The organism is Novosphingobium sp. ZN18A2, from assembly GCF_036784765.1.
In the GTDB taxonomy this organism is placed as follows: domain Bacteria; phylum Pseudomonadota; class Alphaproteobacteria; order Sphingomonadales; family Sphingomonadaceae; genus Novosphingobium.
In genome coordinates, this window is sequence record NZ_CP136651.1 from 1 (window position 1) to 53317 (window position 53317).

Here is a 53317-nt window from a genome sequence, read left to right on the forward strand (position 1 = left end):
CGCTGGCTGCTCCATAAAACACCCGTTGCCGGTCGCGGGGTTCATCTGGACCGGTGTCGCATTGAACATTCGTTTTATCGACCTGCCAACCATGTTCGGCAGGAGTGGGTAAGTATTGTCCGCGCGGGGGCGAGCGCTTGCGGCTGCAAGAAACAGGACGGAAAACGACGTGAAATTCGATGGCGGAGGCGGGGCCGGTTCGGCCCGCGGTGTTTCTAGGTCCGCTGCCGGTGGGGCGGCACAACGAAAAAAGGGTGGCGAAGACAGGATGGTAGAGGACCAGGAAGCATTGGATCTTGCTGCTGACTGGGCCGACATAAGCCAGGGACTGAAAAAGGACCTGGGCCCGCAACTGCACAGCCAGTGGATCAAGCCCATTCAGCTTGGCACGTTCTGCAAGGAAACCGGAACGCTCGACCTGTTCCTGCCGACGGAGTTTTCGGCGAACTGGGTTGCGGACCGATTCGCAGACCGGCTTTCGCTCGCATGGAAGATCGCGCGCAGCGAAGTGCGCCAGGTGCGCATCACCGTGCACCCGCGCCGCCGCGCGCTGCCCGAGCTGCGCCTGAATGGCGAAGGCGCGGCGGCGGGGTCCGGCCTGCACCCGGTCGCACCGGCATCGATGACGCCGACCATGGCCGAAGCGCTGGCCAGCGGGCTCGACGCATCGCTGACCTTTGCCGAATTCGTGACCGGCAGCGCCAACGTGCTGGCCTGCAACGCGGCGCAACGCATGGCGGCCACCGATACGCCGCAGTTCTCGCCGCTCTACCTCAAGGCATCGACCGGACAGGGCAAGACGCACCTGCTCCACGCGATCGGCCACGCCTATGCGGCGAATCGTCCGGGCGCGCGCATCTTCTATTGTTCGGCCGAACGCTTCATGGTCGAATTCGTCCAGGCGATGCGCCAGAACGAGATGCTTGAGTTCAAGCAGCGCCTGCGCGGCTTCGACCTCCTGCTGGTCGATGATATCCAGTTCATTATCGGCAAGGCATCGACGCAGGAGGAATTCCTGCACACGATCGATGCGCTGCTGACCGCGGGCAAGCGCCTTGTGGTTGCCGCCGACCGTGCGCCGCAGGCACTGGACGGGGTGGAACAGCGCCTGCTGTCGCGCCTGTCGATGGGGCTTGTCGCCGATATCCAGCCGGCTGACATCGAACTGCGCCGCAAGATCCTCGAGCACCGGCTGCAGCGCTTCAGCACGCATGTGCCGGCCGACGTGATCGAGTTCCTGGCGCGGACCATCAACCGCAACGTGCGCGAGCTTGTGGGCGGGCTCAACAAGCTGATCGCCTATGCCCAGCTTACCGGCCAGCCGGTTTCGCTGCAGCTTGCCGAAGAACAGTTGACCGATATCCTTTCGGCCAACCGCCGCCGCATCACGATCGACGAGATCCAGCGCACAGTGTGCCAGTTCTACCGCGTCGACCGCACCGAGATGTCGTCCAAGCGCCGTGCCCGCGCGGTGGTGCGCCCGCGGCAGGTGGCAATGTATCTGGCCAAGGTGCTGACCCCGCGTTCCTACCCGGAAATCGGACGCAAGTTCGGCGGACGCGATCACTCCACCGTGATCCATGCGGTGCGCCTGATAGAGGAACTGCGCAGCCGCGACGCCGAAATGGACGGCGACGTGCGCACGCTGCTGAGACAACTCGAAGACTGAGCCCGAAAAAGGGTCGCAAACAAAGCAAAAGCACTGGGGGGCGCTGGGGCTTTGGCCATTGCGCTCCTTTTTATTGCCTGAGCCTTGGCCGCGCGCCGCTTCCGTTCGCTCCGACATGGCGGAAAGCGGCAGGCGGCTTGGACAATAGCGCTCGCAAAACCCGCCCCCCTTCCCTAAATCCCCGCGCATGACGCCCGACCGCCTCAACCGCTTTGCCCGCCACATCGTGCTGCCCGAAGTGGGCGGAATGGGGCAAGACCGGCTGGCGCGCGCGCATGTGGTGCTGGTCGGTATGGGCGGGATCGGCAATCCGGCGCTGCAATACCTGGCCGGAGCGGGCGTGGGCCGACTGACGCTGGTGGACAGCGACACGATCGAGGCATCGAACCTCCAGCGCCAGACACTGTTCCGCGAAGCGGACGTGGGCCGGGCCAAGGCGAACGTTGCGGCGCAATGGGTGGGGCGGTTCGATCCCGCGCTGAACGCCGAAGCGCATGTGCTGCGCATAACCGGCGCGAACGCGCGCGAGATCGTGCGCGGGGCGGACCTTGTGCTGGACGGGTGCGACAACTTCGCCACGCGGCTTGCGGTGTCGGATGCCTGCGTGGCCGAACAGGTGCCGCTCACCAGCGCGGCGCTGGGGCGCTTTCAGGGACAGGTGGCGAACTTCGCCGGGCACCGCGAAGGGCAGCCCTGCTATCGCTGCTTCGTGGGCGACGCCTTCGATGCCGAGGATTGCGACACGTGCGCGGACGACGGCGTGCTGGGCGCGATGGTGGGCATGGTCGGATCGTTCGCGGCGATGCACGGCCTGCGCGCGCTGCTGGAGGGAGTTACGACGCTGGGCGATCCGCAATGGGGCCAGTTGCACCTGTTCGACGGGTTGAAGCCTTCAATGCGCACGATGCGGATCGCAAAGGACGCGGCGTGTTCGGGTTGCTCTGGCGGCCAGCAGTAATCGACGGCCCGGCCCTGCGGGGAGGCGGCCGCTTCAGCCCGCCAGCACCTCGTCCACCCAGGCGGGAACAAGTTCCCCCGCCGGCCCCAGCCGCGTCTCGTGGAACCAGTGCGAACCCTGGCTGCGTTCAAGGTTCAGCTCCAGCGTCTCCACACCCAGGTCGCGCGCGGTCTGCACAAAACCGGCGGCCGGATAGACCGCACCGGACGTGCCGATCGAAACGAACAGATCCGCCATGCGCAGGGCGGCATGTATCTCGTCCATGCGATAGGGCATCTCGCCAAACCACACCACGTCGGGCCGCAAGGCGCGCGCGCCGCACCTGGGGCATTCGGGCCTGTCGGCCAGCGGGCCGGACCAGCGGCTGCGCGCGTCGCAAAAGGTGCACCATGCGTTGAGGTGTTCGCCGTGCATATGGAGCACACGCGGTTCTATTCCATAGGGCGCGCCCGCGCGCTCGTGCAGGTCGTCCACGTTCTGGGTGACAATCAGCAACCCGCCTTTCCAGTTCGCGTCCAGCCGGGCAAGCGCGTCGTGCGCGGGGTTGGGCCGCTTTGTCTGGATCGCTTCGCGCCGCATGTCATAAAAGCGAAGCACAAGGTTCGGATCGCGCGCGAAGGCCTCGGGCGTTGCCACGTCCTCGACCCGGTGCTGTTCCCACAATCCCCCGCCGCCACGGAACGTATCGATCCCGCTTTCGGCGGAAATCCCCGCGCCGGTAAGGATCACGATGTTGCGCGTCTCGTCCATCGCGCCCATGAAGCACGCCGGTAATGGGGTGAGCAATGGCCAGAATCGGAATCATCGGAAAGTTGGGGCGCATGGGGCAGACGCTGGAAAGCGCCATCCTTGCAGCGGGGCACGAAGTATCGGGCGGCATAGACAAGGGTGACGATCCCGCACCGCTGGCGAAGGACAGCGACGTGCTGGTCGATTTTTCCGCCCCCGCCGCGCTGGAAGCGACGCTGGACGCGGCGGTTGCCGCAGGCACGCCGATTGTGATCGGCACCACCGGGCTTGAGGAACGCCACCACTTCCTGATCGACGATGCGGCGCAAAGCATCCCGGTGCTTCAGACGGGAAACACCTCGCTGGGTGTCACGCTGCTGGCGCACCTGGTGCGCGAAGCAGCCGGCAGGCTGGGCGAGGACTGGGACATCGAAATCGTCGAAACGCACCATCGCATGAAGGTGGACGCGCCATCGGGCACCGCGATTCTGCTGGGCGAAGCGGCGGCGCGCGGGCGCGGCGTGGACCTTGCCGAAGCATCGGTGCGCGGGCGCGACGGCATAACCGGCGCGCGCGCTTCGGGGACGATCGGCTTTGCGTCCTTGCGCGGCGGAACCGTGGCGGGCGACCACACCGTGCATTTCCTGGCCGACAACGAACGGCTGAGCCTGTCGCACATGGCCGAGAATCGTGGCATCTTCGCGCGCGGCGCGGTGCGCGCGGCCGAATGGCTGATGGGCCGGGAACCGGGACGCTATACGATGCCGGAGGTTCTGGGGCTTTGAAGAAGGACCAGATCTTCGAATTCTTCCGCCGCCTGTGCGAACTCAACCCCGATCCGCAGACCGAGCTGGAATTCGGCAATACCTATCAGTTGCTCGTCGCGGTCGTGCTGTCGGCACAGGCGACCGACGCGGGCGTGAACAAGGCCACCCGCGCGCTGTTTGCCGAGGTGAAGACGCCCGCGCAGATGGTCGCGCTGGGCGAAGACGGCCTGAAGCAGCACATCAAGACCATCGGCCTGTTCAATTCCAAGGCGAAGAACGTGATCGCCCTGTCCGAAATCCTGGTGCGCGATCACGACGGCGCGGTGCCGATGGACCGCGATGCGCTGGTCGCGCTGCCCGGCGTGGGCCGCAAGACCGCGAACGTGGTGCTGAACTGCGCGCTGGGGGCGGAAACCTTCCCGGTCGATACGCACGTTTTCCGCGTCTGCAACCGCACCGGCCTTGCCAGGGGCAAGACCCCCGAAAAGGTAGAGGCGCTGCTGGAAAAGCGGGTGCCCGAACCGTTCCGTGTCGGCGCGCACCACTGGCTGATCCTGCACGGACGCTATCTGTGCAAGGCGCGCACGCCCGAATGCTGGCGCTGCCCGGTGGCGGACCTGTGCTCCTTCAAATCGAAGACACCCGCGCCCAAAAAGGGTAAGGTCGCCGCGCAAGGGAAGACAACAACAGGTTGAGGATCGTCATGAAACGTTCGTTCCTTTTCGCTTCCGTTCTCACCGCCGCCCTCCTCGCCGGGTGCACAGCGCAAGACGGGATGGACAAGCAGGCCGCGCGCGCGGACCGCGTTCCGGCGGCCAGATCGGTCGGTGAAGCGGTCAGCTGCATTCCGCTGGCGCAGCTGCGCGAAAGCATCGTGCGCGACGACCGGACGATAGACTTCCGCATGACCGGCGGCCGCGTCTATCGCAATGTGTTGCCCTATTCGTGCAGCGGCCTGGGGTTCGAGCGGGCCTTTTCCTACGCCACCTCGCTCTCGCAGCTTTGCAGCACCGACATCATCCATGTGTTGCAGACCGTGGGCGGCCGGGTCCAGCCCGCTGCTGCGTGCGGGCTAGGCCAGTTCCAGCCGGTGGAACTGGAGAAGAAGCCCCGCGGCTGAAGCCGGCCGCGATCCGGACGCTTACGTTTCGTAGTTGTCCGGATCGAGGTTCAGATGCGCGCGCCCGTGCGCCACGGTGCGGGTCGGCGCGTGAACCGGCTCCGCATCCGGGTCCAGCGGCGGCTGGAGCATTCCTTCCCACTTGGTGATGACCGACGTCGCCACCGCGTTGCCCACGACGTTGGTCGCGGTGCGGCCCATGTCGAGGAACTGGTCGATGGCAAGGATCAGCGCGATCCCTTCGACCGGCAGGCCGAACTGGGTAAGCGTGGCGGCGATCACCACCAGGCTGGCGCGCGGCACACCGGCGATGCCCTTGCTCGTCACCATCAGCGTAAGCAGCATCAGTATCTGCGTGCCGATATCGATGTGGATGCCATAGGCCTGCGCGATGAAGATCGTCGCAAAGCTCATGTACATCATCGAACCGTCGAGGTTGAAGCTGTAGCCCAGCGGCAGCACGAAGCCGGAGATGCGGCGCGGAACGCCGAAGCGGTCAAGCTGCTCGAACAGTTTGGGCAGCGCGGCTTCGGAACTCGCGGTCGAAAAACCCAGCAGCAGCGGTTCGCGGATGTAACGGATCAGCAGCCAGATGCGCCCGCGCAAGAACACCGCGCCGATCGTGAACAGCAGGGTCCACAGCAGCAGCAGCCCGAAATAGAACTCGCCCATCAGCACGCCGTAGGCTGCGATGATGCCCAGCCCCTTGGTCGCCACCACCGCGCCGATCGCGCCGAACACCGCGAAGGGCGCAAAGCGCATCACGTAATCGGTGATCTGCAGCATCAGGTCGGCCAGCGCCTCGCTGCCCTTCACGATGGGTTCGCCCTTCTCGCCGATGGCTGAAAGTGCCACGCCGACGAAGAGAGAAAATACCAGGATCTGCAGGATATGGTTCTGCGCCATCGCATCGAAGGCGCTGGTCGGGAATATCTCGAGAACGAAGTGGCGCAGGGTGAATTCGCCCGTCGCAAGCTCTCCCAGCTTTTCGCCGGCGTGCAGCGATAGGCCCACACCCGGCTTGAACAGGTTGACCAGGAACAGGCCGAGAGTAAGCGAAATCAGGCTGGCGCTGATGAACCAGGCGAGCGCACGCCCGCCGATCCGGCCCAGCGCGGCGGCATCGCCCATGTTGGCGATACCGGTCACGATCGTCGCGAAGACAAGCGGCGCGATGATCATCTTGATCAGTTTCAGGAATACGTCGGGCAGAAGCTTCAGGTAATCGGCCCACTGCGCCAGCGCGGGATCGCCGGCCGGATAGACGTTGTTGATCACGGCCCCGGCCACCAGGCCGAGCACCATGCCGATAATGATGTAAAGCGTAAGGCGACGCGCCAACGAAATTCTCCCCGACGACCCGAAAGTTGCCGGGGAGACTAGAGTCGGAAAACGCTATGGGCAATGCGAGGAAATTGCATTCCCGCTCGTTATCCCTGTCTGATGCGCCCGCCCGATTCAGGCGCGCGCTGATTCAGGCAGCGGCCATCTCCGCTTCGGCCGGGGCAAGACGGATCAGGTAATCGAACGCCGAAAGCGCGGCCTTCGATCCTTCGCCCATAGCGATAACGATCTGCTTGTAGGGCACGGTCGTGGCATCGCCCGCCGCGAAAATGCCCGGACGCGAGGTTTCGCAGCGATCGTCGATCTCTATCTCGCCGCGCTTGGTCAGCGCGATGGTATCGCCCAGCCACTCGGTATTGGGGACAAGGCCGATCTGCACGAAGATGCCTTCCAGTTCGACCTGGTGCACGTCGTCAGAATTGCGGTCCTTGTAGGTCAGGCCCGTCACCTTCTCGCCATTGCCGTGCACTTCGGTGGTCAGCGCGGAGGTGATGATCTTCACGTTGGGCAGGCTGGCAAGCTTCCTTTGCAACACCGCGTCGGCGCGAAGCTCGCTGTCGAATTCGATCAGCGTCACATGCGCAACGATGCCGGCAAGGTCGATTGCCGCCTCTACGCCGGAGTTGCCGCCGCCGATCACCGCCACGCGCTTGCCCTTGAACAGCGGGCCGTCGCAGTGCGGGCAATAGGCGACACCCTTGTTGCGATACTCGTCTTCGCCCGGAACACCCATCTGGCGCCAGCGCGCGCCGGTGGAAAGGATCAGCGCACGCGTCTTCAGCGAAGCGCCGTTCTCCAGCACCACTTCGTGCAGGCCGCCTTCCTCGCTGGCGGGAACGAGCCTTTCCGCCCGCTGCAGGTTCATCACGTCCACGTCATAGTCGTGCACGTGCTGCTCAAGCTGCGCGGCGAGCTTCGGCCCTTCGGTATGCGGCACCGAAATGAAGTTCTCGATCGCCATCGTGTCGAGCACCTGCCCGCCGAAGCGTTCGGCCAGAACGCCGGTGCGAATGCCCTTGCGCGCGGCATAGATCGCAGAGGCCGCACCCGCCGGGCCGCCACCGATGACGAGCACGTCGAACGCATCCTTCCCCGCGATCTCCTCGGCCTTGCGTGCCGAAGCACCGGTGTCGATCTTCGCAAGGATCTGTTCCAGTTCCATGCGCCCCTGTGCGAACGGCTCCCCGTTCAGATAGACCGACGGCACGGCCATGACCTTGCGCGCATCCACTTCGTCCTGGAACAGCGCGCCGTCTATCGCGGTCGCGCGGATACGCGGGTTGAGCACGCTCATCGTATTGAGCGCCTGCACCACGTCGGGGCAGTTCTGGCAGGAAAGCGAGAAATAGACCTCGAAATCATAGTCGCCCGGCAGCGCCTTGATCGCCTCTGCGGTGGCGGGATCGATCTTGGGCGGGTGGCCGCCGACCTGCAGCAGCGCGAGCACCAGCGACGTGAACTCGTGCCCCATGGGCAAGCCGGCAAAGCGCACGCCGACGTCCGTCCCCTTGCGGCGGATCAGGAAGCTGGGCTTGCGCGCATCGTCCGCCGGATCGGCCAGCGTAACCATGTCCGACAAACCGGCGATCTGGTTCAGGAGATCGGCCAGCTCGCGCGACTTCGCATCGTCCCCCAGCGAGGGAACAAGCTCGATCGGCTGCTTCACGTGGCCGAGATAGGTCTTGAGCTGGGTCGAAAGGTTTGCGTCGAGCATGGCGGATTCTCTCAAATGAGGATGGCGGGCAGCAAAACGGCCCGGGCGGGAGGGGGGAACCGCCCGGGCCGCACTGGGGCGCCCATAGCTGTAAAGGGATGCGCTACGGGCGCCTGCGGGTTGGCGCGATCAGATCTTGCCGACGAGGTCGAGCGAAGGCGCAAGCGTTTCGGCGCCTTCTTCCCACTTGGCCGGGCAGACCTGGCCGGGGTTCTCGCGAACGTACTGGGCGGCCTTGATCTTGCGGACCAGTTCGGCGGCGTTGCGGCCAACGCCTTCGCAGGTGATTTCCATCACCTGGATCACACCGTCCGGATCGACCACAAAGGTCGCGCGGTCGGCAAGACCCTGGCCTTCGCGCAGAACGCCGAAGTTGTTGCTGATCGTGTGGTTCTGGTCACCCAGCATGTGATAGTTGATCTTGCCGATTGCCGGCGAGCTGTCGTGCCAGGCCTTGTGGCTGAAGTGCGTATCGGTCGACACCGAATAGACTTCCACGCCCATCTGCTGCAGCGTGGCGTACTGGTCGGCCATGTCTTCCAGTTCGGTCGGGCAGACGAACGTGAAGTCGGCCGGATAGAAGAAGAACACGGCCCACTTGCCGCGAACGTCACCGTCGGTGACTTCCAGGAACTTCCCTTCCTTGAACGACTGCGCGACGAACGGCTTGATCTCGCTACCGATGATTCCCATGACTTTTTGCTCCGCTTGTTACGGGGTTGAAACTGACGATCCGGAAATAGGTGTGCGTCTGCGAAAACGCCAATGGGGAAATCCGATTTTTGCGATTGAGTAAATCAATCATCGAAATTTGATCGATATCATGGATTAAAGACTCGACATCGGCAACCGCTTCGGCGATGATGGGGTTTCTGCATCTTTTCAAAGTATAACCGAAACGGACCGAGTTGCCCCGGCCCGGCGCGCATCGGGATGCAAACCGGCCATCGTCGCGACAGATCGGATTTCGCTATCGCAGGAAAGCGGATGTTGCGATTGCGCTGTTGCTATCGTCTCAGCCGCACGCTTTTCTCAGCTGCGCGCTTTTCTCAGCCACACTGGGCCTTGTGCATCAGCTTCTGGTCGGCCAGCACCAGCGCCATCATCGCTTCCACCACCGGCACGCCGCGAATGCCCACGCAAGGATCGTGGCGGCCCTTGGTGAACAGCTCGGTCGCTTCGCCCTCACGCGTAACGGTGGGAACCGGCTTGAGGATCGAACTGGTCGGCTTGAACGCCACGCGCACCGTCACCGGCTGACCGGTGGATATGCCGCCCGCAACCCCGCCCGCGTGGTTGGCAAGGAACGCCGGACCTGCATTGCTGCCGCCCGGTTCGGCGGGCCGCATCGGGTCGGCATTGCCTTCGCCGGTATTGCGCGCGGCGGCAAAACCGTCGCCGATCTCCACGCCCTTGACCGCGTTGATTCCCATCATCGCGTGCGCCAGTTCGGCATCCAGTTTGGCATAGAGCGGCGCGCCCCAGCCAGCCGGAACGCCGGTTGCCGCGCATTCGACCACCGCACCCAGCGAAGAACCCGCCTTGCGCGCACCGTCCACCAGCTTTTCCCAGCGCGCGGCGGCAGCGGCATCGGGGCAGAAGAACGGGTTGCGGCCGATCTCTTCCGCGTCGAAATTCGCCATGTCGATCGCATCGCCGCCGATTTCGGATACCCAGCCGAGGATTGCCACTTCGGGAATCGCCAGCCGCGCCACCGCACCCGCCGCCACGCGGCTGGCGGTTTCGCGCGCGGATGACCGGCCGCCGCCGCGATAGTCGCGAAAGCCGTACTTCGCGTCATAGGCATAGTCGGCATGGCCGGGACGGTACGCCTTCGCGACCTCCGAATAGTCCCTGGATCGCTGGTCGACATTCTCGATCATCAGGCTGATTGGCGTTCCGGTCGTCCTGCCCTCGAACACGCCGGACAGGATCTTCACCTGGTCGGGTTCCTGCCGCTGCGTGGTGAAGCGCGATTGTCCGGGGCGCCGCGCGTCAAGGAACGGCTGGATATCGCTTTCGTTCAGCGGCAGGCCCGGCGGGCACCCGTCAACCACCGCGCCGATCGCGGGTCCGTGGCTCTCGCCCCAGGTGGTGAAGCGGAACATGTGGCCGAAGGTGTTGAAGCTCATGATCGGGCCTTGTCGCGGGATTGGCGCTTTGTCCAGACGCGGCTATTGAGCGCGGTCATGTACGTCAACGTATTCCGCAGCCACAAACACGAAGGCCATGACGCCGCGCGCTATGCCGCCGATGCCGAAGCGATGCGGGCATTGGCGGAAACGCAGCCGGGGTTCATTTCGTTCAAGAGCTTTGCCGCACCGGACGGCGAAACGCTTTCGATGTCCGAATGGGAGAGCGAGGAACACGCCCGGGCATGGCAGCGCCACGCCGCGCACATCGCGGTGCAGGGGCGCGGGCGCGCGGACTATTACGAAAGCTACACCGTCTATTCCTGCGCCGAGCCTGAGGTGCGCCGCTTCAAAAGGAACGAGCCTTGACCATCACGCTTTACGGAATCCCCAACTGCGACACCGTGAAGAAAGCGCGCAAGTGGCTTGACGGACAAGGGCTGCCCTACGCATTCCACGACTACAAGAAACAGGGCGCGGATGCGGGCAAGCTGGCCGCATGGATCGATGCCGCCGGGTGGGAGAAGGTGCTGAACCGCGCGGGCACGACATTCCGCAAGCTGCCAGACGGGGACAAGGCGGATATCGACGCGCAAAAGGCCGCGCGGCTGATGCTGGCCAATCCAAGCATGATAAAGCGGCCCATCGTCGAACATCCGGGCGGGCTTCTTGTCGGTTTCCGGCCGGAAGAATGGGCCGCCGCGCTGGCCTGACCGGCGCGAGGGGGGAAGGTATCGCGTCATGAATCCGCTTGAGGCGGCAGCCTTAGTCCTGGGCTTCGCCAACATCATCCTGCTTGTCCGCCGCTCGATCTGGAACTTCCCGTTCGGCATGGCGATGGTCGCGGTGCTGGCCTTCGTGCTGTTCCGCGCGAAGCTGTATTCGGAAGCCGGCCTGCAGGTCTTCTTCTTCGTGGTGCAGGGATACGGCTGGTGGTTGTGGCACCGCGCCGGCGGGGAAGAGCACGCGGTGGCCGTGTCATGGCTTCCCGCCCGCGCGCGCATCGCCTGGGGCGTGGCGACGGCGGTGCTGTCGCTCTCGCTGGGTTCCATCATGCACGCGCTGACCGACGCGGCGATGCCCTTCGCCGATTCGGCCGTAACCGGAGCCAGCATCGCCGCGCAGTTCCTGCTCTCGTTCCGCCGGGTGGAAAACTGGGTGCTGTGGGTCGGGATCGACGTCGTCTCTATCGAACTGTTCGTGATCCGCGGGCTTTACCTCACCGCCGTTCTCTATGCCGGGTTCCTGGTGATATCGGTGATGGGCCTGATCGAATGGAGCCGCGCCGCGCGAAAGGCCGCGCAGCCGTGAAGCGCATATGCTTCCACGGCGCTGAAAGCACCGGCAAGTCCGCGCTCGCCCGGCGGCTGCACGCGCGTTTCGGCTGGCCCTGGGTTCCCGAATACGGACGCGAATACTGCGAAACGTGTGGAACCGACCTTGCGATGGACGACCTGCTGGCTATCGCCGAAGGGCAGGACGCGGCGATGCGCGCGGCGGCGGCCGGCAACCCCGACGTGTTGATCCTCGACACCGACCCGCTGATGACCGCGGCCTGGGCGCAGATGCTGTTCGCCAATGTTCCGCCCGAACTGCTCGAATACGAAAAGGCCGATCTCTACCTGTTGTTCGCACCCGACGTGCCGTGGATCGCGGACGGCACGCGTTTCTTCGGCAGCGACAAGGCGCGCGCCCGCTTCGCCGCGATTGCCGAAGACATGCTGGTGCGCACCGGCGTTGCCTTCATCCGGATCGAAGGCGACTGGGCCGCGCGCGAGGCACAGGCGATTTCCGCGATTTTCCAGTGCGGCGGCGATGGCGCGGGACCATGCGCGCCATAACCTGAAATTAACCTCTCCGCGCAATAAGATCGCGCCTGACCGTGCAACAGAACTTCGCGAGGAGCGGCACATGGCATTCTTCAAGTCGATCAGCCCTGCGCTGATCCTGACGCTGATTCTTTCGGGGATCATCGGCAGTCAGGGTTCGACCGGCGGCGTCATGGGTATCCAGCACAAGTATATCTACGACTATGGCTATTACTGGTCGTGGTCCACGTTCCTGTGCTCGCTTGGCGTGGTCTGGGCGCTGATCATCATGCAGGGCGATTAGGCCGCCTTCTTCGTCGCGCTGACGATATAGTTCAGCGCCAGATCGTCCGACAGGTGGAGCCCTTTCGAGGGCGACCACGCGATGCCTTCCGGCGCGCCCGTCTCTAGCCCGGCATCCGCCAGCAGATCGCACAACTCGTCCGGCGTGACGAAATCGTCCCAGTGATGCGTGCCGCGCGGGATCAGGCCGATACGTTCCGCCCCTTCCACCATCAGCAGGCGCGACCGCGCGGTGCGGTTGGGGGTGGACAGCACCATCAGCCCGCCATCGTCCAGCGCCGCGGCCAGTTCGCGGACGAAAGCCCGCTTGTCGGCCACGTGTTCGATCACTTCCATCGCTGTAACCAGATCGAAGCCCGAGAGGCCGAGTTCGCCGATCTCGCCGTGGCGATAGTCTATCGCCAGCCCGCCGCCCTGAGCGTGCGCCTGCGCCGCCGCCACGTTCTCCGCCGCCGCATCGACCCCGGTAACCGCCGCGCCCAGCCGCGCAAGCGGCTCGCACAGCAGGCCCGCCCCGCAGCCCACGTCGAGCGCCCGCCTGCCCGCCAGCGGGCGGACCGAACGCGCATCGGCATCCCAGTGCCGGTCAATCGCCGAGCGCACGAAGCCGAGCCGCACCGGGTTCAGCCTGTGCAGCATGGCCGAAGAACCCTTCGGATCCCACCAGTCGGCGGCGAGGCGGCCGAAATGTTCGGCTTCGTCCGAGCGGATCGTGGCCGGCCGGTTCGTTGTTGCATTACCCATGCCACCTCCCTAACAGGACGCCCGCTGCGCCGCGAGGCCCATCGCGCGCAAGAATGTTTCGTTTCATGCGTGGACAGGAGCCCGAATTGGCCCGGATCGTGATGAAATTCGGCGGCACGTCGATGGCCGGGACCGAGCGCATCCGCCGCGTGGCGCGAATCGTCCAGCGCCAGCAGGCCGCCGGGCACGAAGTCGCGGTTGTCGTTTCCGCCATGGCCGGAGAGACCGACCGGCTCGTCAACTTCTGCCGCGAAGCGAACGCGCTTTACGATCCGGCCGAATACGACGTCGTGGTGGCGAGCGGCGAACAGGTGACGTCCGGCCTGCTGGCGATGCACTTGCAGGCGCTGGGCTGCAAGGCGCGATCGTGGCTGGGCTGGCAGGTTCCGATCCACACCGACGGGGCGCATGCCAAGGCCCGCATCCAGGAAATCGATTCGGACCGGCTGATCGCTTCGATGCGATCGGGCGAGATCGCGGTGATCCCCGGTTTCCAGGGGCTGACCGAAAATAACCGCGTCACCACGCTGGGCCGGGGCGGGTCCGACACGTCGGCCGTTGCGGTGGCGGCGGCGGTGGAAGCGGACCGCTGCGACATCTATACCGACGTGGACGGGGTTTACACCACAGACCCGCGCATCGTGGCCAAGGCCCGCAAGCTGAGCCACGTGACATACGAGGAAATGCTCGAACTGGCATCGGTCGGTTCGAAAGTGCTGCAGACCCGCTCGGTCAGCCTTGCCATGAAGGAAGGCGTGCGCGTGCAGGTGCTGAGCTCGTTCATCGACGATGACGCGCCCGCGGCCGATACGCTGCCCGGCACGATGATCGTTTCCGACGAGGAACTTGAGGAACTGGAAATGGAACGCCAGCTGATCACCGGCATCGCCGCCGACAAGAACGAAGCCAAGGTCACGCTGACGCGCGTGCCCGACAAGCCGGGCATCGTGGCGACGATCTTCGGCCCGCTGGCAGCGGCGTCAATCAACGTCGACATGATCATCCAGAACATTTCCAAGGACAAGGGCGAGACCGACGTTACCTTCACCCTGCCCCGCGCGGACCTGGCGCGCGGCCTTGCCATGCTGGAAGCGCGCAAGGACGATATCGGCTTCAACCGCCTGATTTCGGATTCCAAGGTTTCGAAGATCAGCGTTGTCGGTGTGGGCATGCGCAGCCACGCGGGCGTTGCCGCCATGATGTTCAAGGCGCTGGCCGATCGCGGCATCAACATCCTTGCCATCACCACCAGCGAGATCAAGGTTTCGGTGCTGATCGACGAGGATGAGACCGAACTGGCGGTGCGTATCCTGCACACCGCCTATGGCCTCGACGCCGCGGACGAAGCGGCCTGACCGCCACGCCCGGCCCGCTTCCCTTCGCGCAGGCCCTGTTCGCGCCGGCGCAGACGATTACGCCCGACCTTGCAGACCGCGCCCCGCGTGAGGCGGGAGCCTATCTACTGCTTATCCGGCTCGACGCATCGCTGGCGCTTGTCCACGCGCGGCGCGCGGAAACACTGGCGCCCGGCTGGTATGCCTATGCCGGCAGCGCGAAAGGGCCGGGCGGTATCGGCGCGCGCCTTGCCCGGCATTTCCGCAAGGACAAACGCATCCACTGGCACGTGGACCGGCTGACCGTTGCCGCCGCAGACTTCGCCGCGCTGGCGCTGCCGGACGGGACGGAATGCGCGATCGTGCGCGGGCTTGAAGGCACGGGGCGCTTCGCGCACGCGCTGAAGGGCTTCGGCAGCAGCGATTGTCCGCGCTGCCGATCGCACCTGTTGCGCTGGGTGGATTGAGCCTACTCGGTCGTCACGCCATCGAAATGCTCGTGCGCGGTGGCAGCCTCTTCGCAGGTCTTGTGAACGGTCCCGTCGATATGTTCGGGCGGTCCATAGATCGTGTACAGCCGCAGCGGCTCTGTGCCGGTGGCCTTCACGTTGTGGAGCGAGCCTTGCGGAACGACGATTCCGTCGTCGGCCTTCACCGGATTGCAGGCACCATCGATCCACACTTCGCCGGTTCCCCCTTCGATGCGGAAGAACTGGTCTCTGTCCTCGTGCACTTCCTCACCGATCTCGTCGCCCGGCTGGATCGCCATGAGCACGAGCTGGAGATTGTGCCCGGTATAGAGAACGCGGCGGAAGTCGTCGTTTTCTTCCGTCAGCTTGTCGATGTCGTCGACAAATCCCTTCTTCACCTCGCGCACTCCCTTGCTCGGCACTTGCGAATTACAGCCGTCATCCTAGGCACGGGCTTATCGCAGCGATAGCCGGAGAAAGCAGTAAAAAGCCCCGACCCGGCAACCACGCAGGGTCGGGGCAGTTTGCGGACCGGTCATGGGAATCTCCGGCCGGTCCGGGTTTGCGGGGTGAAACCCTGCAAGCTGTCAGGGTGCGGCGCCGGCGGGAGGGAGAACCGGCGCCGCACCCGTCAGGTCATCAAGCGAGCGCGTAGCAGTTCGCTTCCATGACCTTGGTCCAGGCGGCCGCGAAATCGCGCGCGAACTTTTCGCCCGCGTCGGCCGAACCGTAAACTTCGGCAAGCGCGCGAAGCTGCGCATTCGACCCGAAGATCAGATCGGCACGCGTGGCCTTCCACTTTTCCTTGCCGGTGGCGCGGTCGGTTCCGACGAATTCCTCGTCATTGCTGCCGTCCATCGCCTTCCAGACGGTACCCATGTCGAGCAGATTGACGAAGAAATCCGTCGTCAACTGGCCGGGCCGCGCGGTGAACTGGCCGTGCGGGCGGCCGCAGTGGTTGGCGCCCAGCACCCGCATCCCGCCGACAAGAACGGTCATCTCCGGTCCCGACAGGCCAAGCAGGTTGGACCGGTCCACCATCAGGTCTTCGGTCTTCACGCTCAGCCTGCCGCCCAGGTAGTTGCGGAAGGCATCGGCCTTGGGCTCAAGCGGGGCGAAGCTGTCGGCATCGGTCTGTTCGTCGGTCGCATCGCCGCGCCCGCCGCGGAACGGCACCGCGATATCGAAGCCGGCATCCTTCGCCGCCTTTTCCACCGCGGCGGTGCCGCCAAGCACGATCATGTCCGCCATCGACATCTTGCTGCCGCCGCGAAGCTCTTCCAGTTTCGCCAGCACGTTCGAAAGCTCGGCCGGTTCGTTCGCGGCCCAGCCCTTTTGCGGGGCAAGGCGGATGCGCGCACCGTTCGAGCCGCCGCGATAGTCGGACTTGCGGAATGTGGAGGCAGAGGCCCACGCGGCCTTCACCAGCTGGCTTACGGTCAGACCGCTGGCAAGGATCTTCGCCTTCATCTCGGCAACTTCGGCGGCGTTCGGCTTGTAACCGTCGGGCACCGGATCTTGCCAGATCAGGTCTTCCGCCGGCACTTCCGGCCCGTGGTAGCGCGCCTTCGGCCCCATATCGCGGTGCGTCAGCTTGAACCACGCGCGGGCGAAAGCGTCCCGGAAGGCTTCATGGTCGTTCATGAAGCGCTCGGAAATCTTGCGATAGTCCGGGTCCATCTTCATCGCCATGTCGGCCGTGGTCATGATTGTCGGCACCTTCTTCGAAGGATCGCCGGCCGAAGGCGCCAGATCTTCGGGATCGGGGTTGACCGGCGTCCACTGGTTGGCGCCCGCGGGGGACTTGGTCAGCTCGTAATCGTACTTGAACAGCAGCCGGAAATAGTTCTTCGACCATTCGAACGGCGTGTTGGTCCACGGCCCCTCGATTCCGGATGTGATCGCGTCGTCCAGAACGCCGGTGCCGCCCGGATTGGCCCAGCCGATGCCCATGGCCTCGATCGGGGTGCCCTCGGGCGCGGGGCCGAGCTTGCCGGCATCGCCGTTGCCGTGGCACTTGCCGAACGTGTGCCCGCCCGCGGTAAGCGCCACGGTTTCCTCGTCATTCATCGCCATGCGGGCGAAGGTTTCGCGGATGTCGCGGGCCATGCCTTCCATGTCGTGCGGATTGGCGCCCGGCCCTTCGGGGTTGACGTAGATCAGCCCCATCTGGATCGCCGCCAGCGGGTTTTCCAGGTCAAGGTCTTCCTTGGGCTGGATGCGCGTTTCGGCACCCGTGTTCACCCATTCGCTCTCTGTGCCCCAGTATACGGGTTCTGGCTGGTAAACGTCGGCGCGGCCGCCGCCGAAGCCGAAGGTCGGCCCGCCCATCGATTCGATCGCCACATTGCCGGTCAGCACGAAAAGGTCGGCCCAGCTGATCGCCTTTCCGTATTTCTGCTTTACCGGCCAAAGCAGACGCCGCGCCTTGTCGAGGCTGGCGTTGTCCGGCCAGGAATTGAGCGGCGCGAAACGCTGCTGCCCCTCACCCGCGCCGCCGCGTCCGTCAGAGATGCGATAGGTTCCTGCCGCGTGCCACGCCATGCGGATGAAGAACGGGCCGTAATGGCCATAGTCGGCGGGCCACCACGGCTGGGAATCGGTCATCAGCGCGGTAATGTCCGCCTTCAGCGCCTTGTAATCGACCGTGTTGAACGCTTCGACGTAGTTGAAATCGTCCCCCATCGGGTCGACCGGCTGCGCACCGTGCGACAGCATCTCCAGCGGGAGGGTATTCGGCCACCAATCCTCGTTGGTGCGGCCGAGCAGGCTGCGAATATTGCCGCCACCTTCGTGGAACGGGCACGCGCCGCCTTGCATGGAACCTGATGCTACGTCCATTTGTCCTCTCCTTCGCGGGTCAGCTGGTCAAAACAACAATCGCACGATACGCCTCGACTCATCATCGCCAAAGCAATTAAGTTTGGACACAAAAAGAGATAAATTCGATCAATCGTCCCGTCGCCGCAAGCACACTGCCGGTCGCGCACTTGCCGTTCGCCGCAGCCCGTTCTAATCGCGCCAGTGATGACGACATATCCCAAGACCGCCGCCCTGATGCGGCGCGGCGCCGAGTTCCTCGGCAGCGAACATGCAATCCTGTGCGGCGCGATGAGCTGGGTTTCCGAGCGCAACCTGGTCTCGGCAATCAGCAACGCGGGCGGTTTCGGCGTGATCGCCTGCGGGGCGATGACGCCCGACCTGCTGGATGCAGAGATCGCGGCGACCAGGGCGATGACCGGCAAGCCCTTCGGCGTGAACCTTATCACCATGCATCCGCAGCTTTTCGACCTGATCGATGTCTGCGTGAAGCACGGCGTCAGCCACGTCGTTCTGGCAGGCGGAATCCCGCCCAAGGGCAGCGTGGAAGCGATCAAGGCGGGCGGCGCGAAAGTGATCTGCTTCGCGCCCACGCTGGCGCTGGGCAAGAAGCTGCTCCGGTCCGGTGCGGATGCGCTCGTGATCGAAGGGATGGAAGCGGGCGGGCACATCGGCCCGGTTTCGACCAGCGTGCTGGCGCAGGAAATCCTGCCCGCGCTGGCGGAGGAAAACCTTGTGTTCGTGGCCGGCGGCATCGGGCGCGGCGAACTGGTTGCGGGCTATCTGGAAATGGGCGCTTGCGGCGTGCAGCTGGGCACGCGCTTTGCCTGCGCGACCGAATCGATTGCCCATCCCGACTTCAAGAAAGCCTTCTTCCGCGCTTCGGCACGCGACGCGATCGCCAGCGTTCAGGTCGACCCGCGCCTGCCGGTGATTCCGGTGCGCGCGCTGAAGAACAAGGGCACAGAGGCATTTTCCGCCAAGCAGGTGGAAGTGGCCAAGGCGCTCGATTCGGGCGAGGTCGAGATGGGCGAGGCGCAGCTCCAGATTGAACACTACTGGGCCGGTGCGCTGCGCCGCGCGGTAATCGACGGCGACGTGGAAAACGGATCGGTCATGGCCGGGCAGTCTGTCGGCATGGTGACGAAGGAAGAACCCGTCGCCGATATTATCGCGGAGTTGCTGGCGGAAAGCGAAGCGGCGCTGGGGCGGCGATAGAGCAGCAAGCTCAGCTTTCCAGCTCTACGTCCCAATAAAGCCAGTCGCGCCAGGTTTCGTGCAGGTAGTTGGGCGGAAAGCCGCGCCCCCTTTCCTGCAACTGCCAGTTGGTCGGGCGCGTGGGTTCCACCGCCAGTCTCATCCGCGCCTGTTCGGGCGTGCGGCCGCCCTTGCGCAGGTTGCAGGGGGAACAGGCGGTGGCGACGTTCTCCCAGGTGGTCTTCCCGCCCAGACGACGGGGGACGACGTGATCGAACGTAAGGTTCTGCAGCGCGCCGCAATACTGGCAGGAAAACCTGTCACGCAAAAACAGGTTGAAGCGGGTGAAGGCGGGATACTCGCTGGGCTTCACGTATTGCCGCAGCGCGATCACCGAAGGGATCTGCATGTCGAGCGAGGGCGAATGCACCTTGCGGTCGTAACTCGCCACAATGTCCACCCGCTCAAGGAACACTGCCTTTATCGCGGTCTGCCAGGGCCAGAGGCTGAGCGGGTAGTAGCTTAACGGAGTGTAGTCTGCATTGAGGACCAGGGCCGGGCAACTCGACAGATGACGCGCGGCGTCGCCGCTGTGGGGCCGCGCGGCGCGCGCCCGCTCTATCAGCTCCGTATGAAGCATGCTCCGGTCCGTCCTCCCATCACGTGCATCTTCGGGCTCCTTCGCCGGGCCTTCTGGAAGACTTGCATGACCGCTTCGTGACGCATCGTGGCAGGGAGAGAATCACGTAGGCGGCTGGAGGTCAAGTGCGGTTGCCGGGTTTCCACATTGCCGTTGCGCGATGGCTGCCCACCCCAACCCCTCCCGCAGGCGGGAGGGGAGCGAGACTTGCCGAGCCGAAGGCAAGGCCAGGGTCAGGCCCTAGTCGCAGCGGGGTGGGCAATCGCACCGGACTTACTTCGCCAGAACCTTCACAAGATCGAACAGGTAATCGCGCGCGGTATAGAGCGCCCTGGCCTCTATCCGCTCGTTAAGGCCGTGAATGCCGTTGCCGTCGGGTTCGACCCACACGCTCGGCACGCCATAGACCGGGATTCCCACCGCTTCGAGATAGACCCCGTCGGTCGCACCGGTGGACATCGTGGGCAGCACCGGAACGCCGGGGAAATACTTCGCCGCCAGCTTTTCGACCGGCCTCACGATCTGCGGATCGAGCGGCGGCGCCTTGGCGATGGGCTTGTCCTTCACGCGCATTTCGATCTTCACGCCCGGATCGCCGATCGCCTGTTCAAGCGCGGCCATCGTCTCTTCACCGGTGCGCCCGGGGAACATGCGGCAATTGACGTTCGCCTCCGCCCGTTGCGGCAGCGCGTTCAGCGCGTGCCCGGCATCGACCAGCGTCGCGACGCAAGTCGTGCGCAGCATGGAATGCAGCATCTTGTCCTTGTCCACCACGGCAAGTGCCGCCTTGTCGGACGGGTCGTTCGCCAGTGCGAGCATCGCCGCGCCGGTCGCATCCTTGCGCATCGCGCCGGCCTTCAGGAAAAACGCCTTCGTCACTTCGTTGAACTCGATCGGAAATTCGTGATCGCGCACTTTCAGCAACGCTTCCGACAATTCGTAGATCGCGTTCTTGCGCACCGGCTGGGAAGAATGGCCGCCGGGGTTGGTCGTCGTCAGGGTAAAGTCCTGATAGGCCTTTTCGCCCACCTGCAGCGTTTGCACCAGCAGGTGGCCCTTGCCGTCGGTGCGGCCGCCACCGCCTTCGTTCAGCGCGAAGGCAGCATCGATCAGGCCGCGCCGGTTGTTGGCGAGCCATTCCGCGCCGTTGAACGCGCCGCTCGTTTCCTCGCCGCAGGTCAGCGCCAGCTTGATCGTGCGCTTCGGCTTGTAACCCTGCTGCTTCATGCGGATCATCGCATCGGTCCAGATCGAGGCCATCGCCTTGTCGTCGACCGTCCCGCGCGCATAGTAGAAGCCATCCTCCTCGATCAGCGTGAACGGATCGCGCACCCAGTCTTCGCGCTTGGCCTCAACCACGTCGATGTGCGCAAGCAGCAGCATCGGCTTCTCGGCCTTCGACGTGCCCGGCAGGATGGCGACAAGCCCGCCGTCCTTGGGATGTTCGGGCACGGAAAACAGCGTGATATCGGCATCGCTGTAACCCGCCGCCTTCAGCCGCGCGGCCATGCGCTGCGCGGCAAGGGTGCAGCTTCCGTGGGTGACGGTAGTGTCGGTTTCGACGAGTTCCTTGTAGAGCCCGAAGAAGCTCTGCTGGTCTGGCCGCAACTGCATTGTCTGCGCGCTCGCGGCGCTTGCGGGAAGTGTGACGGCGGCAAGCGCGGCAATTGCCGCGCAGGCGATGGACTTGCGCATGAATGGACCCCGGTTTCGTTTACTCCGCCCGCGAATTGAGCATCCTTCGCGGGCAAAGGAAAGAGGCAGCCACCGGCGATGCGGACAGACGGCTCCCCGCCTGTGCAAAAGGGTGCCAAAACGCTTGGGAAACAGCGCCCGCGCCCCTATATGCTGACTATGGCGAGCGACAACGAAAACAGCCCCAACGGCAATGCATACGGCGCGGAATCGATCAAGGTTCTCAAGGGCCTCGACGCGGTGCGAAAGCGCCCCGGCATGTATATCGGCGATACCGACGACGGTTCGGGCCTCCACCACATGGTGTTCGAGGTTTCCGACAACGCGATCGACGAAGCGCTGGCCGGACATTGCGACCTTGTGCTGATCGAACTGAACCCCGACGGTTCGGTTTCGGTCGAGGACAACGGGCGCGGCATCCCCACCGGCATCCACCCGGAAGAGGGCGTATCGGCGGCAGAGGTCATCATGACCCAGCTCCATGCAGGCGGCAAGTTCGAGAACACCAGCGACGACAACGCCTACAAGGTTTCGGGCGGGCTGCACGGCGTGGGCGTTTCCGTGGTCAACGCGCTGTCCGAATGGCTGGAACTGACCATCTGGCGCGACGGGCAGGAACACTGGATGCGGTTCGAGCACGGCAACGCCGTCTCCCCGCTCGAGGTCAAGGGGCCGGCGCCTGACGGCAAGAAGGGCACGCGCGTCACCTTCCAGGCCAGCCACGAAACCTTCAAGAACGTAACCGAGTTCGATTTCGACAAGCTGGAGCACCGCTATCGCGAACTTGCGTTCCTGAACTCGGGCGTCCGCATCCTGCTGCGCGACCGGCGGCACGAGGAGATCGTTGAGCACGACCTGCTCTATGAAGGCGGCATCGCGGCCTTCGTGCAGTTCCTCGACCGCAACAAGCAGGCGCTGATCCCCGATCCCATCGCCATTTCTGCTGATCGCGACGGGATCGGCATCGACGTCGCGCTAGAATGGAACGACAGCTATTACGAAAACGTCCTGTGCTTCACCAACAACATCCCGCAGCGTGACGGCGGCACCCACCTCGCCGCGTTCCGCGCCGCGCTGACCCGCACGCTGAACGGCTATGCCGAACGCTCGGGCCTGCTGAAGAAGGAAAAGGTTTCGCTTTCGGGCGACGACATGCGCGAGGGGCTGACCGCGATCGTATCGGTCAAGCTGCCCGATCCCAAGTTTTCTTCGCAGACCAAGGACAAGCTGGTTTCATCCGAAGTGCGCCAGCCGCTTGAAAGCCTGATGGCCGACAAGATGACAGACTGGCTGGAAGAAAACCCCGCCAACGCCAAGTCCATCGTGCACAAGATCATCGATGCCGCCGCCGCGCGCGAAGCCGCGCGCAAGGCGCGCGAGCTGACCCGCCGCAAGGGCGCGATGGACATCGCCAGCCTCCCCGGCAAGCTTGCCGATTGCCAGGAACGCGATCCCAGCAAGTGCGAACTGTTCCTGGTCGAGGGTGACAGCGCCGGCGGATCGGCCAAGCAGGGGCGCGATCGCCACTACCAGGCGATCCTGCCGCTGAAGGGCAAGATCCTGAATGTCGAGCGTGCGCGCTTCGACCGGATCATCTCGTCCAAGGAAGTCGGCACGCTGATCCAGGCAATGGGCACCGGCATCCGCGACGAGTTCAACCTCGAAAAGCTGCGCTACCACAAGATCGTCATCATGACCGACGCCGACGTGGACGGCGCACACATCCGTACGCTGCTGCTGACCTTCTTCCACCGCCAGATGCCCGAGATCATCAAGGCCGGGCACCTCTACATCGCGCAACCGCCGCTCTACAAGGTCGCCAAGGGCCGCAGCGAGGTTTACCTGAAAGACAACGCCGCGCTCGACCGATACCTGGTCGAAGCCGGGCTCAACGGCCGCGTGCTGGAAACCGCTGGCGGCGCGCGCGGCGGGGCAGAACTGGAAGCGCTGGTCGAACACGCGCTGCGCATGCGCAACCTGATGGGCTTCGTGCCGCGCCGTTACGATCCGGCAATCGTGGAAGCGCTGGCGCTGGCCGGCGCACTGGCCCCCGGCATGACGCCGCAGCAGCGTGACGAAGCGCTCGCCCGCACGGCGGAGTGGCTCGACCGCGGCGATACCGAAGCGACGTGGACCGCGCAGCCCGCCGAAGACGGCGCCTACCTTGTCCAGCGCCTGTGGCGCGGAGTGACCGACCATCACATGCTGGAAGCCGGGTTCCTCGACAGCGCAGAAGCGCGCAAGCTCTCGCGCCTCGCGCTGGAACATGCAGACGTCTATGCGGGTGTCACGCGGCTCGTGCGCGCCAGCGCGGTGCAGGAAGGCGACGCGGAAACCGAAGCGGAAGAAGAGGCCGCACAGGCCAGCCGTGCCGTTGCGAAGGACGCGATCACGCGGCCGTCGGAACTGCTTGATGCGGTGTTCGCCGGCGGGCGAAAGGGTCTTTCGATCCAGCGCTACAAGGGGCTGGGCGAGATGAACGCCGAACAGCTTTGGGAAACCACGCTCGACCCGGAAAACCGCTCGCTCCTGCAAGTGAAAGTGGAAGACGCTGACGTCACCGACGAGATCTTCACCCGGCTGATGGGCGACGTGGTCGAACCCCGGCGCGACTTCATCCAGGAAAACGCGCTCAACGTGGCGAACCTGGACGTCTGATTATCGCGTGATTACCGCGCGCGCGGCGGCCAGTGTGTCGCCGGGCGCGCCGGAGGCATCCACGCGGTGCCAGCCAGACAGGTCGCCAAGCGCATAGCCAAGCTGCCTTTCGACCACCGCCGGGCCGGCATCGGACGCATCGCCGCGCCGGTCGCCCACGCGCGCCAGCAAGGCTTCGCGCGGCGCTTCGAGCCATAGCCCGATGAACGGCACCCCGGCGTCGCCGGCCACCCGTTCGATCCGTGTTCGCTCATCCTCCCGCGCGAACACACCGTCGACGATCACCGCGCGTCCTGCCGCAAGCATTGCCGCTGCCTCATCGATCAGGGCCGCGTAAACGGCCGCGTTTTCCTCGGGTGTATAGGCGGAAGCGGGCAGCGCCTGCTCCGGCTTCACGCCTGCCCGTCGCTTTCGCAGCTCATCGCTGCGCAGCCACCGCGCGCCCGGAGCCGCGCCAAGATCAGGGGCGAGCGCGCCCGCCAGCGTCGATTTTCCCGTCCCGCTCAACCCGCCGACCGCCACCAGCAGGGGCGGCTGGGGAGAAAGCCAGTCGATCGCCTGCCGCAGATAGGCCCGCGCATCTTCGTTGTCCTCGCCATGCTGCAGCGCCGCCTGCGCGGTCACGTGGGCGCGCACCGCCGAACGGACGGACAGGAACAGCGGCAAGGCCGCCATCCCCCCGCCCTCCGCGCGCATATCCAGATAGCGGTTGAGCAAGAGCGAGGCTTCGTCGCGAAAGCCCCGGTGGAGCAGGTCCATCACAAGGAAGGCCACGTCATACAGGACGTCGGTCGTCGCCAGGTCTGCATTGAATTCAAGGCAATCGAACAGTGTCGGATGCCCGTTCCACAGGCAGATATTGCGAAGGTGCAAATCGCCGTGGCAATGCCGCACGTGGCCCTGCGCAGCGCGCGCATCCAGCAGGTCCGCCACGGTCCGCAGCGCCGCGCGCGCCTTGCGTTCCCATTCGTCGCAGGCAGCAGCGTCCATTTCCGCCGCCGCCATCGCCGCACGATTTGTGTCGATAACCCGTGCCATGCGCGCCGCCCCATCGCGGCGCACCGGCTTCGCGATTTCGTGGAACGCCGCGATCGCATCGGCGAGCTCGCGAACCAGCGCAGGTGTCAGTTCGCCGCGTGCCGCGACTTCGGAAAGAAGCGCATCGCCCGGAAAGCGCTGCATCTCCACCACCCAGTCAACCGGATCGCCCGCGTCGAAACCAAGCGAGCCGTCCGCACCCCTGCCGATGCTCCGAACGGCCAGATAGAGATCCGGCGCGGTGCGGCGGTTGAGCGCCAGTTCTGCCTCGCACGCGGCGTGGCGCTTTTCCGGCGTCGAGAAATCGAGATAGCCAAGATCGACGGCGCGCTTCAGCTTGAAGGCCCGGTCACCCGCCAGGAAAACGATCGCCCCATGCGTTTCGACGCACTCCACGGGGCCATCGAAGCCATGGGATTCCGGCCGGGACAGGAAATCTATCGTCGCCTGCTGATTGCCAGGATCGTCCATGACCGCATGTTGCCCGCAGCACCACGCCGGACACAAGCCCGCACGAACAATAACCGCACCCTGCCAAGGCAACGGATCGGGAAATGGTGAGCCCTGCTGGGTTCGAACCAGCGACCTACTGATTAAAAGTCAGTTGCTCTACCGACTGAGCTAAGGGCCCTCACCGGATGCGTCACCTAGGGGCGCGTTTCGGGCTGGTCAAGCGCGCTGCGAGGTGGGCAAGCGAAAGGCCCGTCAGGGGATCGCGCCAGTCCCGCGCCACGGCAAGCGCGGGGCGCAGCACAAAGTCGCGTTCGCGAAAGTGCGGATGCGGGATTACGAGGCCCGGCGAACACCACGCGCCGCCGCCCCACAGCACGATATCGAGGTCCAGAACGCGGGACCGCCAGCGGCTGCCCCGGCGCTTGCGCCCGAAGGCCTGCTCAATCGACTGGAGGATGGCGAGCAGGGCGGGCGGCTCCATCGCGGCACGCACCACTGCGACGCCGTTGGCATAACGCCTGAGCGAAGGCCCCACCGGTGCGCTGTCGATCACCGGGGAGGCGCGCAGTACATCGATCCCACAGCGCTCCAACGCGCCAAGCGCGGCTTCCAGAACGGCGCGCGGCCGACCGAAGCGCGGGTGGCGCATGTTCGCCCCCAACGCGACCAGATAGAGGTCCGCCCCGTATTCCCCGCCGTTCAGATGTCTTCGCACAGGCGTCCGTAAAGCTGCGGCCGGCGATCGCGGAAAAAGCCCATGCCGGCGCGGTGCCTGCGCGCTTCGGAAAGATCGAGCGTTGCGACCAGCACGCCGGTTTCATCCGCACCGTATTCGGCCAGGTAATCGCCCCACTGGTCGCAGACGAAGCTGTGGCCATAGAACGCCTGTCCGTTTTCTTCCGAACCGATGCGGTTTGCGGCGACCACCGGCATGCAGTTGGAGGCGGCGTGACCGATCATCGCACGGCGCCAGATGCGGCTGGTATCGAAGCTCTCGTCATAAGGCTCCGATCCGATCGCCGTGGGATAGAACAGCACTTCGGCCCCCATCAGCGCCATGGCCCGCGCGCATTCGGGATACCATTGATCCCAGCACACGCCGACGCCGATCGTGGCGCCGAACACGGTCCACACCTTGAAGCCGGTGTTGCCGGGCCGGAAATAATACTTTTCCTCATAGCCCGGCCCGTCCGGAATGTGGCTTTTGCGGTAGGTGCCCATCACCGCCCCATCGGGGCCGACCATTGCCAGCGTGTTGTAATAGTGCTGTCCGTCACGCTCGAAAAAGCTGACCGGGATTGCGATGCCCAGCCCTTTCGCCAGCTTGCGCATTTCCGCCACCGACGGGCTTTCGTCGAGCGGGCGGGCAAGCGCGAAGCGGGCCTCGTCCTCTGTCACGCAGAAATAGGGTCCGGCGAAAAGCTCTGGCGGCAGGACGACCTGCGCGCCCCGGCCGGCGGCCTGTTCGACCAGCGCGGCAACGGCGGCGATGTTTTCGGCCTCGTCCTCAAGGCCGAGCGGCAATTGCAAAGCGGAAACGGTAATTCGGGTCATCCGCGCCTCATATCGAAGCACGCGCCGCCGCGCCAGCGGGTGACATCGCGGCTTGCGCTTCCTATCTGTGCGGCAGAGGCGAAACAGGAACCCAAAAGCTATGGCAACGGCAATCTTCGCGGGCGGATGCTTCTGGTGCACCGAAGCGGTTTTCCGCATGGTCGAAGGCGTGAACGGCGTGGAAAGCGGCTATATCGGCGGCACGACGGCCAATCCCACCTACAAGCAGGTCTGTTCGGGAACGACCGGCCATGCCGAAGCGATCCGCATCACCTTCAACGATGCCGTGGTCAGCTATGCCGACCTGCTCGACGTGTTCATGGGCACGCACGACCCGACGCAGCTGAACCGGCAAGGCAACGACGTGGGAACACAGTACCGCTCCGCCATATTCCCTCTCGACGAAGGCCAGCGCGCCGAGGCGCAGGAAGCGATCGACCGCGCCAACCTGGTGCACGGCGGCAAGGTGGTGACAGCGATCGAAACGCCGCACGAATGGTATCCGGCCGAAGACTATCACCAGGAATACTGGGACGGCGAAGGCCAGCGGAACCCCTATTGCCTGGCGGTGATCCCGCCAAAGCTGGCCAAGCTGAAAAAGGGATACGGCGACAAGATGAAGCCGGCCTGACGCGGGCCGGCGATCAGGCGGGTGCGGTCCATCGCGTGGCGAAGAAGCCATCGAGCCCGCCCGCCGCGCCAAGCATTCCCGGATCGGTGCGAAGCCAGCCTTCCGCCGTGGGGACAACGCCCTGCGGCAGGTCTTCCGGCGTAACGGCCACGGGCGCCAGCGCATCGAAGCGCCGGGCCTGGTCTTCGCCCTCGACAGGTTCAAGCGAGCAGGTCGCGTAAACCAGCCGTCCGCCGGGCGAGAGCCAACGCGCCGCGCGCTCCAGCATCGCCGCCTGCAATTCCGCGAGTTCGGCAAGCGCGGGATGCCGGTGCAACACATCGGGGTGGCGGCGGCACGTGCCGGTTGCGCTGCACGGCGCGTCCAGCAGGATCGCGTCGAAGGTTCGATCTGCTTCCCATGTCAGACAGTCGGCAGCCACGACCTCGGCTTCGAAATCCATGCGCGCAAGGTTCTGCGCCAACCGATCGAGCCGCCGCGCCGACTTGTCGAGCGCGGTAACCTGCCAGCCTGCCGCCAGCAGTTGCATGGTCTTGCCGCCGGGCGCGGCACACAGATCCAGCGCGCGGCGGCCATTGCCCTGACCCAGCAGGCGCGCGGGGAGCGATGCGGCCAGATCCTGCACCCACCATGCACCATCGGCAAACCCGTCCAGCGTTTCGACCGCGATACCGCGCGGCAGGCGAACGTGACCCGGCATCAGCGACGTGCCGCCAAGTCTTGCGGTCCATTCACCTGTCGCATCGGGATCGCGCAATGTCAGGTCAAGCGGTGGAGGCGCGCCGATTCCGGCGGCAATAGCATCTATCCGATCCGGCCATGCTGCCTGCCAGCGTTGCAAAACCGGTGCGGGCAAGGTTGGCGATGCAGGCAAGGCCGGCCGCGCCTTGGTGACGGCGGAGAACACGCCATGCGCCAGTCGCCGCGGGCCGCCTGCCAGCAGGGGGAGGCCGGTCGCCACGATCGCATGGCCCGGCAGTTCGAGCCGCAGCGCCTGGGCCAGCATAAGCCGCAGCACGTTGCGCGCCTTCGCATCGGGCGGAAGCGGTTGCCGCGTTGCGCCATCTATCAGCGCGTCAAGATCCTGCATCCAGCGCAGCGATTCCTGCGCGATAGCCATCGCCAGCGCACGGTCGTCCGCACGCTCGACCGGCCGGAGCGCAGGAGGCGCCGCCTGGTCGAGCGGTTCTCCGCGATTGAGCACGGCGTCCATAAGGCGCAGCGCGGCGCGGCGGGCGGGGACACCGGGTGCATCGTCAGGGCGGCGGGAACGGCTCATCGCCGCGCTATGGGCAAGCGACACGACATTGGCAATTGCGCAGCGCGCCTTCAGCCCCCATCTTGTGCCCATGAAAAAGCCGACCAAAAGCAGGACGTCGAGCCCATCCGGCTTCAAGCGGCCGGAACACTGGACGAACGAGCCACCGCCCGAACCGGAAAAGGCCAGGCCGAATGCCGATCCCGACGGTCTTGATCCCACACGTTTCGGCGACTGGGTGAAGAACGGGATAGCCGTCGATTTCTAGGCGCACCGCAGGCCCGCATGGGCTGAATCCCCGAAGTCCCTAGCCTTCGATAATCCCGGTTTCGGGATGATGCCTGTCGAGGTGCTTGCGCACGATCTTCATGTTTCGGGTATTGGAGCGGAACAGGAAATCCGCCGCGTCGCCGATCACCGGGACCGCGCCGATCGCAAGGTCGAAACCCACGTTTCCGGCCATGCGCAACAGCTTCCACTTCGGAAGGCCCAGGTTGCGCGCTTCCCATACGATCCACGCGCCCATCGCCGCCGTGATCAGGTCACCCGCCACGGGGATCAGGCCGACAATCGCGTCAAGGCCCACGCGGCGAGTGGTGCCGGGGATCGCGAACGCATTCTCCAGCAACTGTTCCATGATCTCCAGCCGCTGGCGCACCGATGCGGGATCATTGCCGAGCGAGGGGATATCCATCTTCATCCGCTCCGGCCGGGCCGAAGACTGTCTTGTCTGCGTCATACACCCTATCTGGGGATTACAGAGAACGGCGGCAAGGGATGCCATCCCCAAGGCGACTGGGCAAACCCGGTTACGGAACTGCGCACCAGTGACCAGCGCAAGGGCCGTGCAATAGGAATATAGCCGTTTGTCGCCGTGATTTCGGCTTCCGCTTCTGCCAGAAGGGCGGCGCGCTGGCGCGGATCGGTCGCCGCCCGCGCTTCGGCCAGCCGGGCGTCCGCATCCAGGCTGCATACCGCGCGTCCCGCCGCGCAACTGAGCTGGTTGAGAAACCAAGAAGCGCGGCCATAGCGTGCCACCATGTCGACAAGTCGCAGGTCCGCCGATTCGTTTTCCGCAACCTGCTTCACGTCCACGCCGATCGCCGCGAAATCCGACCGGACCCGGTCGAACACCAGCTTGGAACCGGGACCACCCGGAATCGCGATCCGCAAGACCGGCGCGGCATGGTCCGTCGCCTTCCACTTGGTCACCAGCGCGGCCGCTGCCCGCCTTCGTTCTTCCATGGACATCCCGGTCCAGCGCTCGCCGATCGTTCCCAGATCGTCTTCCACATCGGGCGAGACGACGCGCGTGGTGGATTTCCAGCCACCCACGTTGAACGCCGCGATCAGGGCATCGCGGTCTATCGCCATGGCCAGCGCCTCGCGATTGGCGGGATTTGCCAGAAATCCGCGATCATTGGCCACCACGAAACCGTAAAGCCCGATCACCGGATCGAGGCGCACGTTCCCGCGCGACAAACCGCCAATTCCGGCAAGCGGCAGGCTGTCGACATCGCCGCCCAGCACAACATCGACAAAGCCATCGTTGAACCGTTCGACCGCGCGGCTTGCCCCTTCCAGTTCCAGGTTCAGGCTACGGTGCCGCCGGGAAAAGTCTTCCTCGGGCGAAAGGCCGCGCTGCTCTGGCGGAACGGGCGCCAGCAGCACACCTTCCCCTTTGACCGCCACCGAAAGCGAACCCGATCCCTGTCCCTTGCGCAGCAGCCCCAGTTCGGGTTGCGCCAGAAGCGTCAACAGGTCCGGCATCGGGCTTTCGAGGTCTATCTCGATAACGCGCCCGGCCATGACGCGGACTTGCTCCACCGGTTCGAAATCGAGGCCCAGCGCCGTTCCCTTTAACGCGGAAAGCGCCCTGCGCAGCGCGGCAGCCGCGTTTTCCGACGTGACGGCGGTGCCGTCGGGCCAGTTCCCGTCGCGCAGGCGGAAGATATAGCTCTCGCCGTCGTCGGTAACCAGCCAGCGGTCCGCCATGGCGGGGATGACGCGCCCTTGCGCATCGAAGCCGACCAGTCCTTCGACCGTGGCGGCGCGCAGCAATTGTCCGGCGGGGGAAAGCCTTACGCCTTTTTCACTGACCGCCTTTTCACTGCCCACGACGGCAATCGGCAGCGGCCCCTGTGCGCCGCGCGAACATGACGCCGCCAGGGCGATCCCGACAAGCGGGAGGACGAAGCGAAAAAACCGGACCATCGCGCCTTCCTAGCACCATGATCGGGCCGGGTCAGCGCAGGACAGGCGCGACATGCGCGTTTTCGCAAATCGCGCGATGCCAGGATCAGATCTTGCGCAGGTGGCCTGCTCCGCGCTGCTTCAGGATGGGTTTAAAAGGTGCCGGTCGGCCCAGCTTCAGGCCGAAGAGACTTGCGACTGTGCAGCCTTGGGATCGATATCCTCGACAAAGGCGATGCCGAAGCGATTGTCCTGAATCCAGGCGACGACGCCATCCACCCAGCCGACATTGCGCAGGTTCACGTGCACCTGCGAACCGCGCATCACCTTGACAGACCCTTCGGCCATCATGCCGCCGGCCGACAGGTTGCGAACCTTTACGCGATGATCGTCCTGTCTCTCGCCGACGCGCAGGTCCGCCATCAGAAACAGGCTTTCGCGCCCCAGTTGCCGATGATCGAGACCAGTCACCTCAAGAATTCCGCTTTCCCCAAACGTGATACCGCTCACAGCCTGTCAGGCTTTCAACCTTCCGGACTGCACCGGGCGCCCGCCACATATCGCAGAGCGCTCTCCACGCTTGTTATACGCCAGTCGCAAATAACTGGTTAAACGCGGCGCGGCGGCGAACGATTGCCGGTAAGCGCGGGCCCGTCGTCGCGCGGATTCCATAGGCCGGGCAGCGCCCGCGCCCGGTCAATTGTCGCGCGAAACCTTTTCGCGGCGTTCGTGCGCCTGTTGCGCTTCCACCGTCATGGTCGCGATCGGGCGGGCGATAAGGCGGCCAAGGCCGATCGGTTCGCCCGTCACTTCGCAAAAGCCGTATTCACCTTCGTCGATGCGGCGCATGGCCGAATCGATCTTGGCGATCAGCTTGCGCTGGCGGTCGCGCGTGCGCAGTTCGATTCCCCAGTCGGTTTCACTCGATGCCCGGTCGTTCAGATCGGGCTCGCGCAACGGGCCGTCCTGGAGCGAAGCCAGCGTTCCCGCCGATGCGGAAAGGATCGATTTCTTCCATTCCAGCAGAAGCCGCCGGAAATAATCCTGCTGCGCCTCACACATATAGGTTTCGTCGTCACTGGGAACATAGTCGCCCGGCATGGCGCGGCGCGCCTTGGCCAGTACGTCAATTTCATCGGCAATCATCGATGCCACAAGGCCCTCCAAGGTCGAAGATCGTCCGCCTGCAAACCCGGCCTGCTTCCGCCCGATCGACGCGGTGCAAGCTCTTGGATTGCGGCGCCTATAGGGATGCACGGCGGGCCGCACAAGCTCTTCCCCACGGTTGATACACAGTTCCGTATTAAGCGTTGCCGAACGGTTGCATTTGTAACGCTTCCGCCCGCGCGCACCGGCGAAAGGCGCGTTAACCATTTGTTGACCTTGTTTGGTGACCTTGTGCTTACGGGCAGCCAAGGGGGACGCCCGAAGACGGGGGGCTCTTTCAATGGAACAAGCCTGGATCAAACTGGTCGAAACCGAACGGACCGAAATCGACCACGCCGCGCACAGCGATGCGGCCAACCTGATGATCGCCACTTGCCTGGCCGCCGCCGCGCAGGGTGACCACAATGCCTATTTCGACCTTGGCGTCGCCTATTCGACGGACGGCCACGGCGTTGCCTGCGATCTTGTGGAAGCGCACAAGTGGTTCAACCTGGCAGCCGTGGGCGGGCACGAGGAAGCAGCGCTTTGCCGCGCCGACATTTCGGACGAGATGACCGCGCGCGAAATCGCCGAAGCGCAGCGCCGCGCGCGCGAATGGATTGCCGCCACGCGCAGGGCGGCCGCCTGACATCCACATTCGCGCCGCCCGCATTGGCGGCGCCTGCAACTGACAGGGGCTTCAGCCCTTCCTGAAGGGCATATGCCCGCCCAGCCAATCGCGATCCTGCGCAACGCCCGCACGCTCGCGCTCAAGAAAGTCGGCAACGGCGGCGCGGAACCCCGGATCGGCAATCCAGTGCGCCGACCAGGTCTCTACCGGTTCATAGCCGCGCGCCATCTTGTGCCGGCCCTGCGCGCCTGCTTCCACCCGGTCCAGGCCCAGCGCTATCGCCGCGTCTATCGCCTGGTAATAGCAAAGCTCGAAATGCAGGAACGGCTTGTCGACAGTCGCGCCCCAATAGCGGCCGAACAGCGTATTCCCGCCGATGAAGTTGAGCGCGCCCGCCACCGGACGGTCTTCATCGAATGCCAGCACCAGCAGGATGCGGTCCGCCATACGCTCACCGATCAGGTCGAAGGCTTCGCGCGTCAGATAGGGCCGGCCCCACTTGCGCGCGCCGGTATCCTGATAGAACAGCCAGAACGCATCCCAGTGCTCGGACCGAATCACATCGCCGCGCAACGCCCGGATCTCCACACCGTCTTGCGCCCTTGCGCGTTCCTTGCGGATGTCCTTGCGCTTCCTTGAAGAGAGCGCGGCAAGGAAATCTTCGAAACTTTCGTATCCGCGGTTTTCCCAATGGAACTGGATATCGCTGCGCAGAAGCCAGCCCGCATCCTCGAACATCGGGCGCTGTGCCGGCTCAATGAACGTGGCGTGGGCCGAAGACAGATCGTTGCCTTCGCAAAGCTGCTCTGCCGCCCGCAAAAGCGGAATGCCCAGATCGGGACGGTCCCCCACCAGCAGGCGCGGGCCGGTTGCCGGCGTAAACGGGACGCTGACCTGCAACTTGGGGTAATAGCTTCCCCCCGCGCGTTCCCACGCATCGGCCCATGAATGGTCGAACACGTATTCGCCCTGGCTGTGCCCCTTGAGATAGGCCGGCATGGCCGCGGCGGGCGCACCGTCATCGTCCTCGATCACGATCGGCAGCGGCGTCCATCCGCTTGTGCCGCCGACGCTGCCCGAATCTTCCAGCGCGGTCAGGAAGGCATGGCTGACGAAAGGATTGTCCGGGCCTGCCAGCCGGTCCCAGTCCGCGGCCGGGATCGCGCCGACCGACTGGCCGATGCGCGCCACCAGGCTCACGACAGGACCGCGCCCTCGGCAATGGGCGCATCGGCGTGAAGTGTCGCGCGTTCAAGATGCTCGTCGCTGCGCACCGTCCAGGTGAGGACCGGCAGGCCGCGTCGGCGCTGCGCGGCGGCAAAGCGGCTCGGCAGGTCGCGAATGTCATAGGCCAGGAATTCGGGCCGCGCGGTCCACAACGCCCAGCGCAGGCGCAACCGGCGCGCCAGCGTTGGCCTTGCGTCCTCGGTCATCACAAGGCCGCGCACGATGTGGGGCGAATACTTGCCGAACCAGCGCGAGACGCGCGGATCGAAGCTCATCACCGCAACCGGCCCCTGATACCCTTCCAGCACGCGGCGCACCGCCAGGCACAACGGAACGATGCGCACGTCCGCGCGGGACTTTATCTCGATAAGCAGCGGCACCCTTCCGGCAACCTGCCCCAGCACCTTGTGCAGGCCGGGGATCGTGTCGGAACCGCCTGACAGCGCGATCGCGGAAAGCTGCGACAGGCTGCGGTCGATCACCGGGCCGCTTTCGCCGGTCAGCCGGTCAAGCTCCCAGTCGTGGAACACGACCGCCTGCCCGTCGCTGGTGCGCTGCACGTCGCACTCTATCCCGAAGCCGCGCGCAATCGCCGCGCCGAACGCGGCCGGAGAGTTTTCCGGTACGCCCGCGCCGTGCAGCCCGCGATGGGCATAGGTCACCCCCGCCATCCAGCGCACGCGCGCCGGCCGGGGCGCCGGTGCAAACCAGCCGTCAAGCAGGGCGAACGGCGACAACGGCATCGATTTCCACGGCCACGCCCAGCGGCAGGGCCGGCACACCCACCGCGCTGCGCGCATGTCGGCCGGCATCGCCGAACACCGCCAGCATCAGTTCCGAAGCGCCGTTGGCGACCTTTGGCTGATCGGTGAAGTCGGGCGTCGAGTTGATGAAGGCCCCCAGTTTCACGATCCGCTCCACCCGGTCGAGCGAACCGCCAAGCGCCGCCTTGACCTGCGCAAGGATCATCAATCCGCAGCCCTGCGCGGCAAGGATGCCCTGTTCAAGCGTAACGTCTTCACCCAGCCGTCCGCGAAACAGCTTGCCGTCGACGAAAGAGACCTGTCCCGAAACGTGAACAAGCCCGTTCGCTTCGACCGTGGGAACATAGGCCGCGACCGGCGCCGCCGGTTCGGGCAGGATCAGGCCGAGTTCGGCGAGGCGGGCCGAAACCGCATCAGTCATCGCTTGTCTCCGTTTATGCGTTCGAGCAGCCAGGGCAGCGCGCGCTCCCACTGGTCGATCCGGGCATGGGCATGGCCTGCCTCATGCGCGCAATCGATATGCGGCGCCAGCATCGGCTCTCCGCACAAGTGCAGCCGCATGACGTGCGGCGTCGCTTCCGCCGCGCTGGCATGATGCTGCGGCAGATCGTCGATAAACACCGCGCGGCTGGGCGCGTATTCGTCCAGGATCGCCTTCAGCGCCGGGCCTTTCGGCCCCTGGTTGGTGAACACGCGCGCATCGACGCCCACATCGCGCAACTGCTGCGCGCGGGTCTGCTGGCGGTGGTCGTTGAGGTTGGTCAGGATCACCACGTCGGCATGATCGGACAAGGCGTTGATGCCTTCAACCGCGCCCGCAATCGCCTGCTGGCGGTGCATCTCCGTATCGAAAAAGGCGTTCAGCAGCCGCCAGATCTCTTCGGGCTCCACCAGCTTGCCGGTGTCGCGATGGGTCAGCGCCTTGCCGAAATCGGCTGAATTCATCGTGAAGTCGATGCCGTGCGCTTCGTCCAGCCACGCGCGGAACGGGGCGACCATGTGAAGGATCACTTCGTCGCAATCGCTGATTACCAACGGGCGGCTCATGCCAGTTTCTCCCTTGCGGCGACGATATCACCTGGCTCCACCTGCAACGCTTGCGCGGCGGCGACAAGATCCGGCTCATGCGCGGCCAGGAAATCGAGCACGGCGCCCAGCACAGACGGATCGTCCAGCCCGCCGCGCAAGGCGTCGGGCGTGAGGCCCGTCAACGACAGCAGGCGGTCTGCGCGCGGCGCGTCGGCCAGCACCCAGCCGAGCGCCGACAGCGCCAACGCCTGCGGATCAGGAGCGATGGATCGTTCACGAATGATTGTCAGGGCCTTCCCGGGTCAATAGAGCCAGTAATGACATAGGTGGTGTCGGATCGGGCTTGCGGAAGCGTCAGTGGCAAAAAGAATTCTGGTTGTCGAGGACAACGACCTCAATCGCAAGCTGTTCTGCGACCTGCTGACAGCCAACGGTTTCGCCGTGGAGCCGGTTCCTGACGGGCGCGAGGCGCTGGATCGCGCGCGGCTGTTCGTGCCGAACCTTGTCATCATGGACATACAGTTGCCCAATATCTCGGGGCTTGAACTGATAGAGGCGCTGAAAGCCGATACGGACCTGCGCACGATCCCGGTGCTGGCCGTTACCGCCTATGCCGGAAAGGGAGACGAGGAACGCATCCGCGACGCCGGTGCGGAGGGATACCTTGCCAAGCCGGTATCGATCGGCCCGTTCATGACGGCGGTGAAGGCCCTGCTCTAACCGGAGAGCCTGCCGAAATCCTCGATCAATTGCTCCCCGCCGAACAGGACGACGGTAACGCACAGGCCGACCACGAAAATACGGTAGGCATAGCCCAGATACCGGTACTTCTTTTTCTGCATGACCATGCCGTTCTGGTAGATATCGCGCAGGATCGTGCGGAAAACGGTTTCGTCCGCGTAGAGCTCTTCCATCACCGAATCGATCCATTCGTCCTCTGGCGACTGGGTGAAAACGCCGAAGAACAGCTTGTTCGGCTTGGCGCCGGGCGGCAGCCGGGTCTTCTTCATGGTGATGGACGGCAGCACCGAATAGACCGCGCAAAGCGCCGAAAGGAACGCGGACAGCGCCAGGACCATCATCGACAGCGTAAGCGGCCCGCTGCGCGCCTGACCGACCACGATCGTGAAAACCAGGAACGTGGCGCCCATCAGCATCGATGCCTTGCGATCCGCCATTTGCGACAGTTGCATGGTCATCTGTTGCAGCGTGCGCACAAGATGGATGGCGTGGTTGGAAAAGCCCGTTGGCGACATGCTGGAAGGCGTCGCGCGGGGGCGGTCCGGAGTATCTTCCGAAAGCGGCAGGATTTCCGCAGTTTGCGGCGGCTTTTCCATATCCGTAAGGTGCCATAGAATCGTCTTCCTTGACAAGCAGGGCGCAAAGCCGCTTTTCCGCCGCAATCATCGTGCAGGGCCAGCGGCTCTTGCCGCAACGGAGACAAAAATGGATCGCGCGCAAACCGCCGAGCGCATCGCCGGCATCATCGAACCCTTCAACAAGAAGGGCGTCGCCATAACCGAAACGACCACCTTCGCCGGCGATCTGGAGTGGGACAGCCTCACCGTGATGGATTTTGTCGCTGCCATCGAGGACGAGTTCGACATCATCATCAGCATGAACCAGCAGGCCGAGATCGAAACCTACGGCCAGCTGATCGACGCCGTATCGAAGCTCGCAGCCTGAGGACGCGCCAGATGACCGAAGGCACCGACCTGTTCAGCAAGTTCGACCCGCTGATCGAACAGCGCCGCGCCCTGCTCGAAACCGGGATGGAAGATCCGTTCGGGCTGGTGATGGAGCGCGTGATCAGCCCCACCGTCGCCATGTGCAACGGGCGCGAGACGATCCTGCTGGGCACGTACAACTACATGGGCATGACCTTCGATCCCGACGTGATCGAAGCGGGCAAGCAGGCGCTCGACGATTTCGGATCGGGCACCACCGGAAGCCGTGTGCTGAACGGGACTTATGCCGGCCACAAGGCGGTTGAGCAGGCGCTCTGCGATTTTTACGGCATGGACCACGCGATGGTCTTTTCCACCGGCTACCAGGCCAACCTGGGAATCATCTCCACCATCGCCGGCAAGGGCGATTACATCGTGCTCGACATCGACAGCCACGCCTCCATCTGGGACGGCTGCAAGATGGGCGATGCCGAAGTGGTGCCGTTCAGGCACAACGACATAGAGGCGATGGAAAAACGCCTGCGCCGCATCCCGGAAGGCGCGGGCAAGCTGGTGGTGCTGGAAGGCGTCTATTCGATGCTGGGCGACATCGCGCCGCTGAAAGAGATGATCGCCATCGCCAAGCAGCATGGCGCGATGGTGCTCGTGGACGAAGCGCATTCGATGGGCTTCATCGGCCCCAACGGGCGCGGCGTGGCCGAAGAGCAGGGCGTGCTGGACGACGTGGACTTCGTGATCGGCACGTTCTCCAAGTCGGTCGGCACCGTGGGGGGCTTCTGCGTTTCGAACCACCCGAAGTTCGAGATCATGCGCCTTGTCTGCCGCCCCTATGTGTTCACCGCCAGCCTTCCGCCCAGCGTGGTGGCGACGGCGGCGACGTCCATCCGCAAGCTGATGCACGCGGGGAACAAGCGCGCGCACCTGTGGGAGAACTCCAAGGTTCTGCACAAGGGCCTGCGCGACGCGGGTTTCCAGCTTGGCACCGACGAGCCGCAGAGCGCGATCATCTCTGTCATCATGCCCGATCTTGAGCGCGGCGCCGCGATGTGGGAAGCGCTGCTGAAGGAAGGGCTTTACGTGAACCTTGCCCGTCCGCCGGCGACCCCCGCGAACATGACGCTGCTGCGCTGTTCGCTCTGCGCGGAGCATTCCGCCGCACAGGTGCAGACGATCATCGGGATGTTCACGCGCGCAGGAAAGGCGGTGGGGATCATCTGACCCCCGCCGCCTCCGGGTTCGCGGCTTACGCCGTCGCAGGCGCTGCCGCAGGCTCCTCTCCGTCCGGGTATTCCTTGTTTTCGGGCACGATCGGCCAGGCAAGCTGCTGGCCCCAGCCCGAAGGCGGAAGGTTTTCCACGCCGAAGCTTTGCGGATAGGTCCGCGTGATCTTTGCCGTGCCGAACAGCACGTCCCAGAAGAACAGCAGGTTGCCGAAGTTGCCCTTGTAGTTCACCGCAGGGTCGTCCGCGTGGCGGCCGTGGTGGGCATGGTGCGTGGCGGGCGTGGAGATCGTGCGTTCCACCACCCACATCACCGGCGAGAGCCACTTGATGCGATAGAGCGGCTTGTCCCACGCGACATCGGAATGTGCGCCGATGATTACCGCCAGCTTGACCACCAGGTATCCGGCATAGACCCAGCCGAGGCCCAGATAGACCAGCACCGCCGAAATCCAGATCCCCGGCATCATCGCGTAATAGAACAGGTTGTTCCGGTAGGTGAGCCGGATGCTCATATACCGTGCATCGTGATGCGCGCGGTGGAGGTTATAAAGCCAGTGCGTGGAATGGCTGGCGCGGTGCCACCAGTACTGGGTCAGATCGTCCCCGATCACGAACAGCAGGATCGCCGCGAATACGTTGAGGTTCGAAAGTACGCCCTGCCATTCGGGGGCGAGCGCGCCCATGCCCAGGCTGACACCGGCGATGATCGCGGGCTGGGTGAACATCAGCAGCATCACGCCGCCCACGATTTCGACAATCGCGTCGTCGCGCGTCTGTTCGGGTTTTGAAAGGAGATCCGACCGCAGGAATTCCAGCAGGCCGAAACCGATATAGATGGCGATGATCACCAGCGTGGACGTTGGCATGGTCTCTCCGAAAGATTTTTTCTTGCCTTGCCTCTGCCGTAGCGTCAGTTCTTGCAACAGAATGCCAAAAACCTTGCAATTGGATTCCCCCGAAACCTCCACGCGCCCGTTCAGCGCGCCAACGCTTTTCGCGCAGCTTCCGCCCGATGCGCAGGCGCGACTGCGCGGCCCGGCGCCGCGCCGCCGCTTCGCCGACGGCGAACTGGTGCAGCAGCGGGGGGACGAAAGCGCGGGCTTCTGGCTGATAGAGCGCGGGCAGGTGCGGCTGGGCCAGTTTTCGCAGCACGGCACGTTCAGCGCGGTTTCGCAGGTCGGCCCCGGTGACAGCTTCGGCGAACTTGCGCTGCTGGCCGGGCGGCGGCGCATCGTGGACGGCTATGCGGTGGGGCAGGCCGAACTCCTGTGGATCGACGGCCCGTCCTACGAAGCGGAGCTTGCCGCCGATCCCGCGGCGATGCGCAAGCAACTGGCCACCCTTTCGATAGAGCTTCAGGAGTTCATCGATTTCGTCGCCATCCTGCAGCGCGGAGACGCGGGCGCGCGCATCGCGCATTTCCTTGCCAACCTGTCGCGCGACAAGTCGCTGCCGTGCGCGGTGCGGATGACCCAGCAAGACCTTGCCGAACTTGTCGGCGCAACGCGAATGACGGTGAGCACGGTGCTTGCCCGGCTGGAAGCGAACGGCGCCATCCGGCGCGGCTACCGCGTGATCGAAGTGACAGACCCCGCGCTTCTGCGCGACCTTGCGGAGCGCGAATGACCGGGTGATCCGCGTCGGCGCAAATCAGCCCAGTGGATCGGTTTCCGTTCCGGTCGATCCTTGCGCTGCCTTGGCGCGGCGGAATCCCTCACGCCGGGTCAGGCGATCGAAATAGGCAGCCATGCCCGGCGTCACCTGCTCGGCCAGCCCGATCGACTGCGCCAGCATGACCGCATAGCCAACCGATATATCCGCCATCGTGAAGCGCCCCGCGCAGGCATATTCCGTGCCCATCATCGTTTCGGCGTTGCGCAGGCGCGATCCGAACCATTGCGCATAGTCTTCCGCCGCTTGCGCCACGCGCCGATCTGGCGGCTCCATCCGGGTGTAGCGCAAGTGGATCGTCTGCGGGAAGGTAAGCGTCGCCTCGCCCATGTGCAGAAAGTTGAGATACGGCGCATAATCCGCCTCGTCCGCCGCAACGGCAAGGTCGCTCGGCCCGAAGCGGGTGGCCAGGAAATGCGGGATCGCCGCGCTTTCGGTCATCAGCTTGCCGTCGACCACCATCGCCGGAACGGTGCCCAGCGGGTTGATGTCGCGATATCCGTCGACCCGCGCGCGCGGCGGGAAGGGCATCAGTTCCAGGTCATAGGGCAGGCCCATTTCCTCCAGCGCCCAGAGCGCGCGGAACGAGCGCGCATCGCGGCAATGATAAAGGCGGATCGATCCGTTCATCCCCGTCGCCCCATCCCCGTTACCCCAATGTCGCCATCGTCGCGCTTTCGCATTTCGCTTCGGTCTTGTGCCCGCTTCCGCCCAGCAGCGTGAGCACAAGGAAGCCGCCGACCACCAGGACCACGAAGCCCGCGGTGACGAGCGCGAGATACTTGTCGATGAAGGCCTTGATCGGCGCGCCAAACAGGCGGAACAGCACGCCCACGATCATGAAACTGATCGAACGGCTGACAAGGCTCGCCAGGATGAACGGCACGATCGGCATGGCGATGAAGCCGGCGGTGATCGTCAACAGCTTGAACGGGATGGGCGTGGCGCCCTTGATCATGATGATCTCGGCCCCGTATTCGCGCAGATAGCACGCCGCCTTGGGAAAGCTGTCGGTCAGGTGCAGCGCGGCGAGCAGCTGGGTGCCCACGCTGTCGTACAGGAAATGCCCGATCGCATAGCCCAGCAGGCCGCCGGTGACCGAGGCCAGCGTGGCGATCGCGGCAAAGCGGATCGCTTTTTTCGGTTCTGCCAGGCACATCAGGCCCAGCAGCGGGTGCGGCGGGATCGGGAAGAAGCTGGCTTCCACGAAGGCGAACAGCGCCAGCCACCATTCGGCGTGCGGGTGCGACGCCTTGGCCATGGTCCAATTGTATAGGCGGCGCAGCATAAGGCCCGGCAACTCCCCGTAAATCGGTGCGCCGCGCTGCTTAGGCGAACCGGCCGCAAAGCGCCAGCGTCAATCGTATTAACCTATTTGGCACTTTTATCTTGACATCGTGACACTGTTTGGTTAGGTAAGACGAACATCGCGATAGAGCGAGTCGCCGCCGGGCAACTCGCCTCCAGCGTCATCCCCCAAAGGACTGTCCCCAGCATGACCCAGCCGAAGCGCACGCCCTCCGGCGTGAAGCGTGCTGCCGCGCGCACAAAGATCACCCCCGCGCAAAAGGAAGCTGGCGGCGAAGGTTCGATCAACAAGCACTGGCGAACCTATTTCCTGCAGGAACTGGCGATGACGTCTAACGTGACGGCCAGCGCCGCCGCCGCCGGCGTTTCGCCCAGCCGCGCCTACAAAGCCCGGCGCGAACACGCAGACTTCGCCGCGCAATGGCGCGCCGCCCTGTACGAAGGGTACGAACACCTTGAGATGGAGGTGCTTGCCTATCTGCGCGGCAATGCGCCGGACAAGAAGATCGACGTTGCCAACGCCATCCGCCTTCTGGCCGCGCACCGCGAAACGGTGGCCCGGATGCGTGCGCTGGAAGAGGACGGAGACGAACAGGCCGTGCTCGATTCGATCGACGCGATGATCGATGCGATGCGCCAGCGCAGCCAGCAGAACGCGGCGGAAAGCGGCGATGACATCTGAATCGCGGCGCGAGTGGCTGGAAAACCTGCCTGTCGCAGATCTCCGCCGCGCGCTTTGGAATATGAGCCCGCGCCAGCGCCGATCCATCCGCCATCACTGGCACTTGTGGGCGCACGAAGGTCAGTTACCCCCGCCCGGCGCCTGGCACTGCTGGCTGATCATGGCGGGACGCGGCTTCGGCAAGACGAGGGCCGGGGCCGAATGGGTACGCGCCGTGGCGGAACGCGATCCGGCGGCGCGCATCGCGCTGGTCGGCGCGTCGCTTGGCGAAGTGCGCAGCGTGCAGGTGGAAGGCGAAAGCGGCATCCTTGCCGTCTCTCCGTGGCGGCGGCGGCCGAAGTTCGAACCTTCGCGGCGCCTTCTGGTGTGGCCCAACGGTGCGGAGGCGCGGCTCTATTCGGCGGGCGAACCCGAATCCCTGCGCGGTCCGCAGCACAGCCATGCGTGGTGCGACGAGATCGCCAAATGGGATAATTCGGGCGGAAGGGCCGGTTCGGCCTGGGACAACATGCAGTTCGGATTGCGGCTTGGCGCATGGCCGCGCGTTATGGCGACAACCACGCCGCGCGCCGTGCCGCTGCTGCGCCGGATACTGGATGACAGGCACGCCGTCGTCACGCGCGGCGCGACCGGGGCGAACAGTCGCAACCTTCCGCCCGCCTTCATGCGCGCGGTGCGCCGCCAGTTCGCGGGAACGAAGCTGGGCCGGCAGGAACTGGACGGCGAATTGATAGAGGACATCGAAGGCGCGCTGTGGAGCCGCGCGCTGATCGAACGGACCCGCGAAAACGGCTCACCGCCGCTCACCCGCGTGGTGATCGGCGTCGATCCCCCGGCCAGCGCCGATGGCGACGCCTGCGGGATCGTGGCGGTGGGGCTCGGCGAAGACAGGGTGGCGCACGTGCTTGCGGACCTCTCCGTCGAACGGCCGAGCCCCGAAACCTGGGCCCGCGCCGTGGCGGACGGGGCCGCCCAGTGGCAGGCGGATCGTGTCGTGGCCGAAGCCAATCAGGGCGGCGCGATGGTGGAAAGCGTGCTGCGCGCCGCCGACGCCGTGCTGCCGCTGCGCCTTGTCCACGCCAGCCGTGGAAAGGCCGCGCGGGCAGAGCCTGTCGCCGCGCTCTACGAAGCGGGCCGCGTGCGCCATGCCGGTACGTTCCCGGCGCTGGAAGACCAGCTTTGCGGCCTGATGCCGGGCGGCGAATATCGCGGCCCCACCCGCTCCCCCGACCGCGCCGACGCGGCGGTATGGGCGCTGACCGAACTGATGCTGGGCCGCGCAAACGTGCCGCGCATACGGCCTGCATGATGTGGCGCCCCTTTGCCGGAGGCGGGGGGCATATCGAAATTTAACCAGAAAGGATCGTGGATGTCCTTCCTCGAAACCCTGTCGGCCGCCTTCAAGGGTGTGCCGGCGCCCGAGCGGCCGCCATTGGCGCGCAGCTTCGCATCGCCGTGGTTCGCGCCCGACTGGCGCGGCGGCGATGCGCGGCCGTTCCGATACGAACCCGCCGTGCGCGCCGCCTATCTGCGCAATCCGGTAGCGCAACGCGCGGTGCGCATCGTTGCCGAAGGGATTGGCGGCGTTCCGGTCAACGCATCGGACACGGCGCTGGGCACGCTCGTCTCTGCCACAAGCGGCGGGCAGGCGCTGCTGGAAACGCTGGCCAGCCACCTGCTGCTGCACGGCAACAGTTATATCCAGGTGTTGCGCGACGCCGCGGGCCACCCGGCGGAACTGTTCGCGCTGCGCCCCGAACGCGTGACCGTGCTGCCCGATGCCACCGGCTGGCCCAGTGCATTCCGCTACAAGGTGGGAGAGCGCGTGCTGACCATCCCCGCGCGTGACGATGCGGACCGCGCGAACCTGATCCACGTGCGCGCCTTCCATCCGGCGGACGACCACTATGGCGCGGGCTGCCTCGATGCCGCCGACGAAGCGGTGGCAATCCACAACGCGGCATCCGCCTGGAACCTTTCGTTGCTGGAAAACGCGGCGCGGCCTTCGGGCGCGCTGGTTTACGATCCCGGCGATCCCGGCGCGGCGCTTTCCGCCGACCAGTTCGAGCGGGTGAAGGCGGAGCTGACCGCCGCCTTCGCCGGACAGGCCAACGCGGGCCGGCCGATGCTGCTGGAAGGCGGGCTGAAATGGCAATCGATGGCGCTGACGCCCGCGGACATGGACTTTGCCACGCTGAAGGCCGCCGCCGCGCGCGACATCGCGCTGGCATTCGGCGTGCCGCCGATGCTGCTCGGCATTCCGGGCGACAACACCTATTCGAACTACAAGGAAGCCAACCGCGCGCTGTGGCGGCTTTCGCTGCTGCCCCTGGCGGGCAAGCTGCTTTCCGCGATTGCAGAGGGGCTGGCGGCCGACTTCACCGATGCCGCGCTGTCGGTCGATCTGGACCGGGTGCCCGCGCTTGCCGAAGACCGCGAGAAGCTGTGGGCGCAGGTAAGCGGCGCGGACTTTCTTTCCGACGGCGAAAAGCGCGCGATGCTGGGCCTGCCGCCCCGACCCGCCGCGCAGGTGCAGCCATGACCCGCGCGGAGATGCTCGCCCGCCTGATCGCCCAGGCGGAGAGCGAGGGCGGCGACATGGTGACGCTTCGCGCCATCGTGGAGGAAGCGACCGGCCTCGGCGCGGAGCGCGTGTTGACGCGGATGGGCCTGGCAGACCCCGGCGCGCCCGACGACCTGAACGAACTGCGCGAACTGCTGCGCGCGTGGCGCGACGCCAAGGCCAGCGCGTGGAAGGCGGCAATCGGCTGGGTCGTGCGCGGCGTGCTGGCGCTTCTGCTGTTTGCCATCGCCGTCCGGCTCGGTTTCGGAGATCTTGTGCAATGACAACGCCCACGCCCCTCGCCTCCACGGAAACGCGGCTGGCCGGCTATGCCGCGATCTTCGGGCGCCGCGACAATGGCGGCGACACAATCCTGCCCGGCGCCTTTGCGCGCACGCTGGCCAGCCACGCCGCGCGGCACGCGCCGATCCCGCTGTTCTGGCAGCACCGGCCCGAACAGCAGGTCGGCTGGATCGACCATGCGCAAGAGGATGCGCGCGGGCTGCGGATCGTCGCCCGCCTGACCAATCCCGATGGCGCAAAGGCCGCGCTGGTCCGCGACGGAACGGTGCGCGGCCTGTCGTTCGGATACCGCGTAACCGCCGCGCGCCGCACGCGCGCCGGGCGCGACATCGTGGCGGTCGACCTTGTCGAGGTCAGCCTTGTCACCCGGCCGATGCAGCCCTTCGCGCAAGTCCACCTCGTCACCGCCTGATCCCCCCGTTTTTCCCATTCTTCGCAGAAAGGACCACCAATGGACGCAATTCCCGATTTCGCAATCGACCAGACCGAAACGAAAGCCGACCCGCTGCCCGCCAGCTTCGACATCGTGGCCCGCCAGGATGCGCAGGAAGCCGATATCGCGGCGATCCGCGCCGATGTGGACGACGTGAAGGGCAGGCTCGACCGCGTCAGCCGCGCCGCCGCGCGCCCGATGCTCGATGGTGCGACCCCCGCCGCAAGCGCCGAAGTGAAGGGCTTTGTCGACGGTTACCTGCGCCACGGCCGCGAGACGGAGCTGAAATCGATGAGCGCGTCGGCCCCGTCCGACGGCGGCTATGCCGTCCCGCACGAGATCGACGCGATGATTGCCCGCCAGCTGGTGGAAATCAGCCCGATCCGCGCGCTGGCCCAGGTGGTGCAGACCGGCACCAGCGGTTATCGCAAGCTGGTTTCGACCGGCGGAACCGCCAGCGGGTGGGTCAGCGAAGTGGCGGCGCGACCCGAAACCGATACGCCCCAGTTCGCGGAAATCGCACCGCCTTCGGGCGAACTCTATGCCAATCCGGCGGCAAGCCAGGCGATGCTGGACGATGCGGCTTTCGACCTTGAAAGCTGGCTGGCCAGCGAAATCGCGGTGGAATTCGCCCGCGCCGAGGGTGCCGCGTTCGTCAACGGATCGGGCGCGAACCAGCCGCGCGGCTTCCTTGCCGCCCCGGCATCGGCCGCAGTGGACGGCGTCCGCACCTTCGGAACACTGCAATATGTCGGCTCGGGCGACGCCAACGGGTTCGACGCCGCGCCCGAAGCCAAGCTGATCGACCTTGTCCACACGATGAAGGCCGGGCACCGCCAGGGTGCATCGTGGGTGATGAACTCGGCAACGCTGGCCATCGTCCGCAAGCTGAAAACCAGCGACGGCGCATTCCTGTGGCAGCCGGGACTGGTGGAAGGCCAGCCTGACCGCCTGCTGGGCTATCCGGTGGTGGAAGTGGAAGACATGCCGGACGTTGCCGCCGGTAACGTGCCGGTGGCCTTCGGCAACTTCCGCGCCGGCTATCTGGTTGCCGAACGCTCCGCCACGTCGATCCTGCGCGATCCGTTCACCAACAAGCCCTTCGTCCACTTCTATGCGACCAGGCGCATCGGCGGGCAGGTGACGGATAGCGACGCGATCAAGCTGCTGCGGATCGAAGCGTAAGGCGGCGGGCAGGCCTCGCATCCCGTCCAAGACGCCGGACGCGTGCCGGGGGATTTCCCTTCCCCTGTTCCCCGGCACGCACGACGGCGCGCGCCCGCGCTGCGGCCATCGTGCCGCGCGCGGGCGCTTTCCTTTCCCTTTATCCGGAGATTGCCATGAAGCGGGCAATTGTCGCGCCGCCGGTGCTGTCCCCGGCGGCACTTGGCGAACTGAAGGCGTGGCTGGGCGTGACCACCGCGCACGACGACGCCGAACTCCTCGCGCTGCTGGGCGCGGCCCTCGACCTGTGCGAGGGTTTTACCGGAACGATGCCGCTGGAGGCGGGCTGCGAGGACGTTCTGCCCGCCCGCGCCGCGTGGCAGGCGCTGTCCGCGCGGCCGGTGCAGGCGATAACCGCGCTTGCCGCGCTGGCCATCGACGGAAGCCGCCGCCCGCTGGACCCGACGGATTACGAGCTTGACCTTGGCGCGGACGGAACCGGCCGCCTGCGCCTGCTCGCCCCGGTCGGCGAAGGCCGGATCGTCGCAGGCTATACGGCGGGGCTTTCGCCCGATTGGGCGGGCCTTCCCGAAGCGTTGCGGCAGGGGCTGGTCCGCCTGGCCGCGTTCCAGCATCGCGAACGCGATAGCGGCGGTGCGTCGCCCCTTCCCCCGGCAGCGGTTTCCGCGCTGTGGCGGCCGTGGCGGCGGGTGCGCGTGGCATGATCCGGGCTGCTGCAGACTTTGCCGCCCTGACGCAACGCCTGACCGCGAAAGCCGAAGCGATCGCCCGCGCCCGCGCGGCGTCAATCCGGCTGGGCAGCCAGCGGACATGGCGCGATGCCCGCCTGCTCTGGCCGCTTTCCCGCGAGGAGTAATGCGCAATGGAGATACCCTTCCGCGCGGTCCTGCTGGACTGGCTATCCACCGATGCCGCCCTGCCGGACGCGCTCAACACCATTTCGGAAGAAGCGCCGTCGCGCAGCGCTCTGCCGTGGCTGGCGATCTCCGCCAGTTCGTCAACCGGCTGGGGCACCAAGGACGTGGCGGGCCGCGAAGTGCGCATCGCGCTGGAACTTCACACGCGCGGCGACACGTCCCTTGCCGACGCGGCTCTGGTCGCCGCGATAGAGCGGCGCATCGAAGGCCTGCCCGCCGACCAGTCGGCAGCCGGGTTCCGCATCGCCAGCCTCGTCTTCACCCGCGCCCGCGCAGAACAGCGCGGCGAGGCATCGCGCGCGATGCTGCTTGAATACCGTGCGCGCCTGCTCGCCGCATGAGCCTTCCCATTCCCTTCCGATCAAGCGTTCCGTTCAAAAGGAGACTGACCCATGGCTGCCCAGAAAGGCTCTGCCTTCCTGCTCAAGATTTCAGACGGCGCCGTGCCGCCCGCGTACCAGACCGTGGCGGGCCTTCGCACCACGCAGATGTCGATCAACGGCGATGCCGTGGTGATTACCAGCAAGGATTCGGGCGGATGGCGCGAATTGCTGTCGGGCGCGGGCACGCGATCGGTTTCGGTCAGCGCGGCGGGTATATTCCTCGGTTCCGCCGCCGAAGCGCAGATCCGCGCATGCGCGTTGGACGGCTCGATCGCCGGATACCAGCTCGCCTTTGAAGACGGTGAGAAGATGCAGGGCCGGTTCCTGGTGCAGCGGCTGGACTATGCCGGGGACTTCAATGGCGAGCGCAACTATACCTTGACGCTGGAAAGTTCAGGCGAGGTAGCGGCGGCATGACCGCTGGCCAATCCGGGCACGAACGGCCCAACCCGCATCGCGGCGAAGCGGCGCTGGTTCTGGACGGGACCACGTACCGCTTGCGCCCCACGTTCGCCGCGCTGGTCGATGCCGAACAGGAACTTGGTCCGCTGTTCTCGCTGGTCGAACGGGCAAGCGCGGGCGAATTGCGCCTTTCGGAAATGGTCGCGCTGTTCTGGCACTGCCTGGCGGACGGACATGGGCTTTCGCGCGCCGGATTTGCCGACGCGGTGGTGCGCGGGGGACTGGCGGGTGCGACGCCCGCCCTGCGAACGCTGATGACGCAAGTGCTGAAGGGCGGCGCGTGACGCTGCCGTTCGGCGCCGCCGCCGCGCGGCTGTGCGGACAGGCGGCGCTGCTGCTTGGCTGGCGGCCCGCCGAATTCTGGGCCGCAACGCCCGAAGAGCTTGGCTGCATCCTGTCCGCCCACGCCCCGGACCGGGGCGAAAGCATGGACCGGCGGACGCTGGACAAGATGATGGAGCGCGAAAGCGATGGATGAACTCGATACCCTGGTGATCGGTGTGCGCGCCGATACGCAGGGCTTCACTTCGGACGTGCAGGCGATGCGCGGCAGTTTCGATTCGATCCTGGTCGACGGTTTCTCGCGCGCCGGCAACACGCTTGAACGCGGCCTGACGGCGGCAATCCGCAAGGGCAGCCTCGGCTTCGAGGACTTGCGCCGCGTGGCGCTTGGCGTGCTGGGCGACATTGCATCGCGGGCGGTTTCGGCCGGTCTTGGTTCGTTGGGGTTGGGATCGATGACCGGAGCGGGCGGCGTCGCCGGCGGCCTTGGCGCGCTGGCCGGCTCTATCCTCGGCCTGCCGGGCCGCGCGACGGGCGGACCGGTTACACCCGGTCGCGGATACGTGGTGGGCGAACGCGGGCCGGAACTGTTCGTGCCCACGTCTGCGGGCCGCGTGGAAGCGGGCGCGCCCACCGCCGCCGCGCGCAACGTGAACGTGGCGATCAAGGTGGTGGCGCCGGCAGGCTCCTCCACGCCCGAAAGCCTTAAGCGGTCCAGCCGCCAGGTCGCGCAGGCGGTTCGCCGCGCGCTCGCCGAGTATTGAGGGAGGGCACCGACATGGCATTCTGGCTGGCCGATACGCGCACCGTCCAGCAGGCGGACGCGATCCAGCGCTTCGACCCGCGCTTCTGGACGGTCGATTTCCCGCGTCCGGCCATGGCCGCGCTGACCACGACCGCACCCGACGCGCTGCGCGTCGACGCGATATTCCGCTCGGCCGGAGACATCGTCGGCCTGATCTGGGAAAGCGAGGACCGGTGGGACCATCCGCTGCTGTCCTATGAGACCGTGCGCGACTATTCGCGCCTCACGCTTTCGTTTCGCTGGCGTTCGTCGGGCGTGATCGCGCTCGACGCGGTGAACGGCCCGACATTGACCATAGAGGGCCGCGATGCGGCGGGCCAGCCGCGCAGCTGGTATGTGCGTTTGTGGAACTATGCGCAGGGATCGGCCGAAGACGCGCTGGTTTCCCTGCCGTTTTCGGCGCTGGACGGCGGGTTCCTGCTGCCGGGCGAGGCCGATCCCGTCCACCCCGGGGATATCGACCGGATGTTCATATCGCTTGTCGCGCCGGGGTTCGTTCCAGGGTCGGACAGCGCTTTTCCGGCTGAATGCCAAAGCTGGGCCGAATTGTCGGACATCCGCTGCGAAGGCCATGCGCCCATGCTGGAAATCGGCGACGTGATGGTGCTGCCGCACGGGCTTGCGATGGCGACCGGGTATGACGACGCCTATAATCAGGCGCCGGCACGCCTGCTGCGCCAGATCCGCGGCCTCGGCTATCGCGGGACGATCAACCATTACATCGGCATGAGCCACTTCTTCCCGCTGGCACCTGACGGAGCGGGCGGCTTCGCGGTCGATCCCGCACTTACGCCGGTCAATGCCGCAAGCGAGGCGTGGCACCGCGACTTCCTCGACCGCGCCAAAGCGGCGGGCTTCGACGTTATCCTCTCGCAGTCTTACGAAGTGCTGGCGCAACATTGCCCCACGACGTGGCAACAGCGCGACAGCGATGGCAACGCGGCACGCACCGGCTGGACCCCGCCATCCGCATTGCTTTCCCCTGCCAATACCGATGCGACGGGCTGGCTGGCCAGTCTTGCCGGAACGCTTGCGGGGTGGCTTGCCGATGCGGGCCTGCCGGTGCGCTGGCAGGTTGGCGAACCGTGGTGGTGGATCACGCCCGACCGCAGGATATGCCTATACGACGATGCGGCACGAACCGCGTTTGGCGGAAGCCCGCCCGTCATCGCCGACCTTGGTCAGCCGCTGACGCCCGGCCAGCGCGATCTTCTCGATCAGGCAGGCGCGCTTCTTTCCGCATCGACCGCCGCGCTTTGCGCCACCGTGCGCGAGACGGCGGGAGCAGCGGGGGCGGAAACGCTTCTGCTCGCCTACCTGCCGACCGTGCTCGACCCGGCGATGCCCGACGCGCGGCGCGCCAACCTGCCAGCCGGATGGGCCTCCCCCGCGTTCGACGTGCTCCAGACAGAGGATTACGGCTGGGTTACCGCAGGTGCCGATGCACTGCGCAAGACGGGGCGCGAGGCGATAGAGGCGCGGCTGGGCTATCCGCGCGACCGGCAGCACTATCTGTCCGGCTTCGTGCTTTCCGCGGACGATGCCGAAAAGCACTGGCCGCGCATCGATGCCGCCGCCAGCGAAGCGCGCCGCCTGGGTGTGGCGCAGACCTTTATCTGGGCCTTGCCGCAAGTCGCACGTGACGGCTTTACCCGCCTGCCATCCTTAAAGGACAACGCCATGCAAGCCTTCGACGATGTGCTGTTTCCGGTCGCGCTGGGAAGCAGGGCCTCCGTGACGCCCGAATTTTCAACCAGCGTCACAGTGTCCGCTTCGGGGTTCGAACGGCGCAACAGCCTGTGGACCGATGCCCGTCTGCGTTTCGATGCCGGGCCGGGCATCCGGTCTGAGGTAGAACTGGGTGAACTCATCGCCTTCTTCCGCGCGCGGCGCGGCCAGGCGCGCGGATTCCGCCTGCGCGACCCGTCCGATTTCAGCTCCTGTGCGATGACGGGGACGCCCGGCCCGATCGACCAGTCAATCGGCATTGGCGACGGCGCGACCGCACGCTTCGAACTGGCCAAGCTCTATGGCGAAGGCGCCGACGCGCAACGCCGCCGCATTACGCGGCCAAGGGCGGAATCGGTGCAGGTAAGCGTTGACGGCGTCCCGACGGATGGCTTCGTGCTGGAACCGCTGGGCGTGATCGCATTCGATACGCCGCCGCCCGATGGTGCGGCCATACGGGCGGGCTTCCTGTTCGATGTGCCGGTGCGCTTCGCGGAAGACACGCTGGACATCGCGGGGACGGTTTTCGCGGCGGGCGAAGCGCCCAGCGTGCCGCTGGTCGAACTGCGCGAGGATGCCTGAGATGGCGCGGCAGTGGCTTTCCCGGGAGCTTGAAACCGTCGCAACGTGGTGGCGCATCGAACGGACCGACGGCGTTGCGCTCGGCTTCACCAGCCACGACCGCGACCTGTATGTTTCGGGAATCGTCCTGCGCGCCGCACCGGGCATGGTGCCAAGCGCGGTGCGCCTGACCGGCGGGCTGGACGCGGACAGCGCCGATATAACCGGCGCGCTGACCCACGATGCGATCTCCAAAGCCGATCTCGATTCGGGCCGATACGACGGCGCGCGCATCGCGATGGGGCTGGTGGACTGGGAATCGCTGGAAACCTTGCAGATATATGCAGGAACGATCGGTTCGGTCGGGCGCGAAGGTGCCGGATTTTCAGCACAGTTGCGTTCGGCCAAGACCGCGCTCGAACGCGAGATCGTGCCCCGGACCGCACCGACCTGCCGGGCCGAGTTCTGCGCAGGCGGCTGCACGCTTTCGGCCGGGCGCTTCACGCACGAAGGGCGCCTGGCCTCCGTCTCGGACGACAGGTCGGCCGTTACCGTTACAGCGCAGATCGAAGCGAACCTGCTCGAATTCGGCACGCTGCGTTGGGTGGACGGCCCCGAAGCGGGAATGACCCGCCGGATAGAGGCCGTCTCGGGTGACGTGCTGATGCTCGACAGGCCGGTTGAAGCAGGCGCCACGCCGGGCGCACGCCTGATCCTGCGGGAAGGTTGCGATCACACGCTGGAAACCTGCGGCGCGCGTTTCGGCAATGCCGCGAATTTCCAGGGCGAACCGTTCCTGCCCGGCAACGACCTGCTGACCCGCTATCCTTCGCCCGCCGCATGAATCCGGCACTTGCCGAGGCCGCGCTCGGCCTGGTCGGCACACCGTTCCGGCTGCACGGGCGCGATCCGTCCATCGGTCTCGATTGCGTGGGACTGGTTGGCGAAGCCATGCGACGCGCGGGCTTCGATCCCAGCCTTCCCGAAGGCTATCGCCTGCGCGTGCAATCGGTGGCGCGATGGCTTCGCCTTGCCGCAACCAGCGGGCTGGTTCCCGTGGCCCGGGACGGCGACGTGATCCTGCTGCGCACGCATCC

General features: G+C 65.6%; 64 protein-coding genes and 1 tRNA gene (1 of these 65 cut by a window edge). 37 read left to right on the plus strand and 28 right to left on the minus strand.

Annotated elements, in window-relative coordinates; all coding sequences use genetic code 11:
- Window positions 1-268 precede the first annotated feature (268 nt).
- Both dnaA and RXV95_RS00010 read left to right on the plus strand, forming a co-directional pair.
- The gene (gene dnaA / locus RXV95_RS00005; RefSeq protein ID WP_338466981.1) at window positions 269-1669 is read left to right on the plus strand and encodes a chromosomal replication initiator protein DnaA; all 1401 of its coding nucleotides are present in this window, start codon (window positions 269-271) and stop codon (window positions 1667-1669) included.
- Between the two features lie 187 nt (window positions 1670-1856).
- A complete protein-coding gene (locus tag RXV95_RS00010) occupies window positions 1857-2627 on the plus strand; it encodes a HesA/MoeB/ThiF family protein (protein WP_338466982.1) in 771 nt (256 codons plus the stop codon).
- A gap of 33 nt (window positions 2628-2660) precedes the next feature.
- Here the strand turns inward: RXV95_RS00010 and RXV95_RS00015 are convergent, their stop codons facing one another.
- Window positions 2661-3377 (minus strand): NAD-dependent deacylase, encoded by a 717-nt coding sequence (locus tag RXV95_RS00015; protein WP_338468591.1) that lies wholly within the window; start codon window positions 3375-3377, stop codon window positions 2661-2663.
- A 35-nt stretch (window positions 3378-3412) separates the two neighbouring features.
- Between RXV95_RS00015 and dapB the strand changes: the two genes are divergently transcribed.
- The 3 genes from dapB (at window position 3413) to RXV95_RS00030 (ending at window position 5243) form a co-directional block, all read left to right on the plus strand.
- Entirely contained in the window at window positions 3413-4141 is a 729-nt protein-coding gene (gene dapB, locus RXV95_RS00020) for a 4-hydroxy-tetrahydrodipicolinate reductase (RefSeq protein WP_338466983.1), read from the plus strand.
- Entirely contained in the window at window positions 4138-4818 is a 681-nt protein-coding gene (gene nth / locus RXV95_RS00025) for an endonuclease III (protein WP_338466984.1), read from the plus strand. Before dapB ends, nth begins: the two co-directional genes overlap by 4 nt.
- Before the next feature lie 80 nt (window positions 4819-4898).
- Entirely contained in the window at window positions 4899-5243 is a 345-nt protein-coding gene (locus tag RXV95_RS00030; protein WP_338468592.1) for a hypothetical protein, read from the plus strand.
- A gap of 21 nt (window positions 5244-5264) precedes the next feature.
- Here RXV95_RS00030 and RXV95_RS00035 read toward each other — a convergent pair whose 3' ends face one another.
- The 4 genes from RXV95_RS00035 to aroC all read right to left on the minus strand — a co-directional run bounded on the left by RXV95_RS00035 (window position 5265) and on the right by aroC (window position 10433).
- Window positions 5265-6584: a dicarboxylate/amino acid:cation symporter gene (locus tag RXV95_RS00035; protein WP_338466985.1), complete on the minus strand. Its 1320-nt coding sequence runs from the start codon at window positions 6582-6584 to the stop codon at window positions 5265-5267.
- Between the two features lie 133 nt (window positions 6585-6717).
- Window positions 6718-8301: an alkyl hydroperoxide reductase subunit F gene (ahpF, locus tag RXV95_RS00040; protein WP_338466986.1), complete on the minus strand. Its 1584-nt coding sequence runs from the start codon at window positions 8299-8301 to the stop codon at window positions 6718-6720.
- Between the two features lie 129 nt (window positions 8302-8430).
- On the minus strand, window positions 8431-8994 hold the full coding sequence (gene ahpC, locus RXV95_RS00045) for an alkyl hydroperoxide reductase subunit C (protein ID WP_338466987.1): 564 nt from the start codon (window positions 8992-8994) through the stop codon (window positions 8431-8433).
- A 356-nt stretch (window positions 8995-9350) separates the two neighbouring features.
- Entirely contained in the window at window positions 9351-10433 is a 1083-nt protein-coding gene (aroC, locus tag RXV95_RS00050) for a chorismate synthase (protein WP_338466988.1), read from the minus strand.
- A gap of 57 nt (window positions 10434-10490) precedes the next feature.
- On the opposite strand from aroC, the gene RXV95_RS00055 reads away from it, so the two are divergent.
- From RXV95_RS00055 to RXV95_RS00075, 5 genes are all read left to right on the plus strand, one after another.
- A complete protein-coding gene (locus RXV95_RS00055) occupies window positions 10491-10802 on the plus strand; it encodes an antibiotic biosynthesis monooxygenase (RefSeq protein WP_338466989.1) in 312 nt (103 codons plus the stop codon).
- Complete coding sequence (locus tag RXV95_RS00060; RefSeq protein ID WP_338466990.1) at window positions 10799-11146, plus strand: ArsC family reductase; 348 nt, start codon at window positions 10799-10801, stop codon at window positions 11144-11146. The genes RXV95_RS00055 and RXV95_RS00060 overlap by 4 nt, the downstream gene beginning before the upstream one ends.
- A gap of 28 nt (window positions 11147-11174) precedes the next feature.
- On the plus strand, window positions 11175-11744 hold the full coding sequence (gene pnuC, locus RXV95_RS00065; RefSeq protein WP_338466991.1) for a nicotinamide riboside transporter PnuC: 570 nt from the start codon (window positions 11175-11177) through the stop codon (window positions 11742-11744).
- Window positions 11741-12274, plus strand: coding sequence for an ATP-binding protein (locus RXV95_RS00070; protein ID WP_338466992.1), 534 nt, complete (start codon window positions 11741-11743; stop codon window positions 12272-12274). The genes pnuC and RXV95_RS00070 overlap by 4 nt, the downstream gene beginning before the upstream one ends.
- A gap of 70 nt (window positions 12275-12344) precedes the next feature.
- A complete protein-coding gene (locus RXV95_RS00075; protein WP_338466993.1) occupies window positions 12345-12545 on the plus strand; it encodes a hypothetical protein in 201 nt (66 codons plus the stop codon).
- Here the strand turns inward: RXV95_RS00075 and ubiG are convergent.
- Window positions 12542-13288, minus strand: a complete 747-nt coding sequence (gene ubiG / locus RXV95_RS00080; protein WP_338466994.1) for a bifunctional 2-polyprenyl-6-hydroxyphenol methylase/3-demethylubiquinol 3-O-methyltransferase UbiG — start codon at window positions 13286-13288, stop codon at window positions 12542-12544. The two genes, RXV95_RS00075 and ubiG, sit on opposite strands and share 4 nt — an antisense overlap.
- A gap of 101 nt (window positions 13289-13389) precedes the next feature.
- On the opposite strand from ubiG, the gene RXV95_RS00085 reads away from it, so the two are divergent.
- Window positions 13390-14643: an aspartate kinase gene (locus RXV95_RS00085; RefSeq protein WP_338468593.1), complete on the plus strand. Its 1254-nt coding sequence runs from the start codon at window positions 13390-13392 to the stop codon at window positions 14641-14643.
- A gap of 164 nt (window positions 14644-14807) precedes the next feature.
- Window positions 14808-15089 carry a DUF123 domain-containing protein gene (locus RXV95_RS00090; RefSeq protein ID WP_338468594.1) on the plus strand — a complete coding sequence of 94 codons (282 nt, stop codon included), beginning with the start codon at window positions 14808-14810 and terminating at the stop codon, window positions 15087-15089.
- Between the two features lie 2 nt (window positions 15090-15091).
- Here the strand turns inward: RXV95_RS00090 and RXV95_RS00095 are convergent, their stop codons facing one another.
- Window positions 15092-15490 carry a cupin domain-containing protein gene (locus tag RXV95_RS00095; RefSeq protein WP_338466995.1) on the minus strand — a complete coding sequence of 133 codons (399 nt, stop codon included), beginning with the start codon at window positions 15488-15490 and terminating at the stop codon, window positions 15092-15094.
- Between the two features lie 241 nt (window positions 15491-15731).
- Window positions 15732-17933 (minus strand): catalase/peroxidase HPI, encoded by a 2202-nt coding sequence (katG, locus tag RXV95_RS00100; RefSeq protein ID WP_338466996.1) that lies wholly within the window; start codon window positions 17931-17933, stop codon window positions 15732-15734.
- A gap of 186 nt (window positions 17934-18119) precedes the next feature.
- On the opposite strand from katG, the gene RXV95_RS00105 reads away from it, so the two are divergent.
- A complete protein-coding gene (locus tag RXV95_RS00105) occupies window positions 18120-19130 on the plus strand; it encodes a nitronate monooxygenase (RefSeq protein WP_338466997.1) in 1011 nt (336 codons plus the stop codon).
- 10 nt (window positions 19131-19140) lie between these two features.
- Here the strand turns inward: RXV95_RS00105 and RXV95_RS00110 are convergent, their stop codons facing one another.
- Together RXV95_RS00110 and RXV95_RS00115 are read right to left on the minus strand one after the other, a co-directional pair.
- A complete protein-coding gene (locus RXV95_RS00110) occupies window positions 19141-19749 on the minus strand; it encodes an HNH endonuclease (protein ID WP_338466998.1) in 609 nt (202 codons plus the stop codon).
- A 273-nt stretch (window positions 19750-20022) separates the two neighbouring features.
- Window positions 20023-21444: a M20/M25/M40 family metallo-hydrolase gene (locus RXV95_RS00115; protein ID WP_338466999.1), complete on the minus strand. Its 1422-nt coding sequence runs from the start codon at window positions 21442-21444 to the stop codon at window positions 20023-20025.
- Between the two features lie 159 nt (window positions 21445-21603).
- On the opposite strand from RXV95_RS00115, the gene gyrB reads away from it, so the two are divergent.
- Window positions 21604-24102: a DNA topoisomerase (ATP-hydrolyzing) subunit B gene (gene gyrB / locus RXV95_RS00120; RefSeq protein WP_338468595.1), complete on the plus strand. Its 2499-nt coding sequence runs from the start codon at window positions 21604-21606 to the stop codon at window positions 24100-24102.
- Here gyrB and RXV95_RS00125 read toward each other — a convergent pair whose 3' ends face one another.
- From RXV95_RS00125 to aguB, 4 genes are all read right to left on the minus strand, one after another.
- The gene (locus RXV95_RS00125; RefSeq protein WP_338467000.1) at window positions 24103-25611 is read right to left on the minus strand and encodes an AAA family ATPase; all 1509 of its coding nucleotides are present in this window, start codon (window positions 25609-25611) and stop codon (window positions 24103-24105) included.
- An 84-nt stretch (window positions 25612-25695) separates the two neighbouring features.
- Window positions 25696-25771, minus strand: a tRNA-Lys gene (locus RXV95_RS00130).
- Window positions 25772-25783: 12 nt separating this feature from the next.
- The gene (folK, locus tag RXV95_RS00135) at window positions 25784-26308 is read right to left on the minus strand and encodes a 2-amino-4-hydroxy-6-hydroxymethyldihydropteridine diphosphokinase (protein ID WP_338467001.1); all 525 of its coding nucleotides are present in this window, start codon (window positions 26306-26308) and stop codon (window positions 25784-25786) included.
- Window positions 26293-27147, minus strand: coding sequence for an N-carbamoylputrescine amidase (gene aguB, locus RXV95_RS00140; protein ID WP_338467002.1), 855 nt, complete (start codon window positions 27145-27147; stop codon window positions 26293-26295). Before aguB ends, folK begins: the two co-directional genes overlap by 16 nt.
- A gap of 100 nt (window positions 27148-27247) precedes the next feature.
- Here aguB and msrA point away from each other — a divergent pair, with 100 nt between their 5' ends.
- Window positions 27248-27778 (plus strand): peptide-methionine (S)-S-oxide reductase MsrA, encoded by a 531-nt coding sequence (gene msrA, locus RXV95_RS00145; RefSeq protein WP_338467003.1) that lies wholly within the window; start codon window positions 27248-27250, stop codon window positions 27776-27778.
- Window positions 27779-27791: 13 nt separating this feature from the next.
- Here msrA and RXV95_RS00150 read toward each other — a convergent pair whose 3' ends face one another.
- Entirely contained in the window at window positions 27792-29057 is a 1266-nt protein-coding gene (locus RXV95_RS00150) for a methyltransferase domain-containing protein (protein ID WP_338467004.1), read from the minus strand.
- 28 nt (window positions 29058-29085) lie between these two features.
- Between RXV95_RS00150 and RXV95_RS00155 the strand changes: the two genes are divergently transcribed.
- Window positions 29086-29304, plus strand: coding sequence for a DUF1674 domain-containing protein (locus RXV95_RS00155; RefSeq protein ID WP_338467005.1), 219 nt, complete (start codon window positions 29086-29088; stop codon window positions 29302-29304).
- A gap of 39 nt (window positions 29305-29343) precedes the next feature.
- Here RXV95_RS00155 and RXV95_RS00160 read toward each other — a convergent pair whose 3' ends face one another.
- The 4 genes from RXV95_RS00160 to dksA all read right to left on the minus strand — a co-directional run bounded on the left by RXV95_RS00160 (window position 29344) and on the right by dksA (window position 32384).
- Window positions 29344-29775 carry a DUF4112 domain-containing protein gene (locus RXV95_RS00160; protein ID WP_338467006.1) on the minus strand — a complete coding sequence of 144 codons (432 nt, stop codon included), beginning with the start codon at window positions 29773-29775 and terminating at the stop codon, window positions 29344-29346.
- A gap of 5 nt (window positions 29776-29780) precedes the next feature.
- Window positions 29781-31250, minus strand: coding sequence for an ABC transporter substrate-binding protein (locus tag RXV95_RS00165; protein ID WP_338467007.1), 1470 nt, complete (start codon window positions 31248-31250; stop codon window positions 29781-29783).
- Between the two features lie 156 nt (window positions 31251-31406).
- A complete protein-coding gene (locus tag RXV95_RS00170) occupies window positions 31407-31700 on the minus strand; it encodes a PilZ domain-containing protein (RefSeq protein WP_338467008.1) in 294 nt (97 codons plus the stop codon).
- A 225-nt stretch (window positions 31701-31925) separates the two neighbouring features.
- Complete coding sequence (dksA, locus tag RXV95_RS00175; protein WP_338467009.1) at window positions 31926-32384, minus strand: RNA polymerase-binding protein DksA; 459 nt, start codon at window positions 32382-32384, stop codon at window positions 31926-31928.
- A gap of 292 nt (window positions 32385-32676) precedes the next feature.
- Here dksA and RXV95_RS00180 point away from each other — a divergent pair, with 292 nt between their 5' ends.
- On the plus strand, window positions 32677-33024 hold the full coding sequence (locus tag RXV95_RS00180; RefSeq protein ID WP_338467010.1) for a hypothetical protein: 348 nt from the start codon (window positions 32677-32679) through the stop codon (window positions 33022-33024).
- A 51-nt stretch (window positions 33025-33075) separates the two neighbouring features.
- Here RXV95_RS00180 and RXV95_RS00185 read toward each other — a convergent pair whose 3' ends face one another.
- Genes RXV95_RS00185 through RXV95_RS00205 form a run of 5 tightly spaced genes read right to left on the minus strand, consistent with a single transcriptional unit; the run spans window position 33076 to window position 36271 of the window.
- Complete coding sequence (locus RXV95_RS00185; RefSeq protein ID WP_338467011.1) at window positions 33076-34206, minus strand: GNAT family N-acetyltransferase; 1131 nt, start codon at window positions 34204-34206, stop codon at window positions 33076-33078.
- Entirely contained in the window at window positions 34203-34976 is a 774-nt protein-coding gene (locus RXV95_RS00190; RefSeq protein WP_338467012.1) for a glycerophosphodiester phosphodiesterase family protein, read from the minus strand. Before RXV95_RS00190 ends, RXV95_RS00185 begins: the two co-directional genes overlap by 4 nt.
- On the minus strand, window positions 34948-35418 hold the full coding sequence (locus RXV95_RS00195) for a RidA family protein (RefSeq protein WP_338467013.1): 471 nt from the start codon (window positions 35416-35418) through the stop codon (window positions 34948-34950). The genes RXV95_RS00190 and RXV95_RS00195 overlap by 29 nt, the downstream gene beginning before the upstream one ends.
- Window positions 35415-36044 (minus strand): HAD family hydrolase, encoded by a 630-nt coding sequence (locus RXV95_RS00200; RefSeq protein WP_338467014.1) that lies wholly within the window; start codon window positions 36042-36044, stop codon window positions 35415-35417. Before RXV95_RS00200 ends, RXV95_RS00195 begins: the two co-directional genes overlap by 4 nt.
- Window positions 36041-36271: a DUF3572 family protein gene (locus RXV95_RS00205; RefSeq protein ID WP_338467015.1), complete on the minus strand. Its 231-nt coding sequence runs from the start codon at window positions 36269-36271 to the stop codon at window positions 36041-36043. Before RXV95_RS00205 ends, RXV95_RS00200 begins: the two co-directional genes overlap by 4 nt.
- A gap of 112 nt (window positions 36272-36383) precedes the next feature.
- Between RXV95_RS00205 and RXV95_RS00210 the strand changes: the two genes are divergently transcribed.
- A complete protein-coding gene (locus RXV95_RS00210; RefSeq protein ID WP_338467016.1) occupies window positions 36384-36746 on the plus strand; it encodes a response regulator in 363 nt (120 codons plus the stop codon).
- Here the strand turns inward: RXV95_RS00210 and RXV95_RS00215 are convergent.
- Window positions 36743-37363 (minus strand): Pycsar system effector family protein, encoded by a 621-nt coding sequence (locus RXV95_RS00215; RefSeq protein ID WP_338467017.1) that lies wholly within the window; start codon window positions 37361-37363, stop codon window positions 36743-36745. The genes RXV95_RS00210 and RXV95_RS00215 overlap by 4 nt on opposite strands.
- Window positions 37364-37472: 109 nt before the next feature.
- Here RXV95_RS00215 and RXV95_RS00220 point away from each other — a divergent pair, with 109 nt between their 5' ends.
- Window positions 37473-37712, plus strand: a complete 240-nt coding sequence (locus RXV95_RS00220) for an acyl carrier protein (protein WP_338467018.1) — start codon at window positions 37473-37475, stop codon at window positions 37710-37712.
- 11 nt (window positions 37713-37723) lie between these two features.
- Window positions 37724-38932 (plus strand): aminotransferase class I/II-fold pyridoxal phosphate-dependent enzyme, encoded by a 1209-nt coding sequence (locus tag RXV95_RS00225; protein ID WP_338467019.1) that lies wholly within the window; start codon window positions 37724-37726, stop codon window positions 38930-38932.
- A 25-nt stretch (window positions 38933-38957) separates the two neighbouring features.
- Here the strand turns inward: RXV95_RS00225 and RXV95_RS00230 are convergent, their stop codons facing one another.
- Window positions 38958-39803, minus strand: a complete 846-nt coding sequence (locus tag RXV95_RS00230; RefSeq protein WP_338467020.1) for a sterol desaturase family protein — start codon at window positions 39801-39803, stop codon at window positions 38958-38960.
- A 79-nt stretch (window positions 39804-39882) separates the two neighbouring features.
- Between RXV95_RS00230 and RXV95_RS00235 the strand changes: the two genes are divergently transcribed.
- A complete protein-coding gene (locus tag RXV95_RS00235; RefSeq protein ID WP_338467021.1) occupies window positions 39883-40563 on the plus strand; it encodes a Crp/Fnr family transcriptional regulator in 681 nt (226 codons plus the stop codon).
- A gap of 24 nt (window positions 40564-40587) precedes the next feature.
- On the opposite strand, the gene RXV95_RS00240 is transcribed toward RXV95_RS00235, so the two are convergent.
- Both RXV95_RS00240 and RXV95_RS00245 read right to left on the minus strand, forming a co-directional pair.
- A complete protein-coding gene (locus tag RXV95_RS00240; RefSeq protein WP_338467022.1) occupies window positions 40588-41238 on the minus strand; it encodes a glutathione S-transferase in 651 nt (216 codons plus the stop codon).
- A 19-nt stretch (window positions 41239-41257) separates the two neighbouring features.
- On the minus strand, window positions 41258-41896 hold the full coding sequence (locus tag RXV95_RS00245; protein WP_338467023.1) for a YqaA family protein: 639 nt from the start codon (window positions 41894-41896) through the stop codon (window positions 41258-41260).
- Between the two features lie 207 nt (window positions 41897-42103).
- Between RXV95_RS00245 and RXV95_RS00250 the strand changes: the two genes are divergently transcribed.
- From RXV95_RS00250 to RXV95_RS00325, 16 genes are all read left to right on the plus strand, one after another.
- Window positions 42104-42598, plus strand: coding sequence for a hypothetical protein (locus RXV95_RS00250; protein ID WP_338467024.1), 495 nt, complete (start codon window positions 42104-42106; stop codon window positions 42596-42598).
- The gene (locus tag RXV95_RS00255; protein WP_338467025.1) at window positions 42588-43907 is read left to right on the plus strand and encodes a terminase family protein; all 1320 of its coding nucleotides are present in this window, start codon (window positions 42588-42590) and stop codon (window positions 43905-43907) included. Before RXV95_RS00250 ends, RXV95_RS00255 begins: the two co-directional genes overlap by 11 nt.
- 60 nt (window positions 43908-43967) lie before the next feature.
- Window positions 43968-45140, plus strand: a complete 1173-nt coding sequence (locus RXV95_RS00260; protein WP_338467026.1) for a phage portal protein — start codon at window positions 43968-43970, stop codon at window positions 45138-45140.
- Window positions 45137-45445 (plus strand): DUF6127 family protein, encoded by a 309-nt coding sequence (locus RXV95_RS00265; protein ID WP_338467027.1) that lies wholly within the window; start codon window positions 45137-45139, stop codon window positions 45443-45445. Before RXV95_RS00260 ends, RXV95_RS00265 begins: the two co-directional genes overlap by 4 nt.
- Window positions 45442-45876 carry an HK97 family phage prohead protease gene (locus RXV95_RS00270; RefSeq protein WP_338467028.1) on the plus strand — a complete coding sequence of 145 codons (435 nt, stop codon included), beginning with the start codon at window positions 45442-45444 and terminating at the stop codon, window positions 45874-45876. Before RXV95_RS00265 ends, RXV95_RS00270 begins: the two co-directional genes overlap by 4 nt.
- A gap of 39 nt (window positions 45877-45915) precedes the next feature.
- Complete coding sequence (locus tag RXV95_RS00275; RefSeq protein ID WP_338467029.1) at window positions 45916-47082, plus strand: phage major capsid protein; 1167 nt, start codon at window positions 45916-45918, stop codon at window positions 47080-47082.
- 155 nt (window positions 47083-47237) lie between these two features.
- The gene (locus tag RXV95_RS00280; protein WP_338467030.1) at window positions 47238-47786 is read left to right on the plus strand and encodes a hypothetical protein; all 549 of its coding nucleotides are present in this window, start codon (window positions 47238-47240) and stop codon (window positions 47784-47786) included.
- Window positions 47783-47938 carry a hypothetical protein gene (locus RXV95_RS00285; protein ID WP_338467031.1) on the plus strand — a complete coding sequence of 52 codons (156 nt, stop codon included), beginning with the start codon at window positions 47783-47785 and terminating at the stop codon, window positions 47936-47938. The genes RXV95_RS00280 and RXV95_RS00285 overlap by 4 nt, the downstream gene beginning before the upstream one ends.
- A gap of 6 nt (window positions 47939-47944) precedes the next feature.
- The gene (locus tag RXV95_RS00290) at window positions 47945-48340 is read left to right on the plus strand and encodes a DUF3168 domain-containing protein (protein ID WP_338467032.1); all 396 of its coding nucleotides are present in this window, start codon (window positions 47945-47947) and stop codon (window positions 48338-48340) included.
- Window positions 48341-48391: 51 nt separating this feature from the next.
- The gene (locus RXV95_RS00295) at window positions 48392-48799 is read left to right on the plus strand and encodes a phage major tail protein, TP901-1 family (protein ID WP_338467033.1); all 408 of its coding nucleotides are present in this window, start codon (window positions 48392-48394) and stop codon (window positions 48797-48799) included.
- The gene (locus tag RXV95_RS00300) at window positions 48796-49128 is read left to right on the plus strand and encodes a gene transfer agent family protein (RefSeq protein WP_338467034.1); all 333 of its coding nucleotides are present in this window, start codon (window positions 48796-48798) and stop codon (window positions 49126-49128) included. Before RXV95_RS00295 ends, RXV95_RS00300 begins: the two co-directional genes overlap by 4 nt.
- Before the next feature lie 2 nt (window positions 49129-49130).
- Complete coding sequence (locus RXV95_RS00305) at window positions 49131-49322, plus strand: phage tail assembly chaperone (protein WP_338468596.1); 192 nt, start codon at window positions 49131-49133, stop codon at window positions 49320-49322.
- Window positions 49315-49890, plus strand: coding sequence for a tail tape measure protein (locus RXV95_RS00310; RefSeq protein ID WP_338467035.1), 576 nt, complete (start codon window positions 49315-49317; stop codon window positions 49888-49890). Before RXV95_RS00305 ends, RXV95_RS00310 begins: the two co-directional genes overlap by 8 nt.
- Before the next feature lie 14 nt (window positions 49891-49904).
- Entirely contained in the window at window positions 49905-52241 is a 2337-nt protein-coding gene (locus tag RXV95_RS00315) for a DUF2460 domain-containing protein (protein WP_338467036.1), read from the plus strand.
- Window position 52242: 1 nt separating this feature from the next.
- Window positions 52243-53064 carry a DUF2163 domain-containing protein gene (locus RXV95_RS00320; RefSeq protein ID WP_338467037.1) on the plus strand — a complete coding sequence of 274 codons (822 nt, stop codon included), beginning with the start codon at window positions 52243-52245 and terminating at the stop codon, window positions 53062-53064.
- Window positions 53061-53317 carry the 5' portion of a peptidoglycan endopeptidase gene (locus tag RXV95_RS00325; protein ID WP_338467038.1) on the plus strand. The gene runs 172 nt beyond the window's last position, so only the first 257 of its 429 coding nucleotides appear in the window; its start codon is at window positions 53061-53063; the stop codon falls past the right edge of the window. The genes RXV95_RS00320 and RXV95_RS00325 overlap by 4 nt, the downstream gene beginning before the upstream one ends.

What these genes read in the sequence shown, in the direction of transcription:
- dnaA (WP_338466981.1), top strand. Translation starts at nt 269, where the DNA reads ATGGTAGAGGACCAGGAAGCATTGGATCTTGCTGCTGACTGGGCCGAC.
- RXV95_RS00110 (WP_338466998.1), bottom strand. Translation starts at nt 19,749, where the DNA reads ATGCTTCATACGGAGCTGATAGAGCGGGCGCGCGCCGCGCGGCCCCAC.
- RXV95_RS00225 (WP_338467019.1), top strand. Translation starts at nt 37,724, where the DNA reads ATGACCGAAGGCACCGACCTGTTCAGCAAGTTCGACCCGCTGATCGAA.
- RXV95_RS00285 (WP_338467031.1), top strand. Translation starts at nt 47,783, where the DNA reads ATGATCCGGGCTGCTGCAGACTTTGCCGCCCTGACGCAACGCCTGACC.
- pnuC (WP_338466991.1), top strand. Translation starts at nt 11,175, where the DNA reads ATGAATCCGCTTGAGGCGGCAGCCTTAGTCCTGGGCTTCGCCAACATC.
- RXV95_RS00165 (WP_338467007.1), bottom strand. Translation starts at nt 31,250, where the DNA reads ATGGTCCGGTTTTTTCGCTTCGTCCTCCCGCTTGTCGGGATCGCCCTG.
- RXV95_RS00015 (WP_338468591.1), bottom strand. Translation starts at nt 3,377, where the DNA reads ATGGACGAGACGCGCAACATCGTGATCCTTACCGGCGCGGGGATTTCC.
- RXV95_RS00150 (WP_338467004.1), bottom strand. Translation starts at nt 29,057, where the DNA reads ATGAGCCGTTCCCGCCGCCCTGACGATGCACCCGGTGTCCCCGCCCGC.
- RXV95_RS00010 (WP_338466982.1), top strand. Translation starts at nt 1,857, where the DNA reads ATGACGCCCGACCGCCTCAACCGCTTTGCCCGCCACATCGTGCTGCCC.
- RXV95_RS00320 (WP_338467037.1), top strand. Translation starts at nt 52,243, where the DNA reads ATGGCGCGGCAGTGGCTTTCCCGGGAGCTTGAAACCGTCGCAACGTGG.
- aroC (WP_338466988.1), bottom strand. Translation starts at nt 10,433, where the DNA reads ATGAGCTTCAACACCTTCGGCCACATGTTCCGCTTCACCACCTGGGGC.
- msrA (WP_338467003.1), top strand. Translation starts at nt 27,248, where the DNA reads ATGGCAACGGCAATCTTCGCGGGCGGATGCTTCTGGTGCACCGAAGCG.
- RXV95_RS00290 (WP_338467032.1), top strand. Translation starts at nt 47,945, where the DNA reads ATGGAGATACCCTTCCGCGCGGTCCTGCTGGACTGGCTATCCACCGAT.
- RXV95_RS00230 (WP_338467020.1), bottom strand. Translation starts at nt 39,803, where the DNA reads ATGCCAACGTCCACGCTGGTGATCATCGCCATCTATATCGGTTTCGGC.
- RXV95_RS00200 (WP_338467014.1), bottom strand. Translation starts at nt 36,044, where the DNA reads ATGAGCCGCCCGTTGGTAATCAGCGATTGCGACGAAGTGATCCTTCAC.
- RXV95_RS00125 (WP_338467000.1), bottom strand. Translation starts at nt 25,611, where the DNA reads ATGGACGATCCTGGCAATCAGCAGGCGACGATAGATTTCCTGTCCCGG.
- RXV95_RS00220 (WP_338467018.1), top strand. Translation starts at nt 37,473, where the DNA reads ATGGATCGCGCGCAAACCGCCGAGCGCATCGCCGGCATCATCGAACCC.
- RXV95_RS00280 (WP_338467030.1), top strand. Translation starts at nt 47,238, where the DNA reads ATGAAGCGGGCAATTGTCGCGCCGCCGGTGCTGTCCCCGGCGGCACTT.
- RXV95_RS00270 (WP_338467028.1), top strand. Translation starts at nt 45,442, where the DNA reads ATGACAACGCCCACGCCCCTCGCCTCCACGGAAACGCGGCTGGCCGGC.
- RXV95_RS00215 (WP_338467017.1), bottom strand. Translation starts at nt 37,363, where the DNA reads ATGGAAAAGCCGCCGCAAACTGCGGAAATCCTGCCGCTTTCGGAAGAT.
- katG (WP_338466996.1), bottom strand. Translation starts at nt 17,933, where the DNA reads ATGGACGTAGCATCAGGTTCCATGCAAGGCGGCGCGTGCCCGTTCCAC.
- RXV95_RS00245 (WP_338467023.1), bottom strand. Translation starts at nt 41,896, where the DNA reads ATGCTGCGCCGCCTATACAATTGGACCATGGCCAAGGCGTCGCACCCG.
- RXV95_RS00190 (WP_338467012.1), bottom strand. Translation starts at nt 34,976, where the DNA reads ATGCCGTTGTCGCCGTTCGCCCTGCTTGACGGCTGGTTTGCACCGGCG.
- ubiG (WP_338466994.1), bottom strand. Translation starts at nt 13,288, where the DNA reads ATGGGTAATGCAACAACGAACCGGCCGGCCACGATCCGCTCGGACGAA.
- RXV95_RS00295 (WP_338467033.1), top strand. Translation starts at nt 48,392, where the DNA reads ATGGCTGCCCAGAAAGGCTCTGCCTTCCTGCTCAAGATTTCAGACGGC.
- RXV95_RS00250 (WP_338467024.1), top strand. Translation starts at nt 42,104, where the DNA reads ATGACCCAGCCGAAGCGCACGCCCTCCGGCGTGAAGCGTGCTGCCGCG.
- RXV95_RS00105 (WP_338466997.1), top strand. Translation starts at nt 18,120, where the DNA reads ATGACGACATATCCCAAGACCGCCGCCCTGATGCGGCGCGGCGCCGAG.
- dapB (WP_338466983.1), top strand. Translation starts at nt 3,413, where the DNA reads ATGGCCAGAATCGGAATCATCGGAAAGTTGGGGCGCATGGGGCAGACG.
- RXV95_RS00195 (WP_338467013.1), bottom strand. Translation starts at nt 35,418, where the DNA reads ATGACTGATGCGGTTTCGGCCCGCCTCGCCGAACTCGGCCTGATCCTG.
- RXV95_RS00055 (WP_338466989.1), top strand. Translation starts at nt 10,491, where the DNA reads ATGTACGTCAACGTATTCCGCAGCCACAAACACGAAGGCCATGACGCC.
- RXV95_RS00085 (WP_338468593.1), top strand. Translation starts at nt 13,390, where the DNA reads ATGAAATTCGGCGGCACGTCGATGGCCGGGACCGAGCGCATCCGCCGC.
- RXV95_RS00275 (WP_338467029.1), top strand. Translation starts at nt 45,916, where the DNA reads ATGGACGCAATTCCCGATTTCGCAATCGACCAGACCGAAACGAAAGCC.
- RXV95_RS00260 (WP_338467026.1), top strand. Translation starts at nt 43,968, where the DNA reads ATGTCCTTCCTCGAAACCCTGTCGGCCGCCTTCAAGGGTGTGCCGGCG.
- RXV95_RS00300 (WP_338467034.1), top strand. Translation starts at nt 48,796, where the DNA reads ATGACCGCTGGCCAATCCGGGCACGAACGGCCCAACCCGCATCGCGGC.
- gyrB (WP_338468595.1), top strand. Translation starts at nt 21,604, where the DNA reads ATGGCGAGCGACAACGAAAACAGCCCCAACGGCAATGCATACGGCGCG.
- RXV95_RS00030 (WP_338468592.1), top strand. Translation starts at nt 4,899, where the DNA reads ATGGACAAGCAGGCCGCGCGCGCGGACCGCGTTCCGGCGGCCAGATCG.
- RXV95_RS00265 (WP_338467027.1), top strand. Translation starts at nt 45,137, where the DNA reads ATGACCCGCGCGGAGATGCTCGCCCGCCTGATCGCCCAGGCGGAGAGC.
- RXV95_RS00240 (WP_338467022.1), bottom strand. Translation starts at nt 41,238, where the DNA reads ATGAACGGATCGATCCGCCTTTATCATTGCCGCGATGCGCGCTCGTTC.
- RXV95_RS00180 (WP_338467010.1), top strand. Translation starts at nt 32,677, where the DNA reads ATGGAACAAGCCTGGATCAAACTGGTCGAAACCGAACGGACCGAAATC.
- RXV95_RS00310 (WP_338467035.1), top strand. Translation starts at nt 49,315, where the DNA reads ATGGATGAACTCGATACCCTGGTGATCGGTGTGCGCGCCGATACGCAG.
- RXV95_RS00160 (WP_338467006.1), bottom strand. Translation starts at nt 29,775, where the DNA reads ATGACGCAGACAAGACAGTCTTCGGCCCGGCCGGAGCGGATGAAGATG.
- RXV95_RS00075 (WP_338466993.1), top strand. Translation starts at nt 12,345, where the DNA reads ATGGCATTCTTCAAGTCGATCAGCCCTGCGCTGATCCTGACGCTGATT.
- RXV95_RS00115 (WP_338466999.1), bottom strand. Translation starts at nt 21,444, where the DNA reads ATGCGCAAGTCCATCGCCTGCGCGGCAATTGCCGCGCTTGCCGCCGTC.
- RXV95_RS00255 (WP_338467025.1), top strand. Translation starts at nt 42,588, where the DNA reads ATGACATCTGAATCGCGGCGCGAGTGGCTGGAAAACCTGCCTGTCGCA.
- RXV95_RS00315 (WP_338467036.1), top strand. Translation starts at nt 49,905, where the DNA reads ATGGCATTCTGGCTGGCCGATACGCGCACCGTCCAGCAGGCGGACGCG.
- aguB (WP_338467002.1), bottom strand. Translation starts at nt 27,147, where the DNA reads ATGACCCGAATTACCGTTTCCGCTTTGCAATTGCCGCTCGGCCTTGAG.
- ahpC (WP_338466987.1), bottom strand. Translation starts at nt 8,994, where the DNA reads ATGGGAATCATCGGTAGCGAGATCAAGCCGTTCGTCGCGCAGTCGTTC.
- ahpF (WP_338466986.1), bottom strand. Translation starts at nt 8,301, where the DNA reads ATGCTCGACGCAAACCTTTCGACCCAGCTCAAGACCTATCTCGGCCAC.